This is a genomic window from Streptomyces sp. NPDC031064 (assembly GCF_055570965.1).
In genome coordinates this window covers 304,332-358,622 of the sequence record NZ_JBVIGF010000007.1, presented here as the reverse complement: position 1 = coordinate 358,622, position 54,291 = coordinate 304,332, and the positions used below count along the sequence as shown (strand labels likewise).

The following is a 54,291-nucleotide window of genomic DNA, read 5'->3' as shown; positions in this document are numbered from 1 at the left end:
CGCGGTGCGGGCCGCCCGCGCCGCCTTCCCGGTGTGGGCCGCCACCGCGCCCGCCGAGCGGGCGGCCCGGCTCACCGCCCTGCGCGACGCGCTCGCCGCGCGCCAGGAGGAGATAGCCGAGACCGTGACGGCGGAGCTGGGCGCGCCCCAGCAGCTCGCCCAGCAGGTGCACGCCGGCCTGCCGGTCCTGATCGCCGGCACCTACGCCGAGATGGCGGCCTCGTACCCGTTCGAGGAGAAGGTGGGCAACTCCACCGTGCTGCTCGAACCGGTCGGCGTGGTGGGCGCGATCACCCCCTGGAACTACCCGCTGCACCAGGTCGTTGCCAAGGTGGCACCCGCCTTGGCCGCCGGCTGCACCGTTGTCCTCAAGCCCGCCGAGGACACCCCCCTGACCGCCCAGCTCTTCGCCGAGGCCGCGCACGAAGCCGGCCTGCCCGCCGGGGTGTTCAACCTGGTGACCGGCCTCGGACCGGTCGCCGGGCAGGCGCTGGCCGAGCACGACGGCGTCGACCTGGTGTCCTTCACCGGCTCCACCGCCGTCGGCAAGCGGATCGGCGCGCTCGCGGGCGGTGCCGTCAAGAAGGTCGCCCTGGAGCTCGGCGGCAAGTCCGCCAACGTCATCCTGCCCTCCGCCGACCTGGCCAAGGCGGTCCAGACCGGCCTCGCCAACGCCCTGTCCAACTCCGGCCAGCGGTGCAGCGCCCTGACGCGGGTCCTGGTGCACAAGGACCAGTACGACGAGGCCGTGGCCATCGCCGCGGAGGCGGTCGCCAAGTACACCCCGGGCGACCGGCTCGGCCCCATGGTCAACGCCAAGCAGCTCCAGCGCGTGCGCGGTTACATCGAGAAGGGCGTCGAGGAGGGAGCGCGGCTCGTCGTGGGCGGCACCGAGGCGCCCCTCGACCGGGGCTACTACGTCACCCCGACGATCTTCGCGGACGTCACGCCCGAGATGACCATCGCCCAGGAGGAGATCTTCGGGCCGGTCGTCTCGTTCCTCAGGTACGAGGACGAGGAGGACGCCCTGCGGATCGCCAACGGCACCGTGTACGGCCTCGCCGGCGCGGTCTGGGCCGGCGACGAGACGGAGGCCGTCGCGTTCGCGCGCCGCATGGAGGCCGGCCAGGTCGACATCAACGGCGGCCGGTTCAACCCGCTCGCCCCCTTCGGCGGCTACAAGCAGTCGGGCGTCGGACGCGAACTCGGCGCGCACGGCCTCGCCGAGTACCTCCACACCAAGTCCCTCCAGTTCTGACCGACAACCAGGAGCCAATGATCGTGGTCCGCGCCGCCGTCCTGCCCGCCATAGGTGCTCCGCTGGAGATCACCGGCATCGAACTCCCGGAGCCCGGCCCCGGCCGGGTGAGGGTCCGCCTCGCCGCCGCCGGTGTCTGCCACTCCGATCTGTCCCTGTCCAACGGCACCATGCGGGTGCCCGTCCCCGCCGTCCTCGGCCACGAGGGCGCCGGCACCGTCGTCGCCGTCGGCGAGGGCGTCACCCATGTCGCCCCGGGTGACGGTGTCGTCCTCAACTGGGCGCCGTCCTGCGGCTCCTGCCACCACTGCGGGCTCGGCGAGGTGTGGCTGTGCGCCGATGCCCTCACCGGCGCGGGCGCCGTCCACGCCGTCACCGAGGACGGCACGGAACTCCACCCGGGCCTGAACGTCGCCGCGTTCGCGGAGGAGACCGTCGTCGCCGCGAACTGCGTGCTGCCCGTCCCCGACGGCGTGCCGCTCACCGACGCGGCCCTGCTCGGCTGCGCCGCCCTGACCGGCTACGGGGCGGTCCACCACTCGGCACGCGTGCGTGAGGGCGAGTCGGTCGTCGTGTTCGGCGTCGGCGGGGTGGGCCTCGCCACCCTCCAGGCGGCCCGGATCGCGGGCGCGGGGACGATCATCGCGGTGGACGTGTCGCCGGAGAAGGAGGCGCTCGCCCGGCGGGCCGGTGCCACCGAGTTCCTCGTCGCCTCCGAGACCACCGCCAAGGAGGTCCGCAAGCTCACCGGCGGCCAGGGCGCCGACGTGGCGGTCGAGTGCGTCGGCCGGGCCGCCACCATCCGCACCGCCTGGGACTCCACCCGGCGCGGTGGCCGCACCACGGTCGTCGGCATCGGCGGCAAGGACCAGCAGGTGACCTTCAACGCCCTGGAGATCTTCCACTGGGGCCGCACGCTCTCCGGCTGTGTCTACGGCAACTCCAACCCGGCCGAGGACCTCCCCGTCCTCGCCGGGCACATCCGCGCCGGTCGCCTCGACCTGGGCGCGCTCGTCACCGACCGGATCGCGCTGGAGGACATCCCGGCGGCGTTCGAGAACATGATCGCGGGCAAGGGCGGACGCGCGCTGGTCGTCTTCTAGACCGTCCCCGCGCCCCAGGCGGAGCACCCCGGCCGTCACCCGCGCCCGGGGTGTTCGTGCTGCCCACAAGCGTGTAAGGGCCAGGTGAGCCGGGCCGGTACGGGCCGGTGAGGGCGGCCGAAAACTGTGACCGTACGGGCCGTTGACCGCCGTACCAGCCGGTCGGTACGGTCCCCGACAACTTCACGGCGCCGCCCCCCTTCCGTCCCCCGCACCCAATCGGAGTGTGCTCGCATGGACACGGCACCTTCCCCCGCCTCACCCACCTCCGCCCCCGACAGCACGCGCCGGCGCAGAGTGGCCACCGCGGCCGCGCTCGCCTCCGCCGTCGAGTGGTACGACTACTTCGTCTTCGGCATCGCCGCGGCCCTCGTGCTCGGCGACCTGTACTTCCCCTCCGGCAGCCCGTCCGCCGGGGTCCTCGCCGCCTTCGCGACCTTCGCCGTCGGCTTCCTCGCCCGCCCCATCGGCGGCATCGTCGCGGGCCAGCTCGGCGACAAGCGGGGCCGCAAGCCCATGCTCGTCCTGGCGCTCACCCTGATGGGCGTGGCCACCGCCGGAATCGGCCTCCTGCCCACGTACGAGACGATCGGCATCGCCGCCCCGCTGCTGCTCGTCCTCTTCCGCGTCCTCCAGGGCATCGCCGTCGGCGCCCAGTGGGGCGGCGCGATGCTCATGGCCACCGAGTACGCCCCCGAGGGCAAGCGGGGCCTGTACGGCAGCCTCGTGCAGCTCGGCGTCCCGATCGGTGTGGTCACCGCCAACACCGTGTTCCTGGTCGCCGGGGCGTTCACCAGTGACCAGGCGTTCGCCGCCTGGGGCTGGCGGGTGCCGTTCTTCGTCGGCTTCCTGGTCCTCGGCCTCGCCTGGTACATCCACGCCCGCGTGGAGGAGACCCCCGAGTTCAAGGCGGCCGAACGGGCCCTGTCCGAGCGGGAGAAGAGCGAGGCGCGGTCGCCGCTCGGCACCATCCTGCGCAAGCACCTCGGCACGGTCTTCCTCGCCGGCGGCTCCTTCGCCGTCAACACCGCGACCTTCTACATCATCATCACCGGCGTGCTGGACTACGCGACCCGCGAGCTCGACATGAAGCGCAGCGCCGTCCTGACGGTGTCCCTCTGCGTCAGCCTCACCCAACTGGTGCTGATACCGGCCGCGGCGGCCCTCTCGGACCGCATCGGACGACTGCGGATCTACGCGCTCGGCGCGGTCGGGCTGCTGGTGTGGGCGGTCCCCATGTTCCTGCTCATCGACACCAAGTCGCTGCTGTGGCTGGCCGTCGGCACGTTCGTCACGAGCTGCTTCCTCAGCATCATGTACGGGCCGCAGGCGGCGCTGTTCGCGGAGCTCTTCACGGCGGAGATGCGCTACACCGGGGCCTCGCTGGGCTACCAGATCGCCGCGGTGTTCGGCGGCGGCCTGGCACCGTTCGTCATGGTCCTGCTGCTGGAGGCGACCGGAACGTCGATGGCCGTCTCCGCCTACATCATGGGCCTCGCCGTGATCGCGCTGCTCTCCATCAAGGTCCTGGCCTCCCGGGCCGCGGCCGCCGCCCGCTAGCGGCCACCGCGCTCCCGGCCGCCGCCCGCCGGCGACCACCGCGCTCCCGGCCGTCTCCGCTCCGCTACGGCCGGGAGCGCGCCTCCCGTACGGCCTCGTACTGCACCGCCAGTCCGTCCAGCAGCGCCCGCAGGCCCGTCTCGAAGGCGCCCTCGTCGACCTTCTCCCGCCGCTCGGCGAGCAGGTGCGCCTGACCCAGGTGGGGATAGTCGGCCGGGTCGTACGCCGTCTCGTCGTCGACGAAACCGCGTGCGAAGGAGCCGAGGGCCGAACCGGTGATGAAGTACCGCATCAGCGCGCCGATGTAGGTGGCCTGGGCCGGGGGCCAGCCCGCGCGGACCATCGCGCCGAAGACGGCGTCGGCGACCCGGAGGCCGGCCGGCCGGCGGCCCGGGCCGCGGGCGAGGACCGGGACGATGTTGGGGTGGTCGGTGAGGGCCGCCCGGTAGGAGACGGCCCAGTCGTGCAGCGCCGTGCGCCAGTCACGGCCGTCGTCCTCGGCGAACATCGACAGGTCGACCTTGGCGCTCACGGAGTCCGCGACCGCCTCCAGGATCTCGTCCTTGGTGCGGAAGTGGTTGTAGAGCGAGGGGCCGCTCACACCCAGTTCGGCGGCGAGGCGCCGGGTCGAGACCGCGTCCAGTCCCTCCGCGTCCACGAGAGCGCCGGCCGTGGCGACGATGCGGTCTCGGCTGAGGAGGGGCTTGCGCGGTCGGGCCATGCGGCACATAGTAGGCGTGACACAAGAAACTAGCAGTGATAGTTAAAGTGGGGTGTCCGCGCGTGAACCTGGAACCGAGCGAGGAGCAGGCGGCGGTCCGGCAGCTCGCCGAGGACTTCGTCAGGCGCGAGATCGCCCCGCACGTCGTCGAGTGGGACCGCGCGGAGAACGTCGACAGATCGATCGTCAAGAAGCTCGGCGCGCTCGGCTTCCTCGGCCTCACCATCCCCGAGGAGTACGGCGGCTCGGGCGGCGACCACCTTGCGTACTGCCTGGTCACCGAGGAACTGGGGCGCGGTGACTCGTCCGTGCGCGGCATCGTGTCCGTCTCGCTCGGGCTGGTCGCCAAGACCGTCGCGGCCTGGGGCGACGAGGACCAGAAGCGGCACTGGCTGCCCCGGCTCACCGCCGGTGACGCGATCGGCTGCTTCGGCCTCACCGAGCCCGGCACCGGCTCCGACGCCGGCAGCCTCACCACCCGGGCCGTGCGCGACGGCGACGACTACGTCATCAACGGCACCAAGATGTTCATCACCAACGGCACCTGGGCGGACGTGGTGCTCCTCTTCGCCCGCACCAACGACCGCCCCGGCCACCGGGGCGTGTCCGCCTTCCTCGTCCCCGCCGACACCCCCGGCCTGACCCGCCGCACCATCCACGGCAAGCTCGGCCTGCGTGGCCAGGCCACCGCCGAACTCGTGCTGGAGGACGTCCGGGTGCCCGCCTCCGCGCTGCTCGGCCCGGAGGGCAAGGGCTTCTCCATCGCCATGTCCGCGCTCGCCAAGGGCCGCATGTCGGTCGCCGCCGGGTGCGTCGGCATAGCCCAGGCCGCACTGGACGCCGCCGTGCGCTACGCGGGGGAGCGCGAGCAGTTCGGCAAGCCGATCGCCTCGTACCAGCTCGTCCAGGAGCTGATCAGCGACATCTCCGTCGACGTGGACGCGGCGCGGCTGCTGACCTGGCGGGTCGCCGATCTCGTCGACCGGGGCGAGGAGTTCGCCACCGCCGCCTCCAAGGCCAAGCTCTTCGCCTCCGAGGCCGCCGTGCGCTGCGCCAACAACGCCCTCCAGGTCTTCGGCGGTTACGGCTACATCGATGAGTACCCGGTCGGCAAACTGCTGCGGGACGCGCGCGTGATGACGCTGTACGAGGGCACCAGCCAGATCCAGAAGCTCATCATCGGCCGGGCGCTGACCGGGGTGTCCGCGTTCTGAGTAGCCCATGAGTACGGGAGCGGATGTGGGCCGCGCCACAGCCCGCGCATCCTTGCCCGCATGAGTGACACACCGGTCAAGCAGCAGAACACGGCCGCCTACTACGGCCAGGCCGTGGCCTCCTTCGCGATCGCCCTGGGCGCGGTGGCCGTCGGCATCGTCAACCTGGACGCCGACGCCTGGGTGCGCGCCTTCCTCGGCATCGCGGTCCTCTACCTCACCACCTCCGCCTTCACCCTCGCCAAGGTCGTCCGCGACCGGCAGGAGGCCGGGCAGATCGTCAGCAGGGTCGACCAGGCCCGGCTGGAGAAGCTGCTCGCCGAGCACGACCCGTTCCAGAAGCTCTAAGCGCTTGCTCACTGTCGGGGTATGGTGTTCGTCCTTGGACACCGGAAGGTCCTGGACACCGGAAGGGGCGAACGATGAGCACGGCGGAGGAAACGGCCGGCGGCGAGGACACGCCATGGGACGAGGTGACCCCTGACGCGGCCAGGCGGCTGCTCGTCGCCGCCGTCGAGGCCTTCGCCGAGCGTGGTTACCACGCCACCACCACCCGCGACATCGCGGGCCGGGCCGGGATGAGTCCGGCCGCGCTCTACATCCACTACAAGACCAAGGAAGAGCTGCTCCACCGGATCAGCCGCATCGGCCACGTCAAGGCCCTGGAGATCCTGGAGGCGGCCGCCGACGGCCCCGGAACCGCCGCCGAGCGGCTCGCCGACGCCGTGCGGTCCTTCGTCCGCTGGCACGCCGGACGCCGCACCACCGCGCGCGTGGTCCAGTACGAACTCGACTCCCTCAGCGACGATCACCGCGCCGAGATCTTCGAGCTGCGCCGCAAGAGCGACGCCGCCGTCCGCCGCATCATCAACGAGGGCGTGGCGGCGGGCGAGTTCGACGTCCCGGACGTCTCCGGCACCACCCTCGCCGTGCTCTCGCTCTGCATCGACGTGGCCCGCTGGTTCAGCACCGGGGGGCGCCGGACGCCCGACGAGGTCGGCGCGCTCTACGCCGACCTCGTGCTGCGCATGGTGGGAGCCGGGGCCCCCGGGGGCGCTCAGAAGTAGTAGCGGGACACCGACTCGGCGACGCACACCGGCTTGTCGCCGCCCTCGCGCTCGACCGTCACCACGGCCGTCACCTGCACACCGCCGCCCGCGTCGGTGACGTCCTTGAGGACGGCCGTCGCCCGCAGCCGCGACCCGACCGGCACGGGGGCGGGGAACCGGACCTTGTTGGACCCGTAGTTGACGCCCATCTTCATCCCCTCGACCCGCATGATCTGCGGTACGAGGAGGGGGAGCAGCGACAGCGTCAGGTACCCGTGCGCGATGGTCGTCCCGAACGGCCCGGCGGCGGCCCGCTCCGGGTCCACGTGGATCCACTGGTGGTCGCCCGTGGCCTCGGCGAACAGGTCGATCCGCTTCTGCTCGATCTCCAGCCAGTCGCTGTGCCCCAACTGCTCGCCGACCGCGCCGCGCAGCTCGTCGGCGGACGTGAAGATCCTCGGCTCTGCCATGTCCCGGCTCCCTGACTCTCGATGTCTAAGCGCTTGCTCAGCATGCTGGGGCGGGTGCTCTCCTGTCAACGGACCGCCGGGCGGCGGCCAGTAGGGTTCGAGGGGTGCCGCAGATTCCAGAGAAGATCCACGAGCTCACCGTCGGCCAGCTCTCCGCGCGCAGCGGAGCGGCCGTCTCCGCCCTGCACTTCTACGAGTCCAAGGGCCTCATCAGCAGCCGCCGCACCAGCGGGAACCAGCGCCGTTACGGCAGGGACGCGCTGCGCCGCGTCGCCTTCGTCCGCGCCGCGCAACGCGTGGGCATCCCGCTCGCCACGATCAGGGAGGCCCTCGCCGAACTCCCCGAGGAGCGCACGCCCAACCGGGAGGACTGGGCACGCCTGTCGGAGGCGTGGCGCGCGGAACTCGACGAGCGGATCAAGCAGCTCGGCCGGTTGCGGGACCACCTCACCGACTGCATCGGGTGCGGCTGTCTCTCGCTGGAGACCTGCGTGCTGTCCAACCCGGACGACGTCTTCGGCGAGCGCATGACCGGCTCGCGCCTCCTGCCCGAACAGCGCCGCCCGACGGACCGGCAGGCACCGTCGCGGGGCACACCCTCGCGGTAGACGCAGGCGCCCGGGCCGCCGGGGCCAGGCCGGCGCGGCCGGGCTCGGGGGCGGGCGGGGGTCACGCCTCCGGGGCCAGGCCGGGGTGGCCGGGCTCCCGGGGCGGGTCGGTGATCATGCCTCACCGGGCAGGCCCGGGCGGCCGGGCTCGCGGTGCGGCGTCACGCCTCCGGGGCCAGGCCGGGTCACGCCTCCGGGCGCAGGCCGGGGTCACGCCTCCCGGGTCAGGCCCGGGTGGCCGGGCTCCCGGGGCAGGCCGGCGTCACGCCTCCCGGGGCGGGTCGGTGATCATGCCTCACCGGGCAGGCCGGCGTTACGCCTCCCCGGGCGGGCCGGGCTCGGTCATGCCGGAGGGGGGTCGGTCGGCTCCGGTGGGGGCGGCTTCGGGCGGGGCCGGCTCGGTCATGCCAGGGCGTCCGAACAGCAGGTCGTAGCCGGGCGGGAGCTGGAGCAGTATCCGGCGCATCAGGTCCTCGTCCGCCGTGTCGGCCACGACGCTGAGGACGGCGCCGATGTCCCACTTGGCCGTCTCCTCCGTGGCGCCCTCGATCCACGCGGCCGTGGCCCGCACGAACCGGTCGGGCCCGAGCGGTTCGGCGGCGGGGAGCGGGTTGAGCAGCACCAGGGCGCAGGTCTCCGGCAGGCCGGCGGCCAGCTCGGCCCGCTCGTTGCCGACGAGGTGTGCGCCTAGCAGGGCCAGGACGACGCGGGCGGCCCGGTCGGCCTCCCGCCGGGAGGGGTATTCGCCGCGTTCTTGCACCGCGGCCAAGAACGCGTCCCACTGCATGCGCATCTTTCTCCCTCGGCCTCGTTCGATGGGCATGGGCGGGGCGGGCCGGAAAGGACCCGTCCCCGCCCATCATGCGGTGCGGCGGGCCGGATCAGCCGCTGATCTGCTTGCGGTCGCTGCCGCCGCTGATCTCGATCTTGCGCGGCTTGGCCTGCTCGGCGACCGGGATCCGCAGGGTCAGGACACCCACGTCGTAGGACGCCTCGATCCGGTCGGTGTCCAGCGTCTCGCCGAGGAAGAGCTGGCGGCTGAACGTGCCGGACGGCCGCTCGGCGATCACCATCTCGGCCTCGCCCTCCGGCGCCGTACGCCGCTCGGCCTTGACGGTGAGCACATTGCGCTCGACATCCAGGTCGATGCTGTCGGGGGTGACGCCCGGCAGGTCGAGCTGGACGACGAAGGTGTCCCCTTCCCGGTAGGCGTCCATCGGCATGGCCGCCGGGTGGGCGCTGGTGCCCAGCAAACGCTCGGTGAGCCGGTCGAGCTCACGGAAGGGGTCGGTCCGCATCAGCATCATCGGTCCCTCCTTGCGTACTCACGGATGCTGCTGACCGTCTGCCTTTTTTCTTATAACTCCCTCGGTCAAAGTTGACAAGAGGGGGCTCAAGAAAACTCACTCATACTCGGTGCCGCCCTTCCGGGTGAGGTAGGCAGGGCTGACCGCCTTGGCGATCGCCCGCCCACCGACCACCGGGCTGTACCGCTCCGTGGCCGGGCGGATCACCACGCCCTCGCGCAGATGCAGCTCCCGCCCCGAGACCGTCTCGCGGCCGGTGGCCAGCTCCAGGACCTTCGCGATGTCGTACGGACCCGCGTACAGCCGGGGCACCAGCGGCAGCCCACCCGTCGGCAGCTCGGCCGGGTCCAGCCAGCGGACCTGGCCGTCGATCTCGGCCGACACGTCGAAGACCGCGTACCCCAGCTCCTCGCTCCGGCCGTTCGCGCCGTACGCCAGGTCCTGCACGCCCGCGCCGTACACCTCGCCGAACACCCCGACCCTGGTCGCGCCGAGCGCGGCGGCGAGCCGCGCCGCGACCGCCGGCACGTCGTACGTACGGATCGCCCGCCAGTACAGATTGCGCGGGTCCTCCTTCAAGGCCAGGCCCTTGGCGCCGAACCCCTTCGACGAGACGAGTACCCGCCCGTCCTCGGCGGTGTACGTCATCAGACAGGCCGTGCCGTGCAGCTTCTCCGTCAGGACCACCGGCTCGCCGGGCTCGAAGATGCCCGGGTACCGCTGGATGTTCTCGATGTCGACCCACGGCAGCAGGCCGGGCGCCGGCTCCACGTCGCCGTTCATCGTCGTCGGCACCGGCGGCACCCACTTGGTGATGCCCAGCGCCTCCGCGAAGTCCGTGCCCTCGGCCGCCGCACGCGCCAGGTCCACGTCCGCCAGGGCGCGCGGCCGGCACACGATGCCCTGCGACAGCTCGCCGCGCAGCCGTACCGCCTTCACCCGGTCCGACGCCTTCCCGGCGAGCCGCCCGGTCAGCCCCAGCTCCTCGACGAGCGCGGGCGGCAGCACCGCCTGCTCGGGTATGTACACGGCGACGTCACCGGTGCGGTAGGCGCCCTTGGCGACGACGGCGCGGTACAGGCCGACTTGGGCCAGCTCCAGGGCGTCGGCGTTGGGATGCTCGTGGACGGTCAGCGGCTCGGCGGTGACACGCAATGTCGACATGGGTGTGCTCCTTGTGGTGCGGTTCTCATCGCCGCCCACTGTCGCGGTGCGCGAAACCACTGGCCCACCCGATTTGGCGCCTGATAGCGTCACGCTCCTCCAACGCGGCCGCCACCAACCGGGCGTTGGACCGCGCGGGCCGCCCGTCCGGCAGGAGCAGCGTGTCCTCCAGGCCCACGCGCGTGTCCAGCCCCAGCCGTATCGCCAGGCGCAGCACCGGCCACGCCCCGACGCCCTCGCCGTGCAGCAGCACCGGCCGGTCATGCGCGCCGCCCAGCTCCGCCAGCAGTACGCGGGCCGACGCCTCGGCCGACGCCTCGCCCGTCCCCGCGTCCCGTCCCGTCACCTCGGCCACCACCCGCGACACGCGGGGCGCCAGGGGCGACGCCAGGAACCGCCGCGCCCCCTCCGTGCCCGACCGGATGACCGCCTCCACGCCCACGCCGCGCTCCAGCAGCTCGGCGGCGACCTCCTCCGCGCCCGCCTCGTGCCAGTCGACCGAGGCGTGGTCGGGCAGCACCGTCCAGGAGCGCACCCGCTCCACCCGCCGCCCCGGCTCCGGCTCGGCCCACGCGCCGGCGGACACGCCCACCGGGACGTCCACCACGTCCCGTATCGCCTGGAGCACCGCGGCCAGCACGCGCGGGGACAGCGTGCCGCCCCCGCACGGCGTCCTGGGATGGACGTGCACCTCACCGGCCCCGGCCGCGACCGCGCCGGCGGCCGACTCGGCCATGGCGCCCGGCGACATGGGCACGGCCGCGGAATCCCCCGTCCCGCGACGGCCGTTCAGACAGACCTGGATCATGCCTCGATGGTGACAGCCGCCACTGACAACGGGGGCGTGCCGAGCCTGGCGCCCGCCCCCGCGCCGTCCCGCCGGCCTCACGCCACGGACACGAGCTCCTTGCGCCGCCCCCGTTTGGCCGCCGCGAGCGCTCCGGGCGTCAGGACCGGCTGCGGTATCACCACGCCGCACCCCGTGCACACCGGCCCGAACCACGGTTCGCTCGACAGATCCGGCCGCCAGACGATCTCGTCCGCCGCGCAGATGGGGCAGTGCTCACCGGGCTCCGCCTCCAGGGCCGTGATCAGCTTGCGCAGCGCCTCGGCCAGCGCCACCGTCGGATGCACCGACGGGTCGTCGCACCGCGCTATGCCGTTGCCGCCCCAGGTGCGCCGGTGCCAGTCGTCGATCCAGCCGGGCCGCCGCAGCCCGTCGTGCTTCTCACGCCTGCGGCGCGCCGCGAACTTCTCCTCGTACGCGAGCCACACGGCCCGCGCCTCCTCCAACTCGTCGAGCGCGGCCACCAGCCGCGCCGGATCGGGGTCCCGGTCCTCGGGCCCGAACCTGTGCCTGGTGCACAGGTGGTCCCAAGTCGCACGGTGCCCATAAGGGGCGAACCGCTCAAGGCACTTGCGCAGCGAATACCGCCGCAGCGCCAGATCGCACCCCGGATCGCGCACCTGTCTCGCCAGACTCCGGAAACCGGCCACAGCACTGCCACCTCCGTCACTCGTACTTCGGCGTCGATGAATGGACGTACGGGTTCCCAGTTCGGCTCCATCGAAAAACGAATGGAACCCATCAGCGGGGCATCTGACGTGAAATGCCCCCACGGCGCCCCGTGTGACGATTCCGAAGAAGTGACGGCTGCTCACCTTACTGACAAGGCATACCGCCAGTAACCTCCGCTCCGCCGCCCCCTCCGGGAGCCACCCGCGCGACGACGCGCCGGAAGACCGAGAATCGCCACCGCGGCCGTACTCGCCCTTCCCGCCCGCTGGTTGGGGTCCAGCCATTCGCCACGGCCGCGGCCACCCCGCCCCCCGAACCGCTGGGGGCCGGACCGGGCCGGGCGGCCACCCCGCCCGGTCCGGCCCACAGCCCCGGACGTTCACCTCTCAGCGGTACACCAGGTACTCCCGCCGCACGGCCCGGAACGCCGCCAGGTCCGCCTCCCAGGCGCCCACGACCTCGTCCGTGTCCGCGCCCGCGCCGATCAGCGTGCGGACCTTCGCCGAACCGGTCAGCTTGTCGATCCAGTTGTCGGCGCGCCAGGCGAAACCGCTCCAGGTCCGCTTCGCCGTCACCAGCAGCCCGATGCCGGTGCGCACCGGGTCGAACGCCACCCGGTCGTCCACGTGCACCTGCACCCCGCCCACCAACCTGCCCTGGAACTTGGAGAAGGTGGGCGTGAAGTACGCCTCCCGGAAGCGCACGCCCGGCAGCTCCAGCGCGTTCGCCGCCTCCGCCCAGCGCCGGTCCACACCCTCCGCGCCCAGCAGCTCGAACGGGCGGGTCGTGCCCCGGCCCTCCGACAGGTTCGTACCCTCGAACAGGCAGGTGCCGGAGTACACCAGCGCGGTGTCCGGCGTCGGCATGTTGGGGCTCGGCGGCACCCACGGCAGCCCCGTCGCGTCGAAGAAGTCCGCGCGCCGCCACCCCGACATCCGTACCGTCGTCAGCGGAACCGGCTTCGCCAGGAACTCGGCGTTGAACAGCCGCGCCAGCTCCGCCACCGTCATCCCGTGCGCCTGCGCGATCGGCTCACGCCCCACGAAGGTCGCGAACGCCCTGTCCAGCACGGGCCCGAGGGCCGCCCGCCCGGTCACCGGGTTCGGCCGGTCCAGCACCATGAAACGTTTCCCCGCCAGCGCGGCCGCCACCATGCAGTCGTAGAGCGTCCAGATGTACGTGTAGAACCGGGCACCCACGTCCTGGATGTCGAACACCACCGTGTCGACACCGGAGGCGGTGAAGACGTCCGCCAGCGCCTGCCCGCTCTTCAGGTACGTGTCGTACACCGGCAGCCCGGTCGCCGGGTCGTCGTACCGCCCCTCCGACCCGCCCGCCTGGGCCGTGCCCCGGAAGCCGTGCTCGGGGCCGAACACCGCCACCAGGTCCACCCGGTCGTCGGCGTGCATGACGTCCACGATGTGCCGCACCTCTGCGGTGACCCCCGTCGGGTTGGTCACCACGCCCACCCGCTGCCCCGCCAGCGCCGCGTACCCATCGGCCGCGAGCCGGTCGAAGCCGGTCCGCACCCGGCGGCGGCCCCGGTCCCGCGTGGCGGCCCGCCCCGGAGCGGCGGCCGTCACCCCCACCGCGCCGCCCGCGACCAGCAGACCCCGTCTGGACACGCTCATCCGCCACACCTCCGTGACCGTCGACCGATCCGGCCACGCACGCTAGCGCGCCCGCACACCCCAGGGAACGAGGCGGGCGACACGGCCTTCCCCGATCACATACCGACTGGTTAGTCTGTCCACCCGGACAGCAGAGCGGCGTGCGGTGCACGACGGAGAGGCGGGTCTCGATGAGTACGACGGTGCAGGGCGCGGGCGTGGTCGTCACCGGAGCGGGCGGCGGGATCGGAGCGGCGCTCGCCCGGCGGTTCGCGGCGGAGGGCGCTCGGGTCGTCGTCAACGACATCGACCCCGCCCGCACCAAGGCCGTCGCCGACGAGATCGGCGCCGCCGCCGTCCCCGGCGACGCCTCCACGATCGTGGAGCAGGCCCGCGAGGCCCTCGGCGGCACCGTCGACGTCTACTGCGCCAACGCCGGGCTCGCCTCGCCCGGCGACGCCTTCGCCGGCGAGGAGGTCTGGGCGGCCGCCTGGGACGTCAACGTGATGGCCCACGTCCGCGCCGCCCGCGCCCTGCTGCCCGACTGGCTGGAACGCGGCTCCGGCCGCTTCGTCTCCACCGTCTCGGCCGCCGGGCTGCTCACCATGGTCGGCGCCGCCCCCTACAGCGTCTCCAAGCACGGCGCGTACGCCTTCGCCGAATGGCTTTCCCTCACCTACCGCCACCGCGGCCTGAAGGTCCACGCGATCTGCCCGCAAGGCGTGCGTACGGACATGCTCACCGCCGCCGGCTCGGCCGGCGAGCTGGTCCTCGCCCCCACCGCCATCGAGCCCGAGGACGTCGCCGACGCGCTGATCGAGGGCATCGAGGCCGACCGGTTCCTGATCCTGCCCCACCCCGAGGTCGCCGACTACTACCGGGCCCGCGCGAGCGAGCCCGAGCGCTGGCTGAACAATATGAGCCACATCCAGCAGAAGTGGGAGGGCGCCGGGCAGTGAACCCGACCTCGATCTACGCGGCCAAGCCGTGGCTCGGCCGGCTCAGTGACGCCCAGCGGGCACCGGTACGCCCGGCCGCCACGGTCGTGCACGCCTTCCGCGCGGCCGTCGCCCGCGCTCCCCAGCACCCCGCGCTGGTGTACTTCGACGGGCGGCTGACCTACCGCGAGACCGACGCGCTCTCCGACTCGGTGGCCGGATTCCTCGCCGCCCGGGGCGTCCGGCGCGGCGACCGGGTCGCGATCATGCTCCAGAACACCCCGCACTTCGTCCTCGCGCTGCTCGGCGCCTGGAAGGCGGGCGCCACCGTCGTCCCGCTCAACCCCATGTACAAGTCGGCCGAGGTCTCCCACGCCCTGAACGACTCCGGGGCCGGCGCGCTGATCTGCGCCGACCACGCGTGGGAGCGGTACCTGCGCGAGACGGCCGCCGGCTCGCCCGTACGCGTCGCCCTCACCGCCTGCGAGAAGGACCTCCAGACGCGCGACGACCCCCGCGTCCTCGGCTTCGAACGGCTCCCCGTGCCGGCCGACGCCGACGACCTGGTCGCCGTCGCCCGCGCCGGACACCCGGCGCCCCAGTACGGCCGCGACCTCACCGCCACCGACACCGCCCTGATCAGCTACACCTCCGGCACCAGCGGCACGCCCAAGGGCGCCATGAACACCCACCGCGGGATCATGTACAACGCCGAACGGCAGCGCACCGGCCACCCCATCGCCGAAGGCGCCGCGTACTTCGCCCTGGCCCCGCTCTTCCACATCACCGGCATGGTCTGCGAGCTGGCCACCTGCCTCGCCAACGCCGGCACCCTCGTCCTCACGTACCGCTTCGAGGCGGGCGTCGTGCTGGACGCCTTCGCCGAGCACCGCCCCGCCTACACCGTCGGCCCCTCCACCGCCTTCATGGCCCTGGCCGCCCACCCCACCGCCACGCCCGGCCACTTCGCGTCCTTCCAGGTGATCTCCTCCGGCGGCGCCCCCGTGCCCCCGGCCCTGGTGGAGAGGTTCCGCGCCGCCTTCGGCCCGTACATCCGCAACGGCTACGGCCTCACCGAGTGCACCGCCCCCTGTGCCTCCGTACCCCCCGACAAGGAGGCCCCGGTCGACCCCGCCTCCGGCACCCTCTCGGTGGGCGTCCCGGGACCCGAGACCGTCGTCCGCATCCTGGATGACCGGGGCAACGAGGTGCCGTTCGGCGAGCAGGGCGAGATCGCGGTACGCGGGCCCCAGGTCGTCCCCGGCTACTGGCGCCTGCCGGAGGCCACCGCCGAGACCTTCCCGGACGGCGAGCTGCGCACCGGCGACATCGGCTTCATGGACCCGGACGGCTGGCTGTACGTCGTCGACCGCAAGAAGGACATGATCAACGCGTCGGGCTTCAAGGTGTGGCCGCGCGAGGTCGAGGACGTCCTCTACACCCATCCGGCGGTCCGCGAGGCGGCCGTCGTCGGCGTCCCCGACGCCTACCGGGGCGAGACGGTCAAGGCGTACGTCAGTCTGCGCCCGGGGACCCCGGTCGGGCCCGCCGAGCTCTCCGCGTACTGCGAGGAGCGCCTGGCGGCGTACAAATATCCCCGTGAGGTCGAGATCCTGCCGGAGCTGCCCAAGACGACGAGTGGGAAGATCCTCAGGCGGGAACTGCGTTTCTCCGCGTGAACGACGGCGACACGCACGAGTGGACGAGAGAGGTGGCGGCACATGGCCAGGACGACGGACGGGAACGGCACCCCCGTCCCCCAGAGGCTGCTGGCCACCGCCACCCGGCTCTTCGCGGAGCAGGGCTACGACCGCACGTCCGTCCAGGAGATCGTCGAGGCGGCCGGCGTCACCAAGGGCGCCCTCTACCACTACTTCGGCTCCAAGGAGGACCTGCTCCAGGAGGTGTACGCGCGCGTGCTGCGGCTCCAGCAGGAGCGGCTGGACGCCTTCGCGGAAGCGGACGCGCCCGTCGAGCAGCGGCTGCGCGACGCCGCCGCCGACGTGGTGGTCACCACCATCGAGAACCTCGACGACGCGTCGATCTTCTTCCGGTCGATGCACCACCTGAGCCCGGAGAAGAACAAGCAGGTACGGGCGGAGCGGCGCCGCTACCACGAGCGGTTCCGGGCCCTCATCGAGGAGGGGCAGGCCGCCGGCGTCTTCTCCTCCGCCACGCCCGCCGACCTGGTGGTGGACTACCACTTCGGCTCCGTCCACCACCTGTCGACCTGGTACCGCCCGGACGGGCCGCTCAGCCCCCAGCAGGTGGCCGACCACCTGGCCGACCTGCTGCTGAGGGCCTTGCGGCCGTGACAGCGGCCGTGGCAGCGGGGAACTAGTTGGCGTTCACCAGCTCGTGCGGCGGCACGGTCACCGTGCGCGCGCCCTTCTTGCCGCCCAGGACGATCTTCCGCAGAGCGCTGTTGTTGTTCAGGTCGGTCTCCTTCAGCCGCTTCTCCGGGTTGGCCAGCACCTGGATGTAGTAGGTGCCGTTCGGCAGCGTGGTGATGTCGAACGACTGGCCCGGCAGGTCCTGGGTGTAGGTGTCGCCGGAGCCCACGTCGAGCACCTCACGGACGGAGATCGAGCTCTGCTGCCCGCACGCCGTGGACAGGTCGGTGTTGTACGGGTGCCAGTTGGCGTTCTTCACCGTGTAGTCGACGGCGTCGGTGTTGGCGAGGCAGAACGCCTCCTTGCCGCTGCGCACGGCCTCCTTCTGGTCGGCCTTGAGCAGCCGGTAGCTGGCGAAGTCGGTGAAGTGCCAGTGCTCGTGGCCGGGGCGCGGGTCCCACTCCATGGTGCCCGTCGGCGTGTAGCCGACCTGCTTGCCGTTGGCGTCGTAGAAGTACTGGTAGGCGTCCATCAGCTCCTTGCCGGGCGAGCGGAAGCCGTCCACGACGAGCTGGGCCGGGCCCGCGTTCCACACGTTGGCGCTGAAGGCGAGGAAGTCCTTGCCCTTGTCGGGGCCCTCCTTGGCGGGCTCGCTGATGTTGATGCCGTAGGCGGGCAGCGAACGCAGGTCGGGCTTGGGCACGTTCGGCACGACCGCCTTGCCCGTCGGCCGCTTGGCCGCGGGCTTCAGCGCGGGGGCCTTGCGGGAGCCGTCGGTCTGCCCGCCGCCGTCGCCCATCCGCGCGGCCTTGAGACCCTGCTTCTTCACCGCCCACGGCACGGCGGGCGGCGCCGGGATCAGCGGCCCGTGGCCCACGTTGTACGAGGGCCCGGCACCGCTCGTCGGGGCGGCGGGAGCGGCCGGGGCCACCGCGCCGTGCCCGGCGTGCCCGGCCGCGGGACCGTGCCCGGCCGTGGCGCCGTGTCCCGCGTGCCCGGTGGGCGCGGCGTGCCCGGCCGCGTGGGACTGGCGGCGTGCCCCGGGCGCGCCGGCCCCGCCCTCGGAGCTGACCTCGCGCACGGTCACCTTGACCGTCTGCGGCTTGTCCGCGATGCCGAAGAAGTCGCGGTACCGCTTCGCCACGGACACCTTGGCCGTGTACTTCCCGGCCGGCAGGACGACGGGCCTGGAGTAGATGCCCGCGTACGTGTTGGCGGCCCAGCCCTTCTCCACGCCCCACACGGAACCGAGCGTGAACGGGTTGGTGGGACAGCTCTCGGGGTACTTCGAGGTGGCCGGCGCCTCCGGACTGACCCGCCCGGACGCGTTGTTCGGGCAGAAGTCCTCCGCCTTGTTCAGCACCGTCTTGCCGGCCGCGTTGGTCATGGTGATCTGGAGGAAGCCCGGCAGCCCGGCGAAGTCCTTCACCATGCCCTTGGGAAGGGGCTTGGACACGGTCTTGCCGCCCTCCCGCACGATCTGCGCGGCGACGACCGGGTCCTTGTAGGACTTGCGGGTCACCTTGAGTTCCAGCGGGGCGTTCGCGGCGGTGAGGTAGGTACCGAGGTCGAGGTAGACGCCGGGGTCTTCCTTGTACGAGTCGAGGGTCACGGACGTCGAAGCGGCGATCAGGCTGAGCTGCGGCGTGGTCGCGGCCGCCTTGCCGTCGGGCGCGGCGGCGACGATACCGGCGGTCACGGCGATGGCCGCGGCTCCGGCGATCACCGAGCGCCCGATACGGGCCTGGTGGGATCTGGTCATCGTTCCTCGTTCTACGAGTGCCTGTCGGGACGGCGGAGGCCGGCCGGCGCGGTGGTCATGTCGCGTGGCTGTCCCCGGCATGTGAGAGGCGGCAGTCGGCCCTGTGGGTTGTCTGTGGGCCGGTCAGTCGGCGCATCCTTGGCCGAAACGAGGCCGAGCACACCGCTTTGCGCCGTCTTGGCGCCGTTTCCACCGGGCAGGCTGCCCGCATGTGGTAAAAGCCCGGGGCCGTAAGGCCCCGGGCTCTCACCGGCGTTCGCGACTCCGAACCTCCGTACCCGAACGTCAGCGCTCAGAGGTACTTCTTCAGCTCCCGCCGCGCCAGCGACCGCTGGTGCACCTCGTCCGGCCCGTCCGCCAGTTGCAGGGTGCGCGCGCCGGCCCACAGTTCGGCGAGCGGGAAGTCCTGGCTGACACCGCCCGCGCCATGGACCTGGACCGCCTTGTCGATGATGTCCACCACCGCGCGCGGCGTCGCGATCTTGATGGCCTGGATCTCGGTGTGCGCGCCCCGGTTGCCGACCGTGTCCATCAGCCAGGCGGTCTTCAGCACCAGCAGCCTGAGCTGCTCCACGGTCACCCGGGCGTCCGCGATCCAGCCCTGCACCTGCCCCTGGGCGGCCAGCGGCTTGCCGAAGGCGGTACGGGACACCGCCCGGCGGCACATCAGCTCGATGGCCCGCTCGGCCATGCCGATCAGCCGCATGCAGTGGTGGATCCGGCCCGGGCCGAGCCGTGCCTGGGCGATGGCGAACCCGCCGCCCTCCTCACCGATGAGGTTCGAGGCCGGGACGCGGACGCCGTCGAAGACGACCTCGGCGTGCCCGCCGTGGTAGTGGTCCTCGTACCCGTACACCCGCATCGCGCGCCGGACTTCGAGGCCGGGCGTGTCGCGGGGGACGAGGATCATCGACTGCTGGCGGCGGATGTCCGCACCGTCCGGATCGGTCTTGCCCATCACGATGAAGATCGCGCAGTCGGGGTTCATCGCGCCGGAGATGTACCACTTGCGGCCGTCGATGACGTAGTCGTCACCGTCCCGCCGGATGCGGGTCTCGATGTTCGTCGCGTCGGACGAGGCGACCTCCGGCTCCGTCATCGCGAAGGCGGACCGGATCTCCCCGGCGAGCAGCGGCTGGAGCCACTGCTTCTTCTGCCGCTCGTCGCCGAACTGAGCCAGCACCTCCATGTTCCCGGTGTCCGGGGCCGCGCAGTTCAGCGCGGTGGGCGCGAGCTGCGGCGAGCGGCCGGTGATCTCGGCGAGCGGCGCGTACTGGAGGTTCGTCAGGCCGGCCCCGTGCTCCTCGTCGGGCAGGAAGAGGTTCCACAGGCCCTGCCTGCGCGCCTCGGCCTTGAGCTCCTCGACGACGGGCGGGGTGTCCCACGGGGAGGCGAGCTTCGCCCGCTGCTCGTGCGCGACCTCCTCCGCCGGGTACACGAACTCGTCCATGAAGGCGAGCAGTTGGGCCCGCAGCTCCTCGGTGCGCGCGTCGAATGCGAAGTCCATGGTGCCGGTCAGCCTTCCTGGAGGGTGGTGAGGCCGTGCTCGATGAAGACGGGGACGAGGTCGCCGATCCGGTCGAAGCCGGCGCCGACGGTCTGCCCGAGGGTGTAGCGGTAGTGGATGCCCTCCAGGATCACGGCGAGCTTGAACCAGGCGAACGCCGTGTACCAGGAGATGGCCGAGGTGTCGCGGCCGGACCGGGCGGCGTAGCGCTCGACCAGCTCGGCGGCCGGGGGGTGGCCGGCGGCGCCCGCGGTGGTGCTGATGGGGGAGCCCGGCAGGTCCAGGCGGGTGCTGTACATGGCCAGCAGGCCCAGGTCGGTGAGCGGGTCGCCGAGCGTGGACATCTCCCAGTCCAGTACGGCGTTGACGTGGTCGTCCGCGCCCAGCAGGACGTTGTCCAGGCGGTAGTCGCCGTGGATGACGGTCGGGGCGGGGGAGCGCGGCAGTTCGCGGCCGAGCGCGGCGTGCAACTCGTCGATCCCCGCCAGGTCGCGGCTGCGCGAGGCGTCGAGCTGCTTGCCCCAGCGCCGGAGCTGCCGGTCCAGGAAGCCCTCCGGCCGCCCGAAGTCGCCGAGCCCCACCGCCCCGGGGGCCACGGCGTGCAGGTCGACCAGTGTGTCGACCAGGCCCAGGATCGCGGCGCGGGTGCGCTCGGGGCCGAGCGGGGCGAGCTGCTCGGCCGTGCGGTACGGGGTGCCGGCCACGAACTCCATGACGTAGAACGGCGCTCCGAGCACGTCCTCGTCCTCGCACAGCACCAGCGGCTCCGGGACCGGCACCGCCGTCGGATGCAGGGCGCTGATCACCCGGTGCTCGCGCCTCATGTCATGCGCGGTGGCCAGGACGTGGCCGAGCGGCGGGCGGCGCACCACCCACTGCCCGGTGCCGTCGGTGACGACGTAGGTGAGGTTGGACCGGCCGCCTTCGACGATGCGGGCGCTGAGCGGTCCGCTCACCAGGCCGGGCCGCTCGCGGTCCAGGAAGCCGCGCAGCCGCTCGGGATCGAGACCTAGTGGGGGAGCTGAGCTCATCGTTCGCACCTCCGGTGACGGGAAGAACAGTGGCGTACGCAGCATGACCGACCAGTCGGTATGTCGTCCAGTGCCGGACCCGTTCCGGTCCGGGAACCGGCTGCACGACTCTGGTCCCATGGCTACGCTGCTGAATACAGTTCACGTATGGATACCGCGCTGCTGATCGCCGACGTCCGCCTCACCCCGATCCTGATCGCCGACCCGCCCCTGCTCAACACCCAGGGCGTGCACCAGCCCTACACCCCGCGCCTGATCGTGGAGGTCGTCACCCGGGGCGGCGTCACCGGGCTCGGCGAGACCTACGGCGACGGCACCTACCTGGACCTCGCCCGGCCGCTCGCCGATGCGCTGCCCGGTCACCCGGTCACGGACGTGAACGGCTTGCTCGATCTCGCGGAGCGGGTGTGCGGCGGCTCACCCGGCCCGGAGGAGGGTGTGGACGCGGGCGGGCTGCGAGGCGTCCGTACCGCCGACAAGCTGCGGCTGTCCGTGGTGTCCGGCTTCGAGGTCGCCTGCCTGGACGCGCTCGGCAAGAGCCTCGGCCTGCCCGTGCACGCCCTCCTGGGCGGCAGGGTGCGCGACGCCGTGGACTACGGCGCGTACCTCTTCTACCGCTGGGCCGAGCACCCCACCGGCGGCGAGAAGGACGACTGGGGCGCGGCCCTCGACCCGGCGGGCATCGTCGCCCAGGCCCGGCGCCTCGTCGCAGAGCACGGCTTCCGCTCCTTCAAGCTCAAGGGCGGCGTCTTCCCGCCGGACCAGGAGATCGCCGCCGTCCGCGCGCTCGCCGAGGCGTTCCCCGGCCGGCCGCTGCGCCTGGACCCCAACGGCGCCTGGTCGGTGGAGACTTCCCTGTACGTCGCCGACCGGCTCGGCGACGTCCTCGAATACCTGGAGGACCCGGCGAGCGGCACCGACCGCATGGCCGAGGTCGCCGCCGGTACCGGCGTGCCCCTCGCCACCAACATGTGCGTGACGACGTTCCCCGAGATCGCCGGGGCATTCGCCCGTGACGCCGTCCAGGTGGTGCTCTGCGACCACCACTACTGGGGCGGCCTGCACCGGACGCGCGAACTGGCCGCCGTCTGCTGGGCCTTCGGCGTCGGGCTGTCCATGCACTCCAACACCCACCTGGGCATCAGCCTCGCCGCCATGACGCACGTCGCCGCGACCGTCCCCAACCTCGACCACGCCTGCGACAGCCACTACCCCTGGCAGACCGAGGACGTCATCACCGCGCGCCACGTCTTCCACGGCGGCCGCCTCACCGTCTCCGACGCGCCCGGCCTCGGCGTCGAGCTGGACCGGGAACGGCTCGCCGCCCTCCACCGGCGCTGGCTCGACGACGACGGCACGATGCGCGAGCGCGATGACGCGGCGGCGATGCGGCAGGCGGACCCGGAGTGGGTCACGCCGGCGGTTCCCCGCTGGTGACGGAGGTCAGTGGTCGTCCCAGTGCCCGCCGTGCGCGGCGTGCCGGTGGCCCTCGTGCACGTAGTCGACGTGGTCGCCGTGCGCGACGGCGGGGTGGCCGCAGTTGTCGCCGTGCTCATGGGCGTGCCCGCTGTGGGCGATGTGCTCGCCCGGCTCGCACTCGTCCCAGTGGCCGGAGTGCTCCCGGTGCAGGTGCCCGTCGTGGACGTAGTCGAGGTGGTCGTTGTGGACCACGGCCTGATGCCCGCAGGCCGGGCCGTGCTCATGGCCGTGCGAGAGGTGTTCCTGATGGAGGACGGTCATCGCGGGCCTCCGGCGTGGGGGTCGGTAACACCTCCAGGCTAGTCCTTTTTGTCGTTGATGATCTGTTTCCGCTTGCGTGGGGGCGGGACGGGCCGGAGGGTCGGACCATGAAGGCGATCAGCTACCGCCACTACGGCGGCCCCGAGGTCCTGGAGTTCGGCGACCGCCCCGATCCCAAGGTGGGCCCGGACAAGGTGCTCGTCAAAGTGCGCGCGGCGGCCGTCAACCCGGTCGACCTGAAGGCCCAGGCCGGGTACCTCGACACGGCCCTGGACGCGGTCTTCCCGGTGGTCCCCGGCTGGGACGTCTCCGGCGTCGTCGTCCAGCCCGGGGTGTCCGTGCCGGAGTTCGCCGTCGGCGACGAGGTCATGGGGTACGTACGCGAGGACGTCCTGTGCCACGGCACCTTCGCCGAGTACGTCGCCGCCCCCGTCCGCACCCTCGCGCGCAAGCCGCGCAACGTGGGCTTCGAGGAGTCGGCCGCCCTGCCACTGGCCGGGCTCACCGCCCACCAGGCACTGCACCGGGCGCTGCGCGTGCGGTCGGGCGACACCGTCCTGGTGAACGCCGCGTCGGGCGGGGTCGGCTCCATGGCCGTCCAGATCGCCCGGCACCTCGGCGCCCGCGTCATCGGCGCCGCCCGCGAGAGTGGCCAGGACCGGGTGCGCGAGCTGGGGGCGGAGCCGGTGCTGTACGGCGACGGGTTCACCGGCCGCGTCCGGGAGCTGGCCCCCGACGGCGTGGACGCCGCGCTCGACACGGTCGGCGGCCAGGTCCTGAAGGACTCGGCCAACCTGCTCGCCCCCGAGGGGCGGCTGGCCTCCATCGCGGACGGCGAGGTGATCGGCCTGGGCGGCCGCTACTACTGGGTGCGCCCCGACCCGGCGGACCTGACGGCGCTGGCCGAGCTGGTCGAACAGGGCGCCCTGACGGTACGGGTCGCCAAGACGTTCCCGCTGGAACAGGCCGCCGACGCCCAGCGCGCCGCCCTGGAGGGCGGCCTGAACGGCAAGGTCGTCGTCACCGTGGACTGGGGCGACTGACCCGGCCCACGCCGGTTCACACCACCACCCCCACCGCGAAGGCCGCCAGCGCGACCGTGCATCCGGCCGCCCAGACCGCGCCCCGGCGCGTCAGCGGACGTGGACGGGCCGTGGCCAGGGCCCGCACGCGGCGGTGCGCGACGCCCAGGAACGCCAGCCACACCAGCAGCGACAGCCCCGCCCCCACCAGCCCGGCCGCCGTGACCCCGTCGTGCACGGCCTGCTTGGCGGCGAGCACCGCCACGACGGTGGCCGCCAGCGTCGTACGCCGCCACGCCAGCCGCGTCCGCTCCGGCTGGAGTCCGGGATCGCGCACGTCCGCGGGCTCGGCGCCCATCAGTCCCGCCAGCCGAACAGCACGACCACCACCATCGCGCCGGCGACCAGGCCCACCGCCAGGCTCAGCAGCGTCGGGAAACGGCTCACGGGAAGGTCCTCGTCCCGCCGCATGGCCCGCTCGCACCGCACCCAGTGGTTCACCGCCCGCAGCGCGCACAGCCCCCCGGCGGCCAGCAGCGCCAGCGCCATCCCGACACGGACGCCCCAGCGCAGATCGGGCAGGAACTGGTCCACCGCGAACCCGCCGCCCACCAGCGCCAGCGCGGTACGGATCCAGGCGAGGAAGGTGCGCTCATTGGCGAGGGAGAACCGGTAGTCGGGCGTGTCGCCCTCTTCCCGGACCCGCTGCGGCGCGAACCACAGCCGCAGGCCCCGCACGAATTCGCTCACATGATCAGACTACCGGCGCGGTGCTCGCGCAGCCTTTCGTACGCCGCCAGCCCGTCCGGCACCCACTCCCACCCGCCGGGGACAGGCCCCAGCCGCGCCCGCAGCTCCGCCTCCGGCAGGAACGCGTGCCACGCGACCTCCTCCACCTGCGGCTCCAGCGGCAGGACGCACCGCACCTCGTACACGGCCGACCACCACGACCCGCGCCCGCCGCCGTCCTCGTACAGGAACCGGAACAGCGGCGTGGGGCGCGGCAGCCCGCGTACGCCCAGCTCCTCCTCCGCCTCCCGCAGCGCCGCCACGTCGTAGCTCTCGCCCGCCCCGACGACCCCGCCCACGAACATGTCGTACAGCGACGGGAAGACCAGCTTCGTCGCCGTGCGGCGGTGGACGAACACCCGGTCCTCCGCGTCCCGCGCGAGGATGAACACACACCGGTGGCGCAGGCCCCGCGCGTACACCTCGCCGCGCGGCAGCCGCCCCACGACCTCGTCGTGCTCGTCGACGACGTCCAGGATCTCTTCCGCGGGCGACTTCATACGCCCATCAAATCACCGCCCGCCTGTTGACGTGTTACCGCCGCGTACGGAAGATCGGATCACCCTGCCGACAAGGATGTGCCCATGGCGTACGACGCTGATGTGATCGTGATCGGGGCGGGCCTCGCCGGCCTGGTCGCCACCGCCGAACTGGTCGACGCGGGGCGCAGCGTCATCCTCCTCGACCAGGAGCCGGAGCAGTCCATCGGCGGCCAGGCGCACTGGTCCTTCGGCGGCCTGTTCTTCGTCGACTCGCCCGAACAGCGCCGGATGCGCATCCGCGACAGCCACGAGCTCGCCCTCCAGGACTGGCTCGGCACGGCCGGGTTCGACCGCCCCGAGGACCACTGGCCGCGCAAGTGGGCCGAGGCGTACGTCGACTTCGCGGCCGGCGAGAAGCGGGCCTGGCTCCACCGGCAGGGCGTCCGCTTCTTCCCCGTGGTCGGCTGGGCGGAGCGCGGCGGCTACGACGCCACCGGGCACGGCAACTCGGTACCGCGCTTCCACATCACCTGGGGCACCGGCCCGGGCCTCGTCGCGCCCTTCGAGCGGCGGGTGCGCGCGGGCGCCGCCAGGGGCCTCGTACGGCTGAGGTTCCGGCACCGGGTCACCGCGCTCGGCCGCACCGGGGGCGCCGTCGACACCGTCAGCGGCGAGATCCTGGAGCCGTCGGACGCCGAGCGGGGCACCGCCAGCAGCCGGCAGGTCACCGGGGCCTTCGAGTACCGGGCCCAGGCCGTGATCGTCACCTCCGGCGGCATCGGCGGCAACCACGACCTCGTTCGCGCCCAGTGGCCCGAGCGGCTCGGCACCCCGCCGGAGAAGATGCTCTCCGGCGTACCCGCCCACGTCGACGGCCTGATGCTCGGGATCGCGGAGGAGGCCGGCGCCCACCACATCAACCGCGACCGGATGTGGCACTACACCGAGGGCATCGAGAACTGGAACCCCATCTGGGCCCGGCACGGCATCCGCATCCTGCCCGGCCCGTCGTCGCTCTGGCTGGACGCGCACGGCCGCCGGCTGCCCGTTCCGCTCTTCCCCGGCTTCGACACCCTCGGCACGCTCGACCACATCATGAAGTCGGGTCACGGCTACACCTGGTTCGTCCTCAACCGGCGCATCATCGGCAAGGAGTTCACCCTCTCCGGCTCCGAACAGAACCCGGACCTCACGGGCAAGTCCGTACGCGGCGTCCTCGACCGCGCCCGCGCCGACGTCCCCGGCCCGGTCAAGGCGTTCATGGACCACGGCGCCGACTTCGTCATCGAGAAGGACCTGCCGTCCCTGGTGCGCGGCATGAACGCGCTCACCAAGGAGCCCCTGATCGACGAGGCCGCGCTGCGCCGCGAAATCACCGCCCGCGACCGCGAGATCGCCAACCCCTTCACCAAGGACCTCCAGGTCACGGCCATCCACGGCGCCCGCAAGTACCTCGGCGACAAGCTGATCCGTACGGTCACCCCGCACCGCATCCTCGACCCCAAAGCCGGCCCGCTGATCGCCGTCCGCCTCAACATCCTCACCCGCAAGTCGCTCGGCGGCCTGGAGACCGACCTGTCGTCCCGCGTCCTCACCGCCGACGGCACCCCGCTGCCCGGCGTGTACGCGGCGGGCGAGGCGGCCGGCTTCGGCGGCGGCGGGGTCCACGGCTACCGCTCCCTGGAGGGCACCTTCCTCGGCGGCTGCCTCTTCTCCGGCCGCGCGGCGGGCAGGGCGGCGGCCAAGGCGGTCGGGGCCTAGGCCCCGGGTTCCTCCGGCACCGGTGTCGCCTGGTGGTAGTACATCCGCCACTCGCCTCCGGGTGAACGCCGCCACAGGGAGCTGCGCCGCGCCCGACGGCCCGCGATGACCGTCTCGTACGTCAGGTGCACCAGGTCGGGACCGAGCTGGACGCCCGTCATGCCGGACACCTCATAGCGGGGGCCGTCGGGCGAGCCGCCCTCCAGCTCGGGCAGTTCGGCGAGCATCTCCGCACGGCTCCACCGCCGCCCGGAGGCGCCGACCTCCACGAAGTCCGGGTCCAGGAGGCGCGCCGCCTCCGTCCGTGACGTCCGTACGGCCGGGTCGACGAGCCGCAACTCGCCCGCCACGGCTTCCTCCACCCCGGTCACCGAAGCCGCTCCACGACCCGGAACCGCTCGGCCACCACCATCGTGGCGTCGTCGACCGTGAAGTCCGGGTCCCCGAGGGCCTCGCGCATCTCGGCGCCGTGCCAGAACCTCTCGTGCCCCGCCCGCCATTCGGCGACCGACGCGTACCCCTCGCCCTCGTCCAGGGCGTGCCGCAGGTCCACCTCGCCGAGCGGCAGGACCCGTACGTCGGTCAGCTCCAGTACGGCGACCTCGCGCCCGTCGGAGTCGATGAGCGCCGACCGCTCGCCCACCGGCGGGAGTTCCTCGCCCTCGGCCTCGTACTCCACGAGCAGTCCCGTCGTGGACGTCTTCTCACCGGACAGGACGGCGGCGACCAGCCGGTCGCGCAACGGCCCGGGGAAGGCCAGCAGATACGGCTGCAACGAGCCGTGGGCGGGAGACATGCGCGCCAGTCTGGCACGCACGCTCCCGCCCGGGCGCGGCGATTTCCGTCCGGCTGCCTGCCGCGGCTACAGCACCAGGGACAGCAGCAGTACGAACACGATCCCGACGACCGAGATGATCGTCTCCATCACCGACCAGGTCTTGATCGTCTGGCCGACGTTCATCCCGAAGTACTCCTTCACCAGCCAGAACCCGGCGTCGTTGACGTGGCTGAAGAAGAGCGAGCCCGCGCCGATCGCCAGCACCAGCAGCGCCGCGTGCGAGGTCGACATGTCGGCCGCCAGCGGCGCGACCAGCCCGGCCGCCGAGATGGTGGCGACGGTCGCCGAACCGGTGGCCAGCCGGATCGCCACCGCGATCAACCACGCCAGCAGCAGCGCCGGGATCGACCAGTCCTCGGAGAAGTCCAGGATCATCCGGCCCACGCCCACGTCGATCAGGGTCTGCTTGAAGCCGCCGCCCGCGCCGACGATCAGCAGCACGCCCGCGATCGGGGCGAGCGACGTCTCGACGGTCGAGGAGATCCGCTCCTTGGTGAAGCCGGCCGCCCGGCCGAGCGTGAAGATGCCCACCAGGACCGCGGCGAGCAGCGCGATCAGCGGCGAGCCGATGACGTCGGTCACCCGCTGGACGTGGTTCTCCGGGTCGTCGACGACGATGTCCACCAGCGCCTTGACCATCATCAGCACCACGGGCAGCAGCACGGTCGCCACGGTGGCCCCGAAGCCGGGCCGCCGCTCCAGGTCCTCCGAAGTGCGCTGGGGGATCATGCGCTCGGGCGCCGGGATGTCGACCCACCGCGCCGCGTACCGCGAGAACAGCGGACCGGCGATGATCACGGTCGGGATGGCGACCAGGATGCCGAGCGCCAGGGTGACGCCCAGGTTCGCCCCGATCGCGTCGATGGCGACCAGCGGGCCGGGGTGCGGCGGGATCAGCCCGTGCATCACGGAGAGGCCGGCCAGCGCCGGCACACCGATCCGCATCAGCGAGTAGCCGCCGCGCTTGGCGACCATCAACACCACCGGGATCAGCAGCACGATGCCGACCTCGAAGAACAGCGGCAGCCCGATCACCGAGGCGATCAGCACCATCGCCCACGGCATGGCGCGGCCGCCCGCCTTCGCCAGGATCGTGTCGACGATCTGGTCCGCGCCGCCCGAGTCGGCGAGCAGCTTGCCGAGGATGGCGCCGAGCGCGATGAGCACGCCGACGCCCGAGACGGTCGAGCCGAGGCCCTTGGTGAACGACGTGATGGTCGCGTCGAGCGGGGCGCCGGCGAACGCGCCCAGGCCGAGCGAGCCTATGGTCAGCGCCAGGAAGGCGTGCAGCTTGAACTTGGTGATGAGCAGGACGATGACGGCGATGCCCGCCAGGACGGCGATGCCGAGTTGGGCGTTGCCGGCCGAGGTGATCGGCTCGGTGGCGTCCGCTGCCAGCATCTCGACGTTGAGACTGGTCACAGGGGGTCCTCGGGGTCGGGGGCCGGGGTTCGGGGGTGGGGTTCAGGCGCCGGGTTCAGGCGCCGGGGTTCAGGGGGTGGGGTCAGGCGCCGGAGGTGGTGAGCCGGCGCAGCGCGGCGGCGGCCCGGTCGGTGATGTCCTCGGGCGAGCCGGTGACGTCGACGGCCACACCGGCCTCGTCGTCCTCCAGCGGCTGGAGCGTCGCGAACTGCGAGTCCAGCAGCGCGGTGGGCATGAAGTGCCCCTTGCGCGCGGTCATCCGCTCCTCGATCAGCGACCGGTCGCCGGTCAGGTGCAGGAAGACGACACCGGGCGCGGCCGCCCGCAGCCGGTCGCGGTAGGCCCGCTTCAGCGCCGAACTGCTCACCACCCCGCCGAGCCCCGCCCGGTCGTGCGCCCACCGCCCGATCGCGTCGAGCCACGGCCACCGGTCGTCGTCGTCGAGCGGGACGCCGGCGGACATCTTGGCGATGTTCGCCTCGGGGTGGAAGTCGTCGCCCTCGGCGTAGGGCACGCCGAGGCGCTCGGCGACCAGCGGACCGATGGTGGTCTTGCCGGTCCCGGCCACGCCCATCACGACGACGACTGGGGGTTTCTGCATGGGCTCCGCGCCTCGCTGTCCTCTTCGACATCGACTTCTCGCCGCACACTGAAACCCATGAGGTACGACATATTCAAGAGCCTGTGACTTAAAAGTCATACTTATTTGTGGCGGTTACGCTATGCACATGACGACACAGGCGCAGGGGCTCCATACGCATGTGCTGGACACCCTGGGCCTCGCGATCACCGCGGGGGAGTACCCGCCGGGCAGCGTGCTGCGCACCGACGAGCTCGCCCAGCGCTTCGAGGTGTCACGCACCGTGATCCGCGAGGTCGTCCGCGTCCTGGAGTCGATGCACCTCGTGGAGTCGCGCCGCCGCGTCGGCGTCACCGTGCGCGCCACCGAGCAGTGGAACGTGTACGACCCGCGCGTCATCCGCTGGCGGCTCGCCGGCACCGACCGCCCCCGCCAGCTCCGCTCGCTGACCGTGCTGCGCTCGGCCGTCGAGCCGGTCGCCGCCGGCCTCGCCGCCGTCCACGCCACCCCCGAGCAGTGCCGGGAACTCACCGAGCAGGCCCTCGGCATGGTCGCCACCTCGCGCGGCCGGCAGTTGGAGGCGTACCTCGTGCACGACATCGCCTTCCACCGGGTCGTCCTCAACGCCTCCGGCAACGAGATGTTCGCCCGGCTCGGCGACGTGGTCGCCGAGGTGCTCACCGGCCGCACCCACCACCACGTGATGTTCGAGGACCCCGACCCGGCCGCCGTCACCCTCCACGTCCAGGTCGCGGAAGCCGTCCGGGAGCGGGACGCGGCACGCGCCGAGGAGCTCACCCGGGAGATCGCGGCGGGTGCCCTGCGCGAGCTCGATGTCCTCGCGCCATAGTCGCACCCCTTAAGCTGCTCAATGCTGATTAACCAGCCGGTAACCTCAAAAACATCTCAGATCAGCCTGTACGTGACATAGGCCACAGCCAAAACGGCAGCGTAGCCGTGACTATGTGCCCTGGCCTTCATGCCACGGTGACCACCTTCATCACCGGCGTACGGCTGAATACCGCACGACCCCCTCACAAAGGCGACTTCTAGATGAGTGACCGCACCATGCCTGCGGCCGACACCCTGAGCCCCGGTACCCCGGCGGCGACGGGCGCCCCCCACATCGACGCCGGTGACGCCGGTTACAGCAAGGACCTCAAGTCCCGCCACATCAACATGATCGCCATCGGCGGCGCGATCGGCACGGGCCTCTTCCTCGGTGCCGGTGGCCGCCTGGCGGGCGCGGGCCCCTCCCTCGCGATCGCGTACGCCGTCTGCGGCGTCTTCGCGTTCTTCGTCGTCCGGGCCCTCGGTGAGCTGGTGCTCTACCGGCCCTCCTCCGGCGCCTTCGTCTCCTACGCCCGTGAGTTCATGGGCGAGAAGGGCGCCTACACGGCCGGCTGGCTGTACTTCCTCAACTGGTCGACCACGGCCGTCGCCGACATCACCGCGGCCGCGACCTACGCCCACTTCTGGGCCATGTTCAGCGACGTCCCGCAGTGGATCCTCGCCCTGATCGCCCTCGCCGTCGTCCTCACCGCGAACCTGATCTCGGTGAAGTACTTCGGTGAGATGGAGTTCTGGTTCGCGATCATCAAGGTCGCCGCGCTGGTGATCTTCATGTGCGTCGGAATCTTCCTCGTCGTCACCCAGCATGAGGTCGGCGGCCACACCCCGGGCCTGCACACCATCACGGACAACGGCGGCATCTTCCCGATGGGCATGCTGCCGATGCTGATGGTCGTCCAGGGCGTCGTCTTCGCCTACGCCTCCGTCGAGCTGTGCGGCGTCGCCGCCGGTGAGACCAAGAACCCCGAGAAGATCATGCCCAAGGCGATCAACTCGATCATGTGGCGCGTGGGCCTCTTCTACGTCGGTTCGGTCGTCCTGCTCGCGCTGCTGCTGCCGTACACGTCCTTCTCCGGCGACCAGAGCCCGTTCGTCACCGTCTTCGACAAGCTCGGCATCCCGGGCACGGCCGGCATCATGAACCTGGTCGTCCTCACCGCCGCCCTGTCCAGCCTGAACTCCGGTCTGTACTCCACCGGCCGCATCCTGCGCTCGATGGCCATGGCGGGCTCCGCCCCCAAGTTCACCGCCCGCATGAACAAGGGCCAGGTCCCCTACGGCGGCATCCTGCTCACCGCCGCCTTCGGTGTCCTGGGCGTCGGCCTGAACTACGTGATGCCGGGCGAGGCCTTCGAGATCGTGCTGAACCTCGCCTCCATCGGCATCCTCGGCACCTGGGGCATGATCATGCTCTGCTCGCTGCTGTTCTGGTCGCGCTCCAAGGACGGCCGGGTCACGCGCCCGTCCTACCGACTGCCCTGGGCCCCGTACACGCAGATCGTGACGCTGGTCTTCCTCGCCACCGTCCTGTTCCTGATGTGGTACGGCGGAGGCATCGGCCGGACGACCGTGAACCTCGTCCCGGTCATCGCGCTCCTGCTCGTCGGCGGCTGGTTCGCCGTCCGCAAGCGCGTCAAGGTGCTGGCCGCCTCGCAGCCGCAGGACTGACGCCCCGCGTCGAGCCCGGGTGAGCCCCCGTCGGACACGGTCCGGCGGGGGCTCACCGCGTTTGCTCGCGCGGCCCGGCGGTCAGGAGCCACCGGCCGCCGCGGTGATGCCCAGCCGTTGCCGCACGGGGTGCAGACCGTCCGCGACGAGCCCGGGCCTCCTCCAGCCGAACTCCAGGTCACACGGCTTGTCGTCCAGCCGGCGCAAGGCCACGGAAACCGGCTCGCCCTTCAGCCGGACCGCCCCGTACCAGCCTCACCTCGACGGACGACGCGGCGCAGCCGGAGACCGAGACAGCGCCGTCCCGCTCGATGACGGAGGCCTCCCTCGACGCCCTCGGCCTCGTGGACGACCCGCTGTGCGGTTGGTCGTCCTGTCCGGCCGGAATATGCCCCCGGTGTGCCGTCCCGCCCGGAATAGTGGTGCCGGACAACCGTACGACGAAGGGAAGAGCCGCGATGGCGCAGCAGGTCCGAGGGGTCGTCGCCCCGGGGAAGAACGAGCCCGTGCGGGTGGAGACGATCCTCGTTCCCGACCCCGGCCCCGGTGAGGCCGTCGTGAAGGTCCAGGCGTGCGGGGTCTGCCACACCGACCTGCACTACAAGCAGGGCGGCATCAACGACGACTTCCCGTTCCTGCTCGGCCACGAGGCCGCCGGTGTGGTCGAATCGGTCGGTGAGGGCGTCACCGACGTGGCGCCCGGTGACTTCGTGATCCTCAACTGGCGCGCGGTGTGCGGGAAGTGCCGGGCGTGCCGGCGCGGCAGGCCCTGGTACTGCTTCGACACGCACAACGCCCGGCAGAGGATGACGCTCACGGACGGTACGGAGCTGTCGCCGGCCCTCGGTATCGGGGCCTTCGCCGAGAAGACGCTGGTCGCCGCCGGCCAGTGCACCAAGGTCGACCCATCCGTGGCCCCGGCCGTCGCCGGTCTGCTCGGCTGCGGCGTGATGGCCGGCATCGGCGCGGCGATCAATACCGGCCAGGTCGGCCGGGGCGACTCGGTCGCCGTCATCGGCTGCGGCGGCGTCGGTGACGCGGCCATCGTGGGCTCCCGCCTCGCGGGCGCCGCGCGGATCATCGCCGTCGACATCGACGACCGGAAGCTGGACACCGCCCGGTCGATGGGCGCCACCCACACCGTCAACTCCCGTACCACCGACCCCGTCGAGGCCATCCGCGAGCTGACCGACGGGTTCGGCGCCGACGTCGTCATCGAGGCGGTCGGCCGCCCCGAGACCTACCGGCAGGCGTTCTACGCCCGCGACCTCGCCGGCACGGTCGTCCTCGTCGGCGTACCGACGCCCGACATGAAGCTGGAGCTCCCGCTGATCGACGTCTTCGGGCGCGGCGGCGCCCTCAAGTCGTCCTGGTACGGGGACTGCCTGCCCTCCCGCGACTTCCCGATGCTCATCGACCTGCACCAGCAGGGCCGCATCGACCTGGGCGCCTTCGTCACCGAGACGATCGGCCTCGGCGACGTCGAGAAGGCCTTCGCGCGCATGCACGAGGGCGACGTCCTCCGCTCGGTGGTGGTCTTCTGATGACCGCGCGCATCGAGCACCTCGTCACCTCCGGCACCTTCTCGCTGGACGGCGGCACCTGGGACGTCGACAACAACGTGTGGATCGTCGGGGACGGCGCGGAGGCGATCGTCATCGACGCCGCGCACGACGCCGACGCCATCCTGGCCGCCCTCGACGGCCGTACGCTGCGGGCCGTCGTCTGCACCCACGCCCACAACGACCACATCGACGCGGCCCCCGCGCTCGCCGCCGCCACCGGCGCCCGCGTCCTGCTCCACCCCGACGACCTGCCGCTGTGGAAGCGGACGCACCCCGACCACCACCCGGACGGTGAGCTGGCCGACGGCCAGATCCTCACCATCGCGGGCACCGACCTCACCGTCCTGCACACCCCGGGCCACGCGCCCGGCGCGGTCTGCCTGTACGCGCCCGAGCTGGGCACCGTCTTCACCGGCGACACGCTCTTCGCCGGCGGCCCGGGTGCCACCGGACGGTCCTTCTCCCACTTCCCGACGATCATCGACTCGATCCGCGACCGGCTGCTCAGCCTGCCGCCGGACACCGTCGTCCGCACCGGGCACGGCGACACCACCACCATCGGGACCGAGGCCCCGCACCTTCAGGAGTGGATCACGCGGGGCCACTGAGCGTCAGCCGGCTGGTGAACCGCATCGGGGCGCCCGTGAGCGGGTCGGTGAACTCCAGCGCCCGCGCCAGCAGGCGCAGCGGACGCGTGTAGTCCTCCGGCCCGTCCTCCTGGACGACCGGGTACAGCGGGTCGTCCAGGATCGGCACGCCCAGCCGGGCCATGTGGACCCGGAGCTGATGGGTCTGGCCGGTCGCCGGGACCAGCCGGTACCGGCCGAGCCCGGCCCGGTGCTCCAGCAGCTCGACACGGCTCTCGCTGTTCGGCTCGCCCGGCTCCTCACGGGCCGCGAGCACCCCCCGCTCCTTCACGATCCGGCTGCGTACGGTCACGGGAAGCGTCAGCGAGGGGTCGTACGCGGCCACCGCCTCGTACTCCTTGCGCACCCGCCGCTCCCGGAACAGCGTCTGGTAGGCGCCCCGGTCCTCCGGCCGTACGACGAAGAGCACCAGCCCCGCCGTCAGCCGGTCCAGCCGGTGCGCCGGCTGGAGCCCCGGCAGGTCCAGGTCGCGCCGCAGCCGCGCCAGCGCCGTCTCCGTGACGTGCCGCCCGCGCGGCGTCGTCGCCAGGAAGTGCGGCTTGTCGGCGACCACGATCCGCTCGTCGCGGTACACGATCCCCACCTCGAACGGCACCCGCTCCTCCGCCGGGAAGTCCCGGTGGAACCACACGTACCGCCCCGCCGCGTACGGCTCCTCCGCCCCGACCGGCACCCCGTCCGCCCCGACGAACCGCCCCTCGGTGAACATCGCGTCCACCCGGTCGGCTCCGATGGCCGCCGCGTACCGCCCCAGCAGATGGTCCCGAACGGTCGCCCACGCCCCGTCGGGGTCGGCGGGCAGGCGCAGTCGCACCGGATCGACACCGGCGCGCTGGGGCAGCGGGGCGGAAGGGGCTGGCGTACGGCGTCTCACTCACCCACCGTAAGCGGTCCGGTCATCTCGCCCACGCCCGGGCGGACCCTCCGCCCACCACCCGAACCCGGAACGGCCGGTCCGTCCCGCCCGCCGGCTGTCGCCGGTACGAGACCCGCACGCCCTCGCGCATGAGCCAGAACCCGTCGGTGGACCTCATCGGCCCCCCAGGGCGCTGACCGCGGGCAGGGCGGCGGCGATCCGGTCCCAGGCGGCACGGTCGCGTTCGGCGGGGGGCAGCGTCTCGCCCGTGCCGCCGCCCCAACCGGTCGCCACGGCCACCGGGTCCTCGCCGGTCGCGGCGCCCACGGCCAGGGCGGCGGCGCCGAGGGCGACCAGTTCGGCGGTACGGGGGAGGACGACGGGCCGCCCGGAGAGGCGGCGTACGGTCTCGACCCACGTACGCCCCCGGGCGCCGCCTCCGATCAGCCGCAGCGGCACGTCGTCCCGCGTGCCCGGCAGCGCTTCGAGGGCGCGGAGGACGGTGAACGCGGCGCCCTCGTAGGCGGCCCCGAGGAGCTGCTGGGGTGTGGTGGCGTGGCGCAGGCCGGTGAGCAGCCCGGAGGCGCCCGGGAGGTCGGGGGTGCGTTCGCCGTCGAGGTACGGCAGGAGGACGGCCTCGCCGCCGGGCGTGGCGTCCTCGCGGTCGAGGCCCAGCAGCGCGGCCACCTTGTCCACTGCCTGGGTGCAGTTGAGGGTGCAGCCGAGCGGGAGGTAGGTGCCGTCGGTGGCCGCGAAACCGGCGAGGGCGGCCGTGGCGGGCCGGGTGCGGGTGGCCGCGAAGACCGTGCCGGAGGTGCCCAGGGAGACCACCGGGTGGCCCAGCAGGCCCTGCCCGCCCAGCCCGAGGCCGACGGCGGCGGCCATGTTGTCGCCGGTGCCCGCGGCGACGGCGATGCCCTCCGGCAGGCCCAGCTCCTCCGCCGCCGACGCGGTCAGCGAGCCGACGCGGGTGGCGCCGGTCGGGGCGACGGGCGGCAGGAGCGCGGCGTCCAGCCCGAGCAGGTCGAGCAATCCGTGGTCGTACGCGCCGGTCGCGGTGTCGTACCAGCAGGTGCCGGACGCGTCGCCCGGGTCGGTGGCGGCCGTCCCGCTCAGCCGCTCGGTCAGGAAGTCGTGGGGGAGGCGCACGGCGGCCGCGGCTTCGGCGGTGCGCGGCTCGTGCTCGCGCAGCCACTGCCACTTGGCGGCCGTCATCGACGCCACGGGTACGGAACCGGTGCGGGCCAGCCAGCCGTCGGCGCCCAGTCGCGCGGTGAGGGCGGCGGCCTGGGGGGCGGAGCGGGTGTCGTTCCACAGCAGGGCGGGGCGCAGCGGGCGGCCGGTGGCGTCCAGGGCGACCAGGCCGTGCTGCTGGCCGGCGACCGCGATGCCGGTGACCGTGCGGGCGTCGACGCCCTCCAGGGCCTGGGCGACCGCCCCGGCGAGCGCCCGCCACCACTGCTCGGGGTCGCTCTCGCGGGCACCGGCCGCGCCGCTCACCGTGTGCGGGGCCCGGCCCATGGCCAGGACCCGTCCGGAGGCGGCGTCGACGACGAGCGCCTTGGTGGACTGGGTGGAACTGTCCACGCCGATGACGGCCGGGGACGACGACGGCATCGCGTACCTCTCTGGGGGTCTTGGCTCTCGGGGTCTTGGCTCTCGGGGTCTTGGCCGGCGGGCCTCCGTAGCGTATTAGTAATGTGAGAAAACAAATAGACCTGGAGGCCCGGACATGTCGGAACGCTTCATCCCCACTCCCGAGGACAAGTTCACGTTCGGGCTGTGGACCGTGGGCTGGCAGGGCACCGACCCCTTCGGCACCGCGACCCGCCCCGCCCTCGACCCCGTCGAGTCCGTCGAGCGCCTGGCCGCCCTCGGCGCGTACGGCGTGACCTTCCACGACGACGACCTGATCCCCTTCGGGTCCTCCGACGCCGAACGGGAGGCCGTGGTCAAGCGGTTCCGGGCCGCCTTGGACCGCACCGGCATGAAGGTGCCCATGGCCACCACCAACCTCTTCACGCACCCCGTCTTCAAGGACGGCGCCTTCACCGCCAACGATCGCGACGTCCGCCGCTACGCGCTGCGCAAGACGATCCGCAACATCGACCTGGCGGTCGAGCTCGGCGCGGAGGTGTACGTGGCCTGGGGCGGCCGCGAGGGCGCGGAGTCGGGCGCCGCGAAGGACGTCGGAGCGGCCCTGGACCGCATGAAGGAGGCCTTCGACCTGCTCGGCCAGTACGTCGCCGAGCAGGGCTACGACCTGCGCTTCGCCATCGAGCCCAAGCCCAACGAGCCGCGCGGCGACATCCTCCTGCCCACCATCGGCCACGCCCTCGCCTTCATCGAGCGCCTGGAACGCCCGGAACTCGTCGGCGTCAACCCGGAGGTCGGCCACGAGCAGATGGCCGGCCTCAACTTCCCGCACGGCATCGCCCAGGCCCTGTGGGCGGGCAAGCTCTTCCACATCGACCTCAACGGCCAGTCCGGCATCAAGTACGACCAGGACTTCCGCTTCGGCGCGGGTGACCTCCGCCAGGCGTTCTGGCTGGTCGACCTGCTGGAGAGCGCCGGCTACGACGGCCCGCGCCACTTCGACTTCAAGCCCGTCCGCACCGACGGCGCCGAGGGCGTCTGGGAGTCCGCGAAGAACTGCATGCGCAACTACCTGATCCTCAAGGAGCGCGCCGCCGCCTTCCGCGCCGACCCCGAGGTCCGAGCAGCCCTCACGGCCTCCCGCCTCCCCGACCTCGCCCGGCCCACGGCCGAGGACGGCCTCGCCTCCCTGCTCGCGGACCCCTCCGCGTACGAGACCTTCGACCCGGCCGCGGCGGCGGCGCGCTCCATGGCCTTCGAGCGCCTCGACCAGCTCGCCCTCGAACACCTCCTGGCCACCCGCTGACACTGCACGGCGGAGCCGGCCGTTGCGTGGCGGGGCGTGGCCCCTCCGGGCTCACCTCCTCGAGGCCGGCGGCCTTGGGTACGCCGAGTCGGGAACCCTCCCAACGCCGCCAACCTCTGCGGGGGCGACCCTGCACGGCCCCACCCCGGTCGTATGCCGGGTGCGGGCCGGTGGGATTCTCGCCACGTGAGGGGCCGTGCGGGGCGTAGGGGGACGATCGGCGGCGGTATACGGCGACGCCGGGTGGGTGCCCCGCCGACGGCGAGGAGGCGCGAGGGCCTGGCTCGAGCGGGCCCCCGGTCACCGGTCCGCGCGCGCCGCGTACGAGGCCGGGTCGGTGATCACGTCCCGGACCACGCGCGCCGCCGCGCCCCGTGCCGCGTCGCCCGACGAGGACGAGGCCCGCAGCCGCCCGCTGCCCGCCGGCCAGAGCCCCGACACGACCCGGAGGGTCAGCTCACGGTCCGCCGCCGGGCCCAGCCATGGCATCAGCGACCGGTAGATCCCGCCCAGTACCACCGCCTCCGGGTCCAGCAGGTTCACCGCGCCGGACACCACCAGGCCCAGCATCCGGCCGGCCCGCTCCAGGGCGGCCACCGACCGGACGTCACCGGCGCGGGCGCGCCGCTCCAGCTCCACGACGCCGGGCAGGCCGGACGCCTCGTCGAGGCCCGCGCCCCGCAGCAGCGCGGCCTGACCCGCGTACTGCTCCAGGCACCCCCGCGAACCGCACCGGCACTCCGGCCCGTCCACGTCCGCGACCACGTGCCCGATCTCCCCGGCGAACCCGTGCGCCCCGCGCATCAGCTCGCCGCCGACCACGATCGCGCCGCCCACCCCGATCTCGCCCGTCAGGTACAGGAAGCTGCGCACCCGCTCCTGGCCGCCGAACCACAGCTCGGCCAGCGCGGCGGCGTTCGCCTCGTTGTCGGACCCGACCGGCAGTACCCGCCCGCCGGGCAGGAGCCCGCTCAGCGCGCGCCCGAACAGCTCTTCCGCCGCCACCCGGTTCCATCCGAGGTTCGGCGCCTGGCGCACCGTGCCGCCGGACACCAGTCCCGGCAGTGCGAGCCGGGCGCCCGCGGGGCGGAGTTCCTGGTCCTCGGCCGACCGAAGCGCTCCCGCCGCGATCCGCGCGGCCCGCTCCAGCACCTCGCCGGGCGCCGCGCCCCGGTTGTCCACGTGCTCGGTGAGCCGCACCCGATCGGTACCGGCCAGGTCGACCACGCACACGGACACGTAATCGATGTTGACCTCCACGCCCAGCCCGGCCGGACCCGTGCGCGCCACCCGCAGCGCGGTCCCCGGCCGCCCCGCCTGCCCGCTGAACGTCTTGCCCCGCTCGGTGAGGAAACCGCCCGCCAGCAACTGCTCGACCAGCGACGACACCGCCGCCCGCGTCAGCCCCACCCGGGCCGCGACCGCCGCCCGGGTCGCCTCGCCCTCGTCGTGCACGGCCCGCAGCACCAGGCTCAGGTTGTGCCGCCGCACGGTGTCCTTGTCGGCCTTGGGCTCCAGCGGACCAAGAGTGTTCTTCATGGTGCGGCCGAGCCTATGCGAAGCCGGCAACGCGGAAGCGCGGGCCCGGTCTGCCGACCGTACCCGCGCTTCTCTCTGTGTCCGAGGGGGGACTTGAACCCCCACGCCCGATAAAGGGCACTAGCACCTCAAGCTAGCGCGTCTGCCATTCCGCCACCCGGACAAGGTGTCTGTCTCGCGGCCCGTGGCCGTTCCGACGTGGAAAACCATAGCAAACATTGGGAGGGCTCGATCACGCCCCCATGCGCGCCGGGGGAGGGGGCAGGATGGGAGGACCCAGCAGCAGCTACCCGGGAGGAACCAGCGTGAGCGAGTCGAGCACGGCGCGAACCGCAACCGTCACGGGCGAGGACGAGGTCACCGACCTCTGCCGCGACCTCATCCGGATCGACACCAGCAACTACGGCGACCACTCCGGCCCGGGGGAGCGCGCGGCCGCCGAGTACGTCGCCGAGAAGCTCGCCGAGGTCGGCCTCGAACCGAAGATCATCGAGTCCCACAAGGGGCGCGCCTCCACCGTGGCGCGGATCGCGGGCGAGGACCCCTCCCGGCCGGCGCTCCTGATCCACGGGCACACCGACGTCGTCCCGGCCAACGCCGACGACTGGACGCACCACCCGTTCTCCGGCGAGATCGCGGACGGCTGCGTCTGGGGCCGCGGCGCGGTCGACATGAAGGACATGGACGCCATGACCCTCGCGGTCGTACGGGACCGGCTGCGCACCGGCCGCAAGCCCCCGCGCGACATCGTGCTGGCGTTCCTCGCGGACGAGGAGGCGGGCGGTACGTACGGCGCGCGCCACCTCGTCGACAAGCACCCCGACCTCTTCGAGGGCGTCACCGAGGCGATCGGCGAGGTCGGCGGCTTCTCCTTCACCGTCAACGAGAACCTGCGCCTCTACCTGGTGGAGACGGCCCAGAAGGGCATGCACTGGATGCGGCTCACGGTCGACGGCACGGCGGGCCACGGCTCGATGACCAACCGCGACAACGCCATCACCGAGCTGTGCGAGGCCGTGGGGCGGCTCGGCCGGCACACCTGGCCGGTCAGGGTCACCAAGACCGTGCGGTCCTTCCTCGACGAGCTGTCCGACGCGCTCGGCACCCCGCTGGACCCGGAGGACATGGACGCCACGCTCGCCAAGCTGGGCGGCATCGCCAAGATGATCGGCGCCACCCTCCGCAACTCCGCCGCCCCGACCATGCTCGGCGCCGGCTACAAGGTCAACGTCATCCCGGGGCAGGCGACCGCCCACGTGGACGGGCGCTTCCTGCCGGGGTACGAGGAGGAGTTCCTCGCCGATCTCGACCAGCTCCTCGGGCCGCGCGTCCGGCGCGAGGACGTGCACGCCGACAAGGCGCTGGAGACCAGCTTCGACGGGGACCTGGTGGACGCCATGCAGTCCGCGCTCAAGGCGGAGGACCCGATCGCGCGTGCGGTGCCGTACATGCTCTCCGGCGGCACGGACGCCAAGTCCTTCGACGACCTCGGCATCCGCTGCTTCGGCTTCGCGCCGCTGAAGCTCCCGCCGGAGCTGGACTTCGCCGGGATGTTCCACGGCGTGGACGAGCGCGTCCCGGTGGAGGGCCTGAAGTTCGGCGTACGGGTGCTCGACCGCTTCATCGACGCGAGCTGACGCGAGTTGACGCGAGCTGAGGCGGGCTGACGCGGGCCGATTAGCTGGAATAGTCGGCTGAAACGAAACTCCAATAATCGCCCGCGTGTGCACATCTGACCGAAAAGGGTGAACGGAGTCATCGGGTCGTAGCTCGAATACCTCCCTGTCGTTACAGGTGGTGCGGTCCGCGGCTGGGACCGCATTGCCAACAAGGAGGAATAATGATCAAGAAGGTCGCCGCTGTTGCGGCCGCCACCGGTGGACTGGTCCTGGCTGGCGCGGGCATGGCCGTCGCCGATGCGGGTGCGCAGGGTGCCGCCGTGGGCTCCCCCGGTGTCATTTCGGGCAATGTGGTTCAGGTTCCCATCCACGTCCCGATCAACGTCTGCGGCAACACGGTGAACATCATCGGCCTGCTGAACCCGGCCTTCGGGAACGTCTGCGTCAACGACTGACGTTGCGCCTCGACCCCCAGGGGTCCGAGCCCGGCCGGCCCCGGAGCGCGCGCCATGCGCTCCGGGGCCGGTGGACATTCGGCCTCCCGGCGCTGTGCCCGGAGGCATTTCCGGAAGCCTAGAAGGCAGGGAACCAGCTATGCGACAGGTCACGCGAAAGGGCCTGACCATCGTGGCGGCCGCGGGCGGCGTACTCGCCCTCGGTGGCGGATTCGCCCAGGCGCACACGGGCGCCGACGCCCACGGGGCCGCGACCAATTCCCCGGGCGTCGCGTCCGGGAACAACGTCCAGGCGCCGGTCAGTGTGCCGGTGAACGCGTGCGGCAACACCGTGAACGTCGTCGGGGCACTGAACCCGTCGTTCGGGAACAAGTGCGCCAACAAGTCCAACGGCGCCAAGGCGAGCGGGGCGGCCTCGAACTCCCCGGGCGTGGCGTCCGGCAACAACGTCCAGGCGCCGGTGAACGTGCCGGTGAACGCGTGCGGCAACAGCGTCAACGTCGTCGGCGGGCTGAACCCGGCGTTCGGCAACGAGTGCGCCAACGGCCACCCGCACAAGCCCGGCAAGCCCGGACACCCCGGCAACCCCGACGAGCCGGGCAACCCGGGGAACCCGGACGAGCCCGGTAACCCCGGAAACCCGGACGAGCCGGGCAACCCCGGGAACCCGGACGAGCCCGGGAACCCGGATGAGCCCGACGAGCCGGGCAAGCCCGGGAACCCGGACGAGCCCGGTAAGCCCGGCAAGCCCGGTGAGCCCGGCAAGCCGGGGACGCCGGACAGCCCGGACGAGCCCGGTTCGCCGATCGAGCCGAACGAGCCCGGCACGCAGACCGTCACCCCGCCAAAGGCGGAGGACGAGCTCGCGCTGACCGGTGCGGCTCCGCTCGGCATGCTGATCCCGGCGGGCGCGGGCCTGCTGCTCGGAGGCACGGTTCTCTACCGTCGCACCCGGCAGTCCTCGTAGTCCCCGAACCCGCTGACAACGACGGAGCGGGCCCCACGATCGCGGGGCCCGCTCCGTTCCGCGTGCCACCCTCAGCGGGTGACGCGCCTCACCAGGTGGCGCGCACCTGACGGATGATGCGCCGGCGCAGCCGCACACGGCGGCTGCCGTCCCGGTGCAGACTCAGTCGGTCCAACTCCCAGTGTCCGTACTCGGCATGGTCGGTCAGCAGACGGGTCGCCTCCTTGCGGGACACCCCGCGAGGTACGTACACGTCGACAAATTCGTATTCCGGCATCGCATCTATTGTGCGGGCAGCGGCCCGGTACGGATAGCGTCTGCACTATGTCTGATGCTGCGCAGCCCACCGCTGCCGAGGTACGCGCCGCCGCCGAGGCGGTCAAAGCCGCACTGGACCGTCACCTGGAGGCGGTCGAGAACCGCACAGGTGATGACGACCCGGCCGTCTACGCCGCCTTCAACGCCCTCGCCACCGCGGCCGAGGCCTACGACGAGCGGCTCTACGACCGCTACGACGAGGTCACGCCGTTCGAGATCCCCGGCGTGGAGGACTCCCTCCCGCCGTACGAGGGCCCGGAGGAGCCGAACGCGCTCACCGTGCTGATCCGCCGCGACTACGCGGTGGTCGAGCCACAGCGCCTGCTGGCCCAGTCGCAGCGCATCGCGGACCTGGACCGGGAGGACGACGGCGCGGACACCGGCGCGGTGGTGGGGACCAGCGTGCACGCGGCCCTGGGCGTGCTGTTCGGCGAGTTCGAACCGGACGAGATCGCTTCGCGGCACAAGGAGTTCGGCCTGGAGGAGGGCGACTCCACTCTGTGGGTGGCCGCCGCCGACGAGCTCCCGGAACCGGGCGAGTGGCTGAGCACCCCCTTCGACCAGGCCGACCCGGGCCGGGTGATCTGCCGCTTCGACGTGAGCGCGGTCTTCGACGAGGACGAGATCCACGGCGACCCGGAGGACACCCGCCCGGACACCACCTGAGCGGCACCGTACGCGCTCCGGTCCGCCCCCGGCCGGGGCGGCTCGGGCGGACCGCCCCGGGCCCGGAAAGGCTCGGGAGACGGGCCCACTCCGTACGCGTCGCCTGGTCGGCGCCCCCCGGACGCGGCGGCCGTGGCCCCCGGGCGCCCCGGCGGCGGTCAGTCCTCCGCGTCGGTCAGGAGGCCCTCCAGCAGGGCCCGGAGACGGGTGGTGCGGGGATGGGGGAGCTTCTGCGTGACCGCGTGGGGGAGGGCCTGGTCCACACCGTGGACCACCGAGAGGTGCCGCTCGCCGCGGCCGAACGCGGTGTACACCCACGCCCGGTCCAGGGCCCCGGCCGCGTCGCCGGGGAGGACGACGACCGCCGCCGGCCAGCGCATGGCGGCCGCCTGGTGCGCGGTCAGTGCCCAGCCGTGCCGCAGCGCGGCCTCCACCCGGTCCTTCGGTACGACGACCCGCTCGCCCTCGCAGTCCAGGTGCAGGCCGTCGGCGTCCGCCGAGAGCACCGTGCCCGGCACCGTCCGGCCCGGAGCGGGGGCGTAGGCGACGCGGTCGCCCGGGTCGAAGCCGCCGAAACGACCCGGGCCCGGGTTCAGCCGCTGCTTCAGCGCCGCGTTGAGCGCCCGCGTCCCCGCCGAACCGCCATGGCCCACGGTGATCACCTGGGTCTGCTCGGCCGGCACCCCGATCGCCCGGGGCACCGAGTCCGCGACCAACTGCACCGTGCGGTGCACCGCCTCGCCCGCGTCCCGCACCGGGACGATCACGACCTCCTTGCCCGGCACCTCCACCTGGTTCAGCTCGCCGATCCCGATGCCGGAGACCAGCTCCCCGATCGGTCCGGGGTCCGGCGTGCGCGACGCGACCTGGGGGCACACCCGCGCCGCCAGGACGTCCGCGAAGACCCGCCCCGCGCCCGTCGACCACAGCACGCCCGGGTCGCCGCTGAGCACCAGACGGCACCCGTCCGGCAGCGCCTCCACCAGCATCGCGGCCGTCTCGACGTCGAGCTGCGGGGCGTCCAGCACCACCAGGAGGTCCAGCGCGAGCGCCCCGTCCTCGTCCCGTCCCGGTCCGCCCGTGCCCGCCAGCAGACCGGCGACGGTGACCACGTCCACGTCCACGTCCACGCCCGCGTCCGCGTCCGCGTCCACGCCCGCGCCGAGCCGGTGGCGGCCGTTCTCGGTGTACGTGGCGACGACCGCCCGCAGCCCGAGCCCGTGCGCGGCCCGGGCCAGGGCGACCGCCTCGGCCCGCGCCGCCTCGCCGCCCGTGTGCGCGACCAGCCCGTGCTCGGCGACCGCGCGGGTCAGCTCGGTCCGCGGGGCCGCGTCCTGCCAGCGGGCGTCGGGGCCGGTCCGGGCGAGCCGGGCCAGGCCGTCGGCGAGGCTCTCCTCCGCCAGCGCGTATCGGTCGAGGCCGATCAGCACCGGCACCGGCTCGGCGTCGTCGGCCCGCTCCTGCTCCTGCTCCTCGTCACCGGGCTCGTGCTCGTCCAGCCCGTCGTGGAAGACCAGCACCGCGCCCTCGGCGATCGCGTGCCGCACCGCCTCCTCCGGCTCGGGCACCGAACGCTCCGCCAGCGCCGCCCGCACGGCCGCGGCGTCCAGTGCCGTGTGCCCCTGGAGCGCCGCCCGCTGGAGCAGCCAGCCGATCAGGGCGACCGTCCGGCGCTCGTCCCCGGGTCCGCACTCCGGGCCGAGCAGCGCCCGCGCGAAACCGTCGGCCTGCTCGGGGCGCACCCCGGGCACCGACAGGAGCTGCCACGGGTCCTCGCGCAGCACGTCCGCCGCCGTCTCCCCGAGCACGCCGGCCACCCGCACGGCGAGCGATTCGGGCGCACCGCCCTCGCTCAGCACCGCCCGCACGGCCGCGACCGTCTCGGGTGCGGCCGCCCGCGCGGGCGGGACGGGCTCGGCGGCCACCGCCGGCCGCGCCGGTGCGACGGGCTCGGGAGCGGGCCGGCGCGGCGCGGGCGCGGGGGAGTCGAAGAACGCCGTGCCGGACGCCTTGCCGCTCTCCACCGCCCGTACCGCCGCCAGCAGGTCGGCGGCCTTGCCGCTGAGCTTGGCGCCCGCCTCGATGGGGCCGCCCTTCTCCGCCTTGCGCTGCTCGATCCGCGCCCGCAGCTCCCGCTGCGCCGCCAGCTCCGCCGCCGCCTCGGACGGCCCATCGTCGTCGGCGCCCTCCGGCGTCGCGGCCACCGCGTCCGTGCCCTCATCGGCCGGGGCCTCCGCCTCCTCGGGCGCCGGGACGGCAGCGGGACCGTCCGGCTCCGCACCCTCCGGGGCGGCGGGTCCGGCGGCGGATGCGGCGTCGTCCTGGTCGTCGGCCGAGGGGCCGGGGGTTGCCCCCCGGGGAAGCGCGGTCACAGCGTGCTCCAGTCCTGATCGGGATAGCGGTGCACGGGCGCCGACACATCGTCGAGCGCCCGGCGGATCTCGTCAGGAAGACTAAGGGTCTCCACTGACAACGCCGCCGCGAGCTGCTGCGCGTTGCGCGCGCCGACCACCGGCGCGACCACGCCCGGCCGGTCCCGCACCCACGCCAGCGCCACCTGGAGCGGCGTGGCGGCCAGCCCGTCCGCCGCCGTGATCACCGCGTCGACGATCCGGGTCGCCGCCTCGTCCAGGTACGGCTCCACGAACGGCGCCAGCCGGTCGGACGCGCCCCGCGAGTCGGACGGCGTGGCGTGCCGGTACTTGCCCGTCAGCACCCCTCGGCCCAGTGGCGAGGAGGGCAGCAGCCCGACGCCCAGGTCCAGCGCGGCGGGCAGCACCTCCCGCTCCACGCCGCGCTGGAGCAGCGAGTACTCCATCTGCGTGCTGGCCAGCCGCGCCCGCACCCCTCCGGGTGCGAGCTGCCACGTCGCGGCCTTCGCCAACTGCCAGCCGCAGAAGTTCGACACGCCCACGTACCGCGCCCGGCCGCTGCTGACCGCGATGTCCAGGGCCTGGAGCGTCTCCTCCAGTGGCGTCTCCGGATCGAAGGCGTGCACCTGCCACAGGTCCACGTAGTCCGTGCCGAGCCGCGCCAGCGACGCGTCCAGCGACGCCAGCAGGTGTCCGCGCGACCCGTCGAACCGCCGGTCCGGGTCCGGGACGCTGCCGGCCTTCGTCGCGATGACCAGGTCGCGTCGCGGGACCAGCCGCTCCACGAGCTGCCCGAGCAGGTACTCGGCCTCGCCGCCGCCGTACACGTCCGCCGTGTCCACCAGCGTCCCGCCCGCCTCCCAGAACGCCTTGAGCTGGTCCGCCGCGTCGTGCTCGCCGGTGTCCCGCCCCCAGGTGAGGGTGCCGAGGCCGATCCGGGACACACGCAGGCCGGTACGGCCGAGATGCCTCTGCTCCATGGCCGCGAGATTACTGGCCAGAGGCCCACGCGCAGAGAGCCTGTGGACAACCTCGTGCACGTGCGGGCCCTGACGGGACCGGGGCATGCGCGCTAGAGTCCGGACGCAGATCGTTACTGATCAGTAAATGAGTCGACGAGTAAGGGGACCGGCTATGCGGCTCGGCATCAACCTCGGCTACTGGGGCGCGGGCATGGACGGCGACAACCTCGCCGTCGCCCAGGAGGCGGACCGCCTCGGCTACGACGTCTGCTGGGCCGCCGAGGCGTACGGCTCCGACGCCCCCACCGTCCTCGCCTGGGTCGCCGCCCAGACCGAGAACATCGACGTCGGCTCCGCCATCATGCAGATCCCGGCCCGCCAGCCCGCCATGACGGCGATGACGGCGGCCACCCTCGACTCGCTCTCCGGTGGCCGCTTCCGCCTCGGCCTCGGCGTCTCGGGCCCGCAGGTCTCCGAGGGCTGGTACGGCGTCAAGTTCGACAAGCCGCTCTCCCGCACCCGCGAGTACGTCGAGATCGTGCGCAAGGCCATGGCCCGCGAGCGCCTGACCCACGAGGGCGAGCACTGGACCCTCCCGCTCCCCGGCGGCCCCGGCAAGCCGATCAAGCTGACCGTCCACCCGCAGCGCGAGCACATCCCGCTCTACATCGCGGCGATCGGCCCCAAGAACCTGGAGCAGACCGGCGAGATCGCCGACGGCGCCCTGCTGATCTTCCCGTCCGCCGAGCACCTGGAGGAGACCGCGATCCGGCACCTCCGCGCGGGCCGCGAGAAGGCCGGCCTGACCATGGAGGGCTTCGACGTCTGCCCGACCCTCCCGCTCGCCATCGGCGACGACATCAACGGGCTCGCCGACATGTTCCGTCCGTACACCGCGCTGTACGTCGGCGGCATGGGCAGCCGCAAGCAGAACTTCTACAACCAGCTCGCCCAGCGCATGGGGTACGAGAAGGAAGCCGCCGAGATCCAGGAGAAGTACCTCTCCGGCGACAAGACCGGCGCGGCCGCCGCCGTCCCGCACAAGCTGATCGACCAGACGACGCTGCTCGGTTCCGTGGAACGGATCGCCGACCGGATGCGGGCCTACGCGGCGGCCGGCGTCACCACCCTCACGCTCGCCCCGGCCGGCTTCACGCTGGACGAGCGGATCGCGGCGCTGCGGGCGGGCACCGAGGCCCTGGAGCGGGCCAACCTGGTCGACTAGGGGGCAAGCCTGCGGCCGTGGTGGGGGCTCGGGGTCATCCCCGCCACGGCCGTCACGCTGCACAACGCTCCACGCCCCTCCCCGGTTACTGCCCAACCGCCCCCGGGCGCGCGGAAACCGCTGTTCCCCTCCCCGTGCTCCCGGCGCTCCCCCGTCCGGCGGAGTCCGGCGGCCGAGCTGTTGCCACCCCACCCGCGCGGCATTTGACTCGTTCTTTGCGGATGTGCGCACAGACGCGCGTATGGAGGTGGCATTGATGCTGTCGGCCCGGAACCTGTTCCAGGAGATCATCGACGACGATGACTCCTACCAGTTGTTCTGTTCCATCGCGGCGAGCGGGGAGGCCCAGGGAGGCTGGGAGAACGCCCGTATCGCCGCTCTCCTCCCGGAGAGCATGCGGGAGCTCGCCCCCAAGGTCACCCGGCACGGTGCCGACGAGGACAAGCACGGCCGGATCTTCAACGCCCTGCTCAAGAAGCGCGGCCTGGAACCGGTCCCCGTCCCGCCCGAGACCGACTACACGATGCTGCTGGAACAGCGCGGCATCGGCCTGACCCACGACAAACTGCGCCGGGACGAGCGGCTCACCGAGGAGGACGTCCTCGTCTACCTCTCGCACAGCCGGGTCACCGAACAGCGCGCCGCCGACCAGATGGACATGCTGGTCAAGTACTTCGGCGACCACCCCGAGGTCGGCAAGGCCATCCGGATGATCTGCAACGACGAGGACAACCACCTCGCGTACTGCCACGAGGAGCTGCTGGGCCTCGCGTACGCCGGGCACGGCCGCGCCATCCAGCGCACCCTGCGCGAGTGCGCCCTCGCCGAGATCGCCGTCTACCGCGACGTCAGCCTCGCCGTCATGGACCACATGGGCCGCATCCTGAAGTGGCCGTACGCCAAGCGGACCGCCCTGGCGATCGGCATCCGCGGGATGTACGCGTACGAAAGGGCCGGCGGGTGGCGGCGCATGGTGTCCCTCACCATGCCGGAGCGGCGCAACGCCCTGGGCGGACCGGCCGAGCCCGCCCCGGCGTTCTGAACGGCCTCGGTCACCTACAGCCAGCCCCGGCGCTTGAACAGCCGGTACAGGCCGATGACCGCCACGGCCATCAGGACGATCACGGCCGGGTAGCCCCACACCTGGTGGAGCTCCCACATGTGGTCGAAGTTCATGCCGTACACGCCCGCGACCATCGTCGGCACCGCGGCCATCGCCGCCCACGCCGAGATTTTCCGCATGTCGTCGTTCTGCCGCACCCCCATCTGGGCGAGATGGGCCGACAGGATGTCGGAAAGCAGCCGGTCCAGCCCTTCCACCTGCTCCGTGGCACGGGTCAGATGGTCGCTGACGTCCCGGAAGAAGGGCTGGGCGTGCTCGTTGACGAACGGGACCCCGGCGCCCGCGAGCCGGGACATCGGCGCGGCCAGCGGACCGGTCGCCCGGCGGAACTCCAGCACCTGGCGCTTGAACATGTAGATCCGTGACGCGATCGGGGGTCCGGGGGTCGCCCCCCGGAAAAGCACCGTCTTGGCGTCGCCGCCCGTCGGCTGGAAGACCTCCGTCTCCATCTCCTCCAGGTCCACCTGGAGCTCGCCCGCCACCTCGATGTAGTGGTCCACGACGGCGTCGCTGATCGCGTACAGCACCGACGTCGGCCCGTGCCTGAGCACCTCCGGCTCGGCCTCCAGCCGCTTGCGCACGGCCGCCAGCGGAGCGCCCTCGCCGTGCCGGACGGTCACCACGAAGGAGTCGCCCATGAACACCATCAGCTCGCCGGTGGTGACGGTGTCGCTCTCCGGCTCGTACAGGACCGGCTTGAGGACCATGAAGAGCGAGTCGTCGTAGACCTCCAGCTTCGGCCGCTGGTGCGCCTTGAGGGCGTCCTCCACGGCGAGCGGGTGCAGCCCGAACTCTTCCGACACATGGGCGAACTCGTCCTCCGTGGGCTCGTGCAGCCCGATCCACAGGAACGCGTCACCGCCCCACTCCCGTGCCTGGTCCAGGGCGTCGGAGAAGTCGGAAGGGCCCTCACTGCGGTGCCCGTCCCGGTAAATGGCGCAGTCGACGATCACGGCGCGTATTCTTCCCCCGCCCCGGGCACCTCGCACCCATGGAGCCGCCTAGGCTGGCAGGCATGGCCACGTTGATCCTCGTACGGCACGGACGCTCGACCGCCAACACCGCCGGCGTACTCGCGGGCTGGACGCCCGGCGTCGCCCTCGACGAGCGCGGTGCCGCGCAGGCCGCCGCGCTGCCCGGCCGGCTGGCCGGAGTGCCGCTCGCGGCCGTCGTCACCAGCCCGCTCCAGCGGTGCCTGGAGACCCTCCAGCCGCTCCTGGACGCCCGCCCCGGCCTGCCGCTCCACTCCGACGAGCGGATCGGCGAGTGCCGCTACGGCGACTGGTCCGGGCGCAAGCTCGCCGAGCTCGCCGACGAGCCGCTGATGGAGGTCGTCCAGCGGCACGCGTCCAACGCCGCCTTCCCCGGCGGCGAGTCGATGCGCGCCATGCAGGCGCGTGCCGTCGAGGCCGTACGCGAGTGGAACGCGCGCGTGGAGGCGGAAAACGGGGAGGACGCGGTCTATCTGATGTGTTCGCACGGCGACATCATCAAGTCCCTCGTGGCCGACGCCCTCGGCATGCATCTCGATCTGTTCCAGCGGATCCATGTGGATCCTTGTTCCGTGACGGCGATCCGTTACACCCGACTCAGGCCGTCTCTTCTCCGGCTCGGCGACACCGGCGACTTCGGCGGGCTGCTCCCGCGTGAGGAGCCCGGCGGCGAGGCCGCGGAGGTGGGCGGCGGCGCGGGAGCACCGTGATCGATTCGCACAGTAGGGTGGACGGGCCGCAGCGCCGTCCGAACTGAAGCAAGGGAGAGGGAACGTGTCCCGTCAGGTATTCCTCTATGACCCACCGGAGCGCTTCGTGGCCGGCACGGTCGGGCTGCCTGGCCGCCGTACGTTCTTCCTCCAGGCCTCCGCCGGAGGCCGGGTCACCAGCGTCGCCCTGGAGAAGACCCAGGTGGCCGCGCTCGCCGAGCGGATCGACGAACTGCTCGACGAGGTGGTGCGGCGCACCGGCGGCAATGCCCCGGTGCCGGCCGTCGCGCCCTCCGACGTCACCGACACCGCGCCCCTGGACTCGCCCGTCGAGGAGGAGTTCCGGGTCGGCACGATGGCGCTGGCCTGGGACGGCGAGGAACAGCGCATGATCGTCGAGGCGCAGGCGCTCGTCGAGCTGGACGTGGAGTCCGAGGAGGACCTCGCGGAGGCCGAGGAGCGGCTGCTCCAGGACGAGGAGAACGGCCCGCCGATGCTGCGGGTCCGGCTCACCGGGGCGCAGGCGAGGGCCTTCGCCAAGCGCGCCCTCGACGTGGTGAACGCGGGGCGGCCGCCGTGCCCGCTGTGCAGCCTGCCGCTCGACCCGGAAGGACACGTATGTCCGCGCCAGAACGGATACCGCCGCGGGGCGTGACCGCGGCCGATCCGCTCGACCTGCTCGCCAAGGGTGAACTGACGGTACGCGGCCAGGTCCGCGAGGCGTCCAACGCGGTGCTGTTCTGTTCCGTCGCGTACGAAGGTCAGGAAGCCGACTGCGTCTACAAGCCCGTCGCGGGGGAGCGCCCCCTGTGGGACTTCCCCGACGGGACGCTGGCACAGCGCGAGGTCGCCGCGTACGAGGTGTCCGAGGCGACCGGCTGGGGCCTGGTCCCGCCGACCGTGCTCCGGGACGGCCCCTTCGGCCTCGGGATGGTCCAGTTGTGGATGGAGGGCGACCCGTCGGTCCCGCTGCTGGCGCTCGTGGACGACGAGGAACCGGGCGACGGCTGGAAGGCGGTCGGGTTCGCGCAGGTCGCCGAGGACCGCACCGCCCTGCTGGTGCACGCCGACGACGTACGGCTGCGGCGGCTCGCCGTGCTCGACGCGGTGATCAACAACGGTGACCGCAAGGGCGGCCACCTGCTGGCCGCGCCCGACGGACGGCTGTACGCCATCGACCACGGCGTCACCTTCAACGTGGACGACAAGCTGCGCACCCTCCTGTGGGGCTGGGCGGGCGAACCGCTCCCCGAGGAGGCCCTGGACGTCCTGGCCCGCCTGGACGCCTCCCTGGCCCCCGGCGCGCCCCTCGCCACCCGCCTGGCCGAGCTGATCACCCCCGCCGAGGTCGCGGCCGTACGCTCCCGGGTCGCCGCCCTCCGAGCCTCGGGCCGCCACCCGGAACCCTCCGGCCAGTGGCCCGCGATCCCCTGGCCCCCGGTCTGACGGAGCCCCGCACAGGTCGGCGGCCGAACCGGCCCCGCACAGGTCGCCGGCCTGACCGGTCTCGCCCATGCAGCCGGTCCGACGGGCCCCGCACACGTCGCCGGTCTGACCAGGCATCCGCGCATCCGGGCCCCGGCCCGGGACCCCGCACACGTCGGCGGCTCGCGCAAGAGGGCCTATTCGGTCATGATCCCGTATCCGGTTCGTATCCGGAACACCCGTCCGGTTACGCTCGTGGCATGCATGCCTGGCCCGCTTCTGAGGTCCCCGCCCTGCCCGGCAAGGGCCGCGACCTCCGGATCCACGACACCGCGACCGGTGGACGAGTGACCCTCGCCCCCGGCCCCGTCGCCCGTATCTACGTCTGCGGCATCACGCCGTACGACGCGACCCACATCGGTCACGCGGCGACCTACAACGCGTTCGACCTCGTTCAGCGCGTGTGGCTCGACACCAAGCGGCAGGTCCACTACGTCCAGAACGTCACCGACGTGGACGATCCGCTCCTGGAGCGGGCCGTGCGCGACGACATCGACTGGGTCGCCCTCGCCGAGAAGGAGACGGCCCTCTTCCGCGAGGACATGACCGCCCTGCGGATGCTCCCGCCGCAGCACTACATCGGCGCCGTCGAGTCGATACCCGGCATCGTGCCGCTCGTCGAGCGTCTCCGGGACGCGGGCGCCGCGTACGAACTCGAAGGCGACATCTACTTCTCCGTCGAGGCCGACCCGCACTTCGGCGAGGTCTCCCACTACGACGCCGAACTCATGCGGGCCCTGTCCGCCGAACGCGGCGGCGACCCGGACCGCCCCGGCAAGAAGAACCCGCTCGACCCCATGCTGTGGATGGCCGCCCGCGAGGGCGAGCCGAGCTGGGACGGCGGCAGCCTCGGCCCCGGCCGGCCCGGCTGGCACATCGAGTGCGTGGCCATCGCCCTGGACCACCTCGGCATGGGCTTCGACGTCCAGGGCGGCGGCTCCGACCTGGTCTTCCCGCACCACGAGATGGGTGCCTCGCACGCCCAGGCGCTGACCGGCGAGTACCCGTTCGCCAAGGCGTACGTGCACGCCGGGATGGTCGCCCTGCACGGCGAGAAGATGTCCAAGTCCAAGGGCAACCTCGTCTTCGTCTCCACGCTGCGCCGCCAGGGCGTCGACCCGGCCGCCATCCGCCTCGCCCTGCTGTCCCACCACTACCGCGCCGACTGGGAGTGGACCGACCAGGTCCTCCAGGACGCCGAGGCGCGCCTCGGCCGCTGGCGCGCCGCGGTCTCCCGCCCCGACGGGCCGTCCGCCGACGCGCTCGTCGAGGAGGTGCGCGAGGCCCTGGCCGACGACCTGGACGCCCCGGCCGCCCTCGCGGCCGTGGACCGCTGGGTCGCCCGCCAGGACGCCGAGGGCGGCACGGACGAGGGCGCGCCGGGCCTCGTCTCCCGGACCGCCGACGCCCTCCTGGGAGTGGCGCTGTAGCCCACGGCACACAGCAGCGGGGGGGGGGGGGGGGGAGGGGGGGGGGGGGGGGGGTGGGTGGTGGGTGGGGGGTGGGGGGGGGGGGGGGGGGGGGGGGAGCGGGGAGGGGGGGGGGGGGGGAGCCCTGAAGGCACTATGGGGGGGGGAGGG

The 54,291-nt window shown here is 72.7% G+C and carries 54 protein-coding genes, 1 tRNA gene and 1 pseudogene (1 of these 56 cut by a window edge); 28 read left to right on the top strand and 28 right to left on the bottom strand.

The annotated features are described in order from the left end of the window. The 3 genes from ACZ46W_RS26010 to ACZ46W_RS26000 form a co-directional block, all read left to right on the top strand. A protein-coding gene (locus tag ACZ46W_RS26010; protein ID WP_468341973.1) for an aldehyde dehydrogenase family protein crosses the window boundary here: on the top strand, window positions 1-1,258 show its 3' portion. Its footprint begins 137 nt before the window's first position; the window shows 1,258 of its 1,395 coding nt (coding positions 138-1,395); its start codon lies beyond the left edge, outside the window; it ends in the stop codon at window positions 1,256-1,258. 23 nt (window positions 1,259-1,281) lie between these two features. Next, a complete protein-coding gene (locus ACZ46W_RS26005) occupies window positions 1,282-2,361 on the top strand; it encodes a Zn-dependent alcohol dehydrogenase (RefSeq protein ID WP_468342355.1) in 1,080 nt (359 codons plus the stop codon). Between the two features lie 234 nt (window positions 2,362-2,595). Then, the gene (locus ACZ46W_RS26000; protein ID WP_468341970.1) at window positions 2,596-3,921 is read left to right on the top strand and encodes an MFS transporter; all 1,326 of its coding nucleotides are present in this window, start codon (window positions 2,596-2,598) and stop codon (window positions 3,919-3,921) included. 64 nt (window positions 3,922-3,985) lie between these two features. On the opposite strand, the gene ACZ46W_RS25995 is transcribed toward ACZ46W_RS26000, so the two are convergent. Next, the gene (locus tag ACZ46W_RS25995) at window positions 3,986-4,642 is read right to left on the bottom strand and encodes a TetR/AcrR family transcriptional regulator (RefSeq protein WP_468341967.1); all 657 of its coding nucleotides are present in this window, start codon (window positions 4,640-4,642) and stop codon (window positions 3,986-3,988) included. A 62-nt stretch (window positions 4,643-4,704) separates the two neighbouring features. On the opposite strand from ACZ46W_RS25995, the gene ACZ46W_RS25990 reads away from it, so the two are divergent. The 3 genes from ACZ46W_RS25990 to ACZ46W_RS25980 all read left to right on the top strand — a co-directional run bounded on the left by ACZ46W_RS25990 (window position 4,705) and on the right by ACZ46W_RS25980 (window position 6,923). Next, window positions 4,705-5,856 carry an acyl-CoA dehydrogenase family protein gene (locus ACZ46W_RS25990; protein WP_468341964.1) on the top strand — a complete coding sequence of 384 codons (1,152 nt, stop codon included), beginning with the start codon at window positions 4,705-4,707 and terminating at the stop codon, window positions 5,854-5,856. Window positions 5,857-5,916: 60 nt separating this feature from the next. Next, on the top strand, window positions 5,917-6,204 hold the full coding sequence (locus ACZ46W_RS25985; protein WP_468341962.1) for a YiaA/YiaB family inner membrane protein: 288 nt from the start codon (window positions 5,917-5,919) through the stop codon (window positions 6,202-6,204). Between the two features lie 74 nt (window positions 6,205-6,278). After that, entirely contained in the window at window positions 6,279-6,923 is a 645-nt protein-coding gene (locus tag ACZ46W_RS25980; protein ID WP_468341959.1) for a TetR/AcrR family transcriptional regulator, read from the top strand. Here the strand turns inward: ACZ46W_RS25980 and ACZ46W_RS25975 are convergent. Then, entirely contained in the window at window positions 6,914-7,375 is a 462-nt protein-coding gene (locus tag ACZ46W_RS25975) for a MaoC family dehydratase (protein ID WP_468341956.1), read from the bottom strand. The two genes, ACZ46W_RS25980 and ACZ46W_RS25975, sit on opposite strands and share 10 nt — an antisense overlap. Window positions 7,376-7,479: 104 nt before the next feature. Here ACZ46W_RS25975 and soxR point away from each other — a divergent pair, with 104 nt between their 5' ends. Then, on the top strand, window positions 7,480-7,983 hold the full coding sequence (gene soxR, locus ACZ46W_RS25970; RefSeq protein WP_468341953.1) for a redox-sensitive transcriptional activator SoxR: 504 nt from the start codon (window positions 7,480-7,482) through the stop codon (window positions 7,981-7,983). Between the two features lie 409 nt (window positions 7,984-8,392). Here soxR and ACZ46W_RS25965 read toward each other — a convergent pair. The 6 genes and pseudogenes from ACZ46W_RS25965 to ACZ46W_RS25940 form a co-directional block, all read right to left on the bottom strand. Next, window positions 8,393-8,776, bottom strand: a pseudogene (locus ACZ46W_RS25965) (DUF2267 domain-containing protein); the annotation flags it as partial. A gap of 88 nt (window positions 8,777-8,864) precedes the next feature. Further along, window positions 8,865-9,290 carry an Hsp20/alpha crystallin family protein gene (locus ACZ46W_RS25960; protein WP_468341950.1) on the bottom strand — a complete coding sequence of 142 codons (426 nt, stop codon included), beginning with the start codon at window positions 9,288-9,290 and terminating at the stop codon, window positions 8,865-8,867. A gap of 96 nt (window positions 9,291-9,386) precedes the next feature. Next, window positions 9,387-10,454 carry an RNA ligase (ATP) gene (locus tag ACZ46W_RS25955; protein ID WP_468341947.1) on the bottom strand — a complete coding sequence of 356 codons (1,068 nt, stop codon included), beginning with the start codon at window positions 10,452-10,454 and terminating at the stop codon, window positions 9,387-9,389. Between the two features lie 25 nt (window positions 10,455-10,479). Further along, on the bottom strand, window positions 10,480-11,262 hold the full coding sequence (locus ACZ46W_RS25950; RefSeq protein ID WP_468341944.1) for a 3-keto-5-aminohexanoate cleavage protein: 783 nt from the start codon (window positions 11,260-11,262) through the stop codon (window positions 10,480-10,482). A gap of 77 nt (window positions 11,263-11,339) precedes the next feature. Beyond that, window positions 11,340-11,951: a hypothetical protein gene (locus ACZ46W_RS25945; RefSeq protein WP_468341942.1), complete on the bottom strand. Its 612-nt coding sequence runs from the start codon at window positions 11,949-11,951 to the stop codon at window positions 11,340-11,342. Between the two features lie 408 nt (window positions 11,952-12,359). Continuing rightward, entirely contained in the window at window positions 12,360-13,604 is a 1,245-nt protein-coding gene (locus tag ACZ46W_RS25940) for an exo-beta-N-acetylmuramidase NamZ family protein (RefSeq protein WP_468341939.1), read from the bottom strand. Between the two features lie 170 nt (window positions 13,605-13,774). On the opposite strand from ACZ46W_RS25940, the gene ACZ46W_RS25935 reads away from it, so the two are divergent. Genes ACZ46W_RS25935 through ACZ46W_RS25925 form a run of 3 tightly spaced genes read left to right on the top strand, consistent with a single transcriptional unit; the run spans window position 13,775 to window position 16,836 of the window. Further along, entirely contained in the window at window positions 13,775-14,542 is a 768-nt protein-coding gene (locus ACZ46W_RS25935; protein WP_468341936.1) for an SDR family oxidoreductase, read from the top strand. Then, window positions 14,539-16,200: a class I adenylate-forming enzyme family protein gene (locus ACZ46W_RS25930; protein ID WP_468341933.1), complete on the top strand. Its 1,662-nt coding sequence runs from the start codon at window positions 14,539-14,541 to the stop codon at window positions 16,198-16,200. Before ACZ46W_RS25935 ends, ACZ46W_RS25930 begins: the two co-directional genes overlap by 4 nt. 42 nt (window positions 16,201-16,242) lie before the next feature. Further along, on the top strand, window positions 16,243-16,836 hold the full coding sequence (locus ACZ46W_RS25925) for a TetR/AcrR family transcriptional regulator (RefSeq protein WP_366131620.1): 594 nt from the start codon (window positions 16,243-16,245) through the stop codon (window positions 16,834-16,836). Between the two features lie 22 nt (window positions 16,837-16,858). Here the strand turns inward: ACZ46W_RS25925 and ACZ46W_RS25920 are convergent, their stop codons facing one another. The 3 genes from ACZ46W_RS25920 to ACZ46W_RS25910 all read right to left on the bottom strand — a co-directional run bounded on the left by ACZ46W_RS25920 (window position 16,859) and on the right by ACZ46W_RS25910 (window position 21,154). Further along, window positions 16,859-18,616, bottom strand: coding sequence for a lysyl oxidase family protein (locus tag ACZ46W_RS25920; protein WP_468341930.1), 1,758 nt, complete (start codon window positions 18,614-18,616; stop codon window positions 16,859-16,861). Window positions 18,617-18,908: 292 nt separating this feature from the next. Beyond that, on the bottom strand, window positions 18,909-20,123 hold the full coding sequence (locus tag ACZ46W_RS25915; protein WP_468341927.1) for an acyl-CoA dehydrogenase family protein: 1,215 nt from the start codon (window positions 20,121-20,123) through the stop codon (window positions 18,909-18,911). A gap of 8 nt (window positions 20,124-20,131) precedes the next feature. Beyond that, entirely contained in the window at window positions 20,132-21,154 is a 1,023-nt protein-coding gene (locus ACZ46W_RS25910) for a phosphotransferase family protein (RefSeq protein ID WP_468341924.1), read from the bottom strand. Between the two features lie 147 nt (window positions 21,155-21,301). Here ACZ46W_RS25910 and ACZ46W_RS25905 point away from each other — a divergent pair, with 147 nt between their 5' ends. Further along, on the top strand, window positions 21,302-22,591 hold the full coding sequence (locus ACZ46W_RS25905) for a glucarate dehydratase family protein (RefSeq protein WP_468341921.1): 1,290 nt from the start codon (window positions 21,302-21,304) through the stop codon (window positions 22,589-22,591). Between the two features lie 6 nt (window positions 22,592-22,597). Here ACZ46W_RS25905 and ACZ46W_RS25900 read toward each other — a convergent pair whose 3' ends face one another. After that, a complete protein-coding gene (locus tag ACZ46W_RS25900) occupies window positions 22,598-22,894 on the bottom strand; it encodes a hypothetical protein (protein ID WP_468341918.1) in 297 nt (98 codons plus the stop codon). 107 nt (window positions 22,895-23,001) lie between these two features. Here ACZ46W_RS25900 and ACZ46W_RS25895 point away from each other — a divergent pair, with 107 nt between their 5' ends. Further along, window positions 23,002-23,937, top strand: coding sequence for an NADP-dependent oxidoreductase (locus tag ACZ46W_RS25895; protein WP_468341915.1), 936 nt, complete (start codon window positions 23,002-23,004; stop codon window positions 23,935-23,937). 16 nt (window positions 23,938-23,953) lie between these two features. Here the strand turns inward: ACZ46W_RS25895 and ACZ46W_RS25890 are convergent, their stop codons facing one another. From ACZ46W_RS25890 to ACZ46W_RS25880, 3 genes are read right to left on the bottom strand one after another with little or no spacing between them, the layout of a single operon-like run. Next, window positions 23,954-24,274, bottom strand: a complete 321-nt coding sequence (locus ACZ46W_RS25890) for a DUF202 domain-containing protein (protein ID WP_468341912.1) — start codon at window positions 24,272-24,274, stop codon at window positions 23,954-23,956. Beyond that, entirely contained in the window at window positions 24,274-24,666 is a 393-nt protein-coding gene (locus ACZ46W_RS25885; RefSeq protein ID WP_468341909.1) for a YidH family protein, read from the bottom strand. Before ACZ46W_RS25885 ends, ACZ46W_RS25890 begins: the two co-directional genes overlap by 1 nt. Next, window positions 24,663-25,205, bottom strand: a complete 543-nt coding sequence (locus ACZ46W_RS25880; protein WP_468341906.1) for an NUDIX hydrolase — start codon at window positions 25,203-25,205, stop codon at window positions 24,663-24,665. The genes ACZ46W_RS25885 and ACZ46W_RS25880 overlap by 4 nt, the downstream gene beginning before the upstream one ends. Window positions 25,206-25,289: 84 nt before the next feature. Here ACZ46W_RS25880 and ACZ46W_RS25875 point away from each other — a divergent pair, with 84 nt between their 5' ends. After that, entirely contained in the window at window positions 25,290-26,948 is a 1,659-nt protein-coding gene (locus ACZ46W_RS25875; RefSeq protein ID WP_468341903.1) for an FAD-binding dehydrogenase, read from the top strand. Here the strand turns inward: ACZ46W_RS25875 and ACZ46W_RS25870 are convergent. From ACZ46W_RS25870 to ACZ46W_RS25855, 4 genes are all read right to left on the bottom strand, one after another. Beyond that, entirely contained in the window at window positions 26,945-27,319 is a 375-nt protein-coding gene (locus ACZ46W_RS25870; RefSeq protein WP_468341900.1) for a nuclear transport factor 2 family protein, read from the bottom strand. The genes ACZ46W_RS25875 and ACZ46W_RS25870 overlap by 4 nt on opposite strands. Next, window positions 27,316-27,744, bottom strand: coding sequence for an ASCH domain-containing protein (locus ACZ46W_RS25865; protein ID WP_468341897.1), 429 nt, complete (start codon window positions 27,742-27,744; stop codon window positions 27,316-27,318). Before ACZ46W_RS25865 ends, ACZ46W_RS25870 begins: the two co-directional genes overlap by 4 nt. 66 nt (window positions 27,745-27,810) lie before the next feature. After that, window positions 27,811-29,208, bottom strand: coding sequence for a GntP family permease (locus ACZ46W_RS25860; protein WP_468341894.1), 1,398 nt, complete (start codon window positions 29,206-29,208; stop codon window positions 27,811-27,813). An 82-nt stretch (window positions 29,209-29,290) separates the two neighbouring features. Continuing rightward, on the bottom strand, window positions 29,291-29,809 hold the full coding sequence (locus ACZ46W_RS25855; protein ID WP_468341892.1) for a gluconokinase: 519 nt from the start codon (window positions 29,807-29,809) through the stop codon (window positions 29,291-29,293). Between the two features lie 127 nt (window positions 29,810-29,936). On the opposite strand from ACZ46W_RS25855, the gene ACZ46W_RS25850 reads away from it, so the two are divergent. Both ACZ46W_RS25850 and ACZ46W_RS25845 read left to right on the top strand, forming a co-directional pair. Next, complete coding sequence (locus ACZ46W_RS25850; RefSeq protein WP_468341889.1) at window positions 29,937-30,638, top strand: FadR/GntR family transcriptional regulator; 702 nt, start codon at window positions 29,937-29,939, stop codon at window positions 30,636-30,638. A 203-nt stretch (window positions 30,639-30,841) separates the two neighbouring features. Further along, the gene (locus ACZ46W_RS25845) at window positions 30,842-32,308 is read left to right on the top strand and encodes an amino acid permease (protein WP_468341885.1); all 1,467 of its coding nucleotides are present in this window, start codon (window positions 30,842-30,844) and stop codon (window positions 32,306-32,308) included. A gap of 81 nt (window positions 32,309-32,389) precedes the next feature. Here ACZ46W_RS25845 and ACZ46W_RS25840 read toward each other — a convergent pair whose 3' ends face one another. Then, complete coding sequence (locus ACZ46W_RS25840) at window positions 32,390-32,521, bottom strand: hypothetical protein (RefSeq protein WP_468341882.1); 132 nt, start codon at window positions 32,519-32,521, stop codon at window positions 32,390-32,392. A gap of 245 nt (window positions 32,522-32,766) precedes the next feature. On the opposite strand from ACZ46W_RS25840, the gene ACZ46W_RS25835 reads away from it, so the two are divergent. Together ACZ46W_RS25835 and ACZ46W_RS25830 are read left to right on the top strand one after the other, a co-directional pair. Further along, on the top strand, window positions 32,767-33,852 hold the full coding sequence (locus tag ACZ46W_RS25835; RefSeq protein WP_468341879.1) for an S-(hydroxymethyl)mycothiol dehydrogenase: 1,086 nt from the start codon (window positions 32,767-32,769) through the stop codon (window positions 33,850-33,852). Next, window positions 33,852-34,481, top strand: a complete 630-nt coding sequence (locus ACZ46W_RS25830) for an MBL fold metallo-hydrolase (RefSeq protein WP_468341876.1) — start codon at window positions 33,852-33,854, stop codon at window positions 34,479-34,481. The genes ACZ46W_RS25835 and ACZ46W_RS25830 overlap by 1 nt, the downstream gene beginning before the upstream one ends. Here the strand turns inward: ACZ46W_RS25830 and ACZ46W_RS25825 are convergent. Both ACZ46W_RS25825 and xylB read right to left on the bottom strand, forming a co-directional pair. Beyond that, entirely contained in the window at window positions 34,465-35,394 is a 930-nt protein-coding gene (locus ACZ46W_RS25825) for an RluA family pseudouridine synthase (protein ID WP_468341873.1), read from the bottom strand. The two genes, ACZ46W_RS25830 and ACZ46W_RS25825, sit on opposite strands and share 17 nt — an antisense overlap. Before the next feature lie 156 nt (window positions 35,395-35,550). Beyond that, complete coding sequence (gene xylB / locus ACZ46W_RS25820) at window positions 35,551-36,993, bottom strand: xylulokinase (protein ID WP_468341870.1); 1,443 nt, start codon at window positions 36,991-36,993, stop codon at window positions 35,551-35,553. 115 nt (window positions 36,994-37,108) lie between these two features. Between xylB and xylA the strand changes: the two genes are divergently transcribed. After that, the gene (xylA, locus tag ACZ46W_RS25815; protein ID WP_468341867.1) at window positions 37,109-38,278 is read left to right on the top strand and encodes a xylose isomerase; all 1,170 of its coding nucleotides are present in this window, start codon (window positions 37,109-37,111) and stop codon (window positions 38,276-38,278) included. Between the two features lie 300 nt (window positions 38,279-38,578). On the opposite strand, the gene ACZ46W_RS25810 is transcribed toward xylA, so the two are convergent. After that, window positions 38,579-39,817, bottom strand: a complete 1,239-nt coding sequence (locus tag ACZ46W_RS25810; protein ID WP_468341864.1) for an ROK family protein — start codon at window positions 39,815-39,817, stop codon at window positions 38,579-38,581. 78 nt (window positions 39,818-39,895) lie between these two features. Further along, window positions 39,896-39,980 (bottom strand) — tRNA-Leu (locus tag ACZ46W_RS25805). A gap of 142 nt (window positions 39,981-40,122) precedes the next feature. Between ACZ46W_RS25805 and ACZ46W_RS25800 the strand changes: the two genes are divergently transcribed. The 3 genes from ACZ46W_RS25800 to ACZ46W_RS25790 all read left to right on the top strand — a co-directional run bounded on the left by ACZ46W_RS25800 (window position 40,123) and on the right by ACZ46W_RS25790 (window position 42,858). Next, on the top strand, window positions 40,123-41,454 hold the full coding sequence (locus ACZ46W_RS25800; protein WP_468341862.1) for a M20/M25/M40 family metallo-hydrolase: 1,332 nt from the start codon (window positions 40,123-40,125) through the stop codon (window positions 41,452-41,454). 203 nt (window positions 41,455-41,657) lie between these two features. Beyond that, window positions 41,658-41,891, top strand: a complete 234-nt coding sequence (locus tag ACZ46W_RS25795; protein ID WP_468341859.1) for a chaplin — start codon at window positions 41,658-41,660, stop codon at window positions 41,889-41,891. A 139-nt stretch (window positions 41,892-42,030) separates the two neighbouring features. After that, complete coding sequence (locus ACZ46W_RS25790; protein ID WP_468341856.1) at window positions 42,031-42,858, top strand: chaplin; 828 nt, start codon at window positions 42,031-42,033, stop codon at window positions 42,856-42,858. Between the two features lie 88 nt (window positions 42,859-42,946). Here ACZ46W_RS25790 and ACZ46W_RS25785 read toward each other — a convergent pair whose 3' ends face one another. Further along, window positions 42,947-43,135: a DUF5703 family protein gene (locus ACZ46W_RS25785; protein WP_005319466.1), complete on the bottom strand. Its 189-nt coding sequence runs from the start codon at window positions 43,133-43,135 to the stop codon at window positions 42,947-42,949. Between the two features lie 47 nt (window positions 43,136-43,182). Between ACZ46W_RS25785 and ACZ46W_RS25780 the strand changes: the two genes are divergently transcribed. Continuing rightward, complete coding sequence (locus ACZ46W_RS25780) at window positions 43,183-43,842, top strand: hypothetical protein (protein WP_468341853.1); 660 nt, start codon at window positions 43,183-43,185, stop codon at window positions 43,840-43,842. A 158-nt stretch (window positions 43,843-44,000) separates the two neighbouring features. Here the strand turns inward: ACZ46W_RS25780 and ACZ46W_RS25775 are convergent, their stop codons facing one another. Together ACZ46W_RS25775 and ACZ46W_RS25770 are read right to left on the bottom strand one after the other, a co-directional pair. Continuing rightward, window positions 44,001-46,214, bottom strand: coding sequence for a helix-hairpin-helix domain-containing protein (locus ACZ46W_RS25775; protein WP_468341850.1), 2,214 nt, complete (start codon window positions 46,212-46,214; stop codon window positions 44,001-44,003). Beyond that, window positions 46,211-47,194 carry an aldo/keto reductase gene (locus ACZ46W_RS25770; RefSeq protein WP_468341847.1) on the bottom strand — a complete coding sequence of 328 codons (984 nt, stop codon included), beginning with the start codon at window positions 47,192-47,194 and terminating at the stop codon, window positions 46,211-46,213. Before ACZ46W_RS25770 ends, ACZ46W_RS25775 begins: the two co-directional genes overlap by 4 nt. A 154-nt stretch (window positions 47,195-47,348) precedes the next feature. Here ACZ46W_RS25770 and ACZ46W_RS25765 point away from each other — a divergent pair, with 154 nt between their 5' ends. Both ACZ46W_RS25765 and ACZ46W_RS25760 read left to right on the top strand, forming a co-directional pair. Then, window positions 47,349-48,401 carry an LLM class F420-dependent oxidoreductase gene (locus ACZ46W_RS25765; RefSeq protein WP_468341844.1) on the top strand — a complete coding sequence of 351 codons (1,053 nt, stop codon included), beginning with the start codon at window positions 47,349-47,351 and terminating at the stop codon, window positions 48,399-48,401. Window positions 48,402-48,657: 256 nt separating this feature from the next. Further along, a complete protein-coding gene (locus ACZ46W_RS25760) occupies window positions 48,658-49,443 on the top strand; it encodes a ferritin-like domain-containing protein (RefSeq protein ID WP_468342352.1) in 786 nt (261 codons plus the stop codon). A gap of 14 nt (window positions 49,444-49,457) precedes the next feature. Here ACZ46W_RS25760 and ACZ46W_RS25755 read toward each other — a convergent pair whose 3' ends face one another. After that, the gene (locus ACZ46W_RS25755; RefSeq protein ID WP_468342350.1) at window positions 49,458-50,486 is read right to left on the bottom strand and encodes a magnesium and cobalt transport protein CorA; all 1,029 of its coding nucleotides are present in this window, start codon (window positions 50,484-50,486) and stop codon (window positions 49,458-49,460) included. Window positions 50,487-50,539: 53 nt separating this feature from the next. Between ACZ46W_RS25755 and ACZ46W_RS25750 the strand changes: the two genes are divergently transcribed. The 4 genes from ACZ46W_RS25750 to mshC all read left to right on the top strand — a co-directional run bounded on the left by ACZ46W_RS25750 (window position 50,540) and on the right by mshC (window position 54,141). Next, on the top strand, window positions 50,540-51,226 hold the full coding sequence (locus ACZ46W_RS25750; protein ID WP_468341841.1) for a histidine phosphatase family protein: 687 nt from the start codon (window positions 50,540-50,542) through the stop codon (window positions 51,224-51,226). Window positions 51,227-51,290: 64 nt separating this feature from the next. Further along, window positions 51,291-51,881, top strand: coding sequence for a DUF3090 domain-containing protein (locus ACZ46W_RS25745; RefSeq protein ID WP_084897554.1), 591 nt, complete (start codon window positions 51,291-51,293; stop codon window positions 51,879-51,881). Further along, window positions 51,845-52,672 (top strand): SCO1664 family protein, encoded by an 828-nt coding sequence (locus ACZ46W_RS25740; RefSeq protein ID WP_468341838.1) that lies wholly within the window; start codon window positions 51,845-51,847, stop codon window positions 52,670-52,672. The genes ACZ46W_RS25745 and ACZ46W_RS25740 overlap by 37 nt, the downstream gene beginning before the upstream one ends. A gap of 239 nt (window positions 52,673-52,911) precedes the next feature. Further along, window positions 52,912-54,141 carry a cysteine--1-D-myo-inosityl 2-amino-2-deoxy-alpha-D-glucopyranoside ligase gene (mshC, locus tag ACZ46W_RS25735; RefSeq protein ID WP_468341835.1) on the top strand — a complete coding sequence of 410 codons (1,230 nt, stop codon included), beginning with the start codon at window positions 52,912-52,914 and terminating at the stop codon, window positions 54,139-54,141. Window positions 54,142-54,291: the final 150 nt, after the last annotated feature.

What these genes read in the sequence shown, in the direction of transcription:
- ACZ46W_RS26000 (WP_468341970.1), top strand. Translation starts at nt 2,596, where the DNA reads ATGGACACGGCACCTTCCCCCGCCTCACCCACCTCCGCCCCCGACAGC.
- ACZ46W_RS25995 (WP_468341967.1), bottom strand. Translation starts at nt 4,642, where the DNA reads ATGGCCCGACCGCGCAAGCCCCTCCTCAGCCGAGACCGCATCGTCGCC.
- ACZ46W_RS25985 (WP_468341962.1), top strand. Translation starts at nt 5,917, where the DNA reads ATGAGTGACACACCGGTCAAGCAGCAGAACACGGCCGCCTACTACGGC.
- ACZ46W_RS25980 (WP_468341959.1), top strand. Translation starts at nt 6,279, where the DNA reads ATGAGCACGGCGGAGGAAACGGCCGGCGGCGAGGACACGCCATGGGAC.
- ACZ46W_RS25975 (WP_468341956.1), bottom strand. Translation starts at nt 7,375, where the DNA reads ATGGCAGAGCCGAGGATCTTCACGTCCGCCGACGAGCTGCGCGGCGCG.
- ACZ46W_RS25960 (WP_468341950.1), bottom strand. Translation starts at nt 9,290, where the DNA reads ATGATGCTGATGCGGACCGACCCCTTCCGTGAGCTCGACCGGCTCACC.
- ACZ46W_RS25955 (WP_468341947.1), bottom strand. Translation starts at nt 10,454, where the DNA reads ATGTCGACATTGCGTGTCACCGCCGAGCCGCTGACCGTCCACGAGCAT.
- ACZ46W_RS25950 (WP_468341944.1), bottom strand. Translation starts at nt 11,262, where the DNA reads ATGATCCAGGTCTGTCTGAACGGCCGTCGCGGGACGGGGGATTCCGCG.
- ACZ46W_RS25940 (WP_468341939.1), bottom strand. Translation starts at nt 13,604, where the DNA reads ATGAGCGTGTCCAGACGGGGTCTGCTGGTCGCGGGCGGCGCGGTGGGG.
- ACZ46W_RS25935 (WP_468341936.1), top strand. Translation starts at nt 13,775, where the DNA reads ATGAGTACGACGGTGCAGGGCGCGGGCGTGGTCGTCACCGGAGCGGGC.
- ACZ46W_RS25925 (WP_366131620.1), top strand. Translation starts at nt 16,243, where the DNA reads ATGGCCAGGACGACGGACGGGAACGGCACCCCCGTCCCCCAGAGGCTG.
- ACZ46W_RS25920 (WP_468341930.1), bottom strand. Translation starts at nt 18,616, where the DNA reads ATGACCAGATCCCACCAGGCCCGTATCGGGCGCTCGGTGATCGCCGGA.
- ACZ46W_RS25915 (WP_468341927.1), bottom strand. Translation starts at nt 20,123, where the DNA reads ATGGACTTCGCATTCGACGCGCGCACCGAGGAGCTGCGGGCCCAACTG.
- ACZ46W_RS25910 (WP_468341924.1), bottom strand. Translation starts at nt 21,154, where the DNA reads ATGAGCTCAGCTCCCCCACTAGGTCTCGATCCCGAGCGGCTGCGCGGC.
- ACZ46W_RS25905 (WP_468341921.1), top strand. Translation starts at nt 21,302, where the DNA reads ATGGATACCGCGCTGCTGATCGCCGACGTCCGCCTCACCCCGATCCTG.
- ACZ46W_RS25900 (WP_468341918.1), bottom strand. Translation starts at nt 22,894, where the DNA reads ATGACCGTCCTCCATCAGGAACACCTCTCGCACGGCCATGAGCACGGC.
- ACZ46W_RS25895 (WP_468341915.1), top strand. Translation starts at nt 23,002, where the DNA reads ATGAAGGCGATCAGCTACCGCCACTACGGCGGCCCCGAGGTCCTGGAG.
- ACZ46W_RS25890 (WP_468341912.1), bottom strand. Translation starts at nt 24,274, where the DNA reads ATGGGCGCCGAGCCCGCGGACGTGCGCGATCCCGGACTCCAGCCGGAG.
- ACZ46W_RS25880 (WP_468341906.1), bottom strand. Translation starts at nt 25,205, where the DNA reads ATGAAGTCGCCCGCGGAAGAGATCCTGGACGTCGTCGACGAGCACGAC.
- ACZ46W_RS25875 (WP_468341903.1), top strand. Translation starts at nt 25,290, where the DNA reads ATGGCGTACGACGCTGATGTGATCGTGATCGGGGCGGGCCTCGCCGGC.
- ACZ46W_RS25865 (WP_468341897.1), bottom strand. Translation starts at nt 27,744, where the DNA reads ATGTCTCCCGCCCACGGCTCGTTGCAGCCGTATCTGCTGGCCTTCCCC.
- ACZ46W_RS25855 (WP_468341892.1), bottom strand. Translation starts at nt 29,809, where the DNA reads ATGCAGAAACCCCCAGTCGTCGTCGTGATGGGCGTGGCCGGGACCGGC.
- ACZ46W_RS25850 (WP_468341889.1), top strand. Translation starts at nt 29,937, where the DNA reads ATGACGACACAGGCGCAGGGGCTCCATACGCATGTGCTGGACACCCTG.
- ACZ46W_RS25845 (WP_468341885.1), top strand. Translation starts at nt 30,842, where the DNA reads ATGAGTGACCGCACCATGCCTGCGGCCGACACCCTGAGCCCCGGTACC.
- ACZ46W_RS25835 (WP_468341879.1), top strand. Translation starts at nt 32,767, where the DNA reads ATGGCGCAGCAGGTCCGAGGGGTCGTCGCCCCGGGGAAGAACGAGCCC.
- ACZ46W_RS25830 (WP_468341876.1), top strand. Translation starts at nt 33,852, where the DNA reads ATGACCGCGCGCATCGAGCACCTCGTCACCTCCGGCACCTTCTCGCTG.
- xylB (WP_468341870.1), bottom strand. Translation starts at nt 36,993, where the DNA reads ATGCCGTCGTCGTCCCCGGCCGTCATCGGCGTGGACAGTTCCACCCAG.
- xylA (WP_468341867.1), top strand. Translation starts at nt 37,109, where the DNA reads ATGTCGGAACGCTTCATCCCCACTCCCGAGGACAAGTTCACGTTCGGG.
- ACZ46W_RS25810 (WP_468341864.1), bottom strand. Translation starts at nt 39,817, where the DNA reads ATGAAGAACACTCTTGGTCCGCTGGAGCCCAAGGCCGACAAGGACACC.
- ACZ46W_RS25795 (WP_468341859.1), top strand. Translation starts at nt 41,658, where the DNA reads ATGATCAAGAAGGTCGCCGCTGTTGCGGCCGCCACCGGTGGACTGGTC.
- ACZ46W_RS25790 (WP_468341856.1), top strand. Translation starts at nt 42,031, where the DNA reads ATGCGACAGGTCACGCGAAAGGGCCTGACCATCGTGGCGGCCGCGGGC.
- ACZ46W_RS25785 (WP_005319466.1), bottom strand. Translation starts at nt 43,135, where the DNA reads ATGCCGGAATACGAATTTGTCGACGTGTACGTACCTCGCGGGGTGTCC.
- ACZ46W_RS25780 (WP_468341853.1), top strand. Translation starts at nt 43,183, where the DNA reads ATGTCTGATGCTGCGCAGCCCACCGCTGCCGAGGTACGCGCCGCCGCC.
- ACZ46W_RS25770 (WP_468341847.1), bottom strand. Translation starts at nt 47,194, where the DNA reads ATGGAGCAGAGGCATCTCGGCCGTACCGGCCTGCGTGTGTCCCGGATC.
- ACZ46W_RS25765 (WP_468341844.1), top strand. Translation starts at nt 47,349, where the DNA reads ATGCGGCTCGGCATCAACCTCGGCTACTGGGGCGCGGGCATGGACGGC.
- ACZ46W_RS25760 (WP_468342352.1), top strand. Translation starts at nt 48,658, where the DNA reads ATGCTGTCGGCCCGGAACCTGTTCCAGGAGATCATCGACGACGATGAC.
- ACZ46W_RS25750 (WP_468341841.1), top strand. Translation starts at nt 50,540, where the DNA reads ATGGCCACGTTGATCCTCGTACGGCACGGACGCTCGACCGCCAACACC.
- ACZ46W_RS25740 (WP_468341838.1), top strand. Translation starts at nt 51,845, where the DNA reads ATGTCCGCGCCAGAACGGATACCGCCGCGGGGCGTGACCGCGGCCGAT.
- mshC (WP_468341835.1), top strand. Translation starts at nt 52,912, where the DNA reads ATGCATGCCTGGCCCGCTTCTGAGGTCCCCGCCCTGCCCGGCAAGGGC.